Origin of the sequence: Pseudoflavonifractor phocaeensis (assembly GCF_016901955.1) — a bacterium.
Lineage (GTDB): Bacteria > Bacillota > Clostridia > Oscillospirales > Oscillospiraceae > Flavonifractor > Flavonifractor phocaeensis_A.
In genome coordinates, this window is the sequence record NZ_JACJLC010000015.1 from 1 (window position 1) to 54,717 (window position 54,717).

Below are 54,717 nucleotides of genomic sequence, written 5' to 3' on the forward strand. Positions count from 1 at the left end.
ACCTGCGCCAGCTCATCACTAAGCGCAGACATTGTCATCTGTTTATCCATGTTTTTATTATATCATGTCGGGCTGTATCACGCTTACTTTTCTGTGCGGTGTTGCCTTAAAAAAAAACAGAGAGAGTGGACAGCCATAATAAGGGCTGTCCACTCTCTCTGTTTTCTGTTTTCAGGAATGTGCGCCGCAGCGCCCACAGTATTTTCTGTTTACTTGGCGATCAGATTGACCAGCTTGTTGGGTACCAGAATGGTCTTGACCAGCTGCTTGCCCTCGGTGAACTTCTGCACCTTGGGGTCGGCCATGGCGGCGGCCACCACGGTGGCCTCGTCGCTGTCCATGGGCACAGTGACGGTGGCGCGCAGCTTGCCGCACACCTGGACGGCCATCTGCACCTGGGCGGCGATGGTCTTGCTCTCGTCGTAGGCGGGCCAGCTCTGCTGGCAGGCCATGCCCTCCCCGGCGAAGCCCAGAGCCTCCCACAGCTCCTCCACCATATGGGGGGCGAAGGGGGACAGCAGCAGCAGCAGGGTCTTGTACTCCCCCTTGGAGCAGCCGTTGGCGTAGAAGTCGTTGACCAGAGCCATGAGGGCGGCGATGGCGGTGTTGAACTTCATGGCCTCGATATCATCGGCCACCTTCTTGATGGCCTTGTGGATGGCGCTCTCGTTGGCGGCGGTGTAGTCCAGGTCCTCGGTCAGGTTCTCCGACAGGTTCCACACCCGGTCCAGGAATCGCTTGCAGCCCTTCACTGCGTTGTCACTCCAGGAGGCGGCCTTCTCAAAGTCACCGATGAACATGATATAGGTGCGCATGGTGTCGGCGCCGTACTGAGCCACCACGTCGTTGGGGTTGACCACGTTGCCCCGGCTCTTGGACATCTTCTCGCCGCCCTCACCCAGGATCATACCGTGGGAGGTGCGCTTCTGGTAGGGCTCCTTGGTGGGCACCACACCGATGTCATAGAGGAACTTGTGCCAGAACCGGCTGTACAGCAGGTGCAGGGTGGTGTGCTCCATACCGCCGTTGTACCAGTCCACAGGACTCCAGTAGTCCAGAGCCTCCTTGGAGGCCAGGGCCTTGTCGTTGTCCGGGTCCATATACCGCAGGAAGTACCAGGAGGAGCCGGCCCACTGGGGCATGGTGTCGGTCTCACGCTTGGCAGGGCCGCCGCAGTGAGGGCAGGTGGTGTTGACCCAGTCGGTCATCTTGGAGATGGGGGACTCGCCGTCGTCGGTAGGCTCGTAGGAATCCACGTCGGGCAGCAGCAGGGGCAGCTGATCCTCGCTGAGGGGCTGCCAGCCGCACTTCTCGCAGTACACCATGGGGATGGGCTCGCCCCAATACCGCTGACGGGAGAACACCCAGTCGCGGAGCTTGTAGTTGACCTTGGCCTCGCCGATGCCCTTCTCCTCCAGCCACTTGGTAATGACGGGGATGGCGTCCTTCACCGTCAGGCCGTTGAGGAAGTCGGAGTTGACCAGGATGCCGGTCTCGTCCTTGGCGGTGAAAGCGGCCTTCTGCACGTCCTCGCCGCCGGAGACCACCTCAATGATCTCGCAGCCGAACTTTTTGGCGAACTCCCAGTCCCGGTCGTCGTGGGCGGGCACGGCCATGATGGCGCCGGTGCCGTAGGTGGCCAGCACATAGTCGGAGATGAAGATGGGGATCTCCTTGCCGTTGACAGGGTTGACGCCCCGTACGCCGTCCAGGCACACGCCGGTCTTTTCCTTGTTGAGCTCGGTGCGCTCCAGGTCGGACTTGGAGGCGGCGGCTGCCTGATAGGCACGTACCTCATCAGCGTTGGCCAGCTTTCCGCTCTCCAGCCAGCCCTTCACCAGGGCGTGCTCGGGAGAGAGGACCATATAGGTGGCGCCGAAAAGGGTGTCCGGCCGGGTGGTGAACACCACGATATCCTCACCGGTGGTAGCCTTAAAGGTGACCTCGGCGCCGGTGGAGCGGCCAATCCAGTTCTTCTGCTGGGTTTTCACCCGCTCGATAAAGTCCAGGTCGTCCAGGTCGTCGATGAGCCGCTGGGCGTACTCGGTGATCTTCAGCATCCACTGGGATTTCTCCTTGCGGACCACGGGGGCGCCGCAGCGCTCGCAGACCCCTTCCACCACTTCCTCGTTCGCCAGCACGCACTTGCAGGAGGTGCACCAGTTCACGGGCATGGTGGTCTTGTAGGCCAGGCCCTTCTTCCACAGCTGGAGGAAGATCCACTGGGTCCACTTGTAGTAGGCAGGGTCGGTGGTGTTGATGACCCGGTCCCAGTCAAAGGAATAGCCCAGCATATGGAGCTGCCGGGTAAAGTTCTCGATGTTGTCGTGGGTCACCTTGGCGGGGTGGATGTGGTTTTTGATGGCGTAGTTCTCGGTGGGCAGGCCGAAGGCGTCGTAACCCATGGGGAACAGCACATTGTAGCCATCCATCCGGCGCTTGCGGGCCACCACGTCCATGGCGGTATAGGGCCGGGTGTGGCCCACGTGCAGGCCCTGACCGGAGGGGTAGGGGAACTCCACCAGGGCGTAGAACTTGGGCTTGTCGCTGTGGTTCTCGCAGCGGAAGGTCTTTTCCTCCGCCCATTTCTTCTGCCACTTGGGTTCAATGGCGGCAAAATCGTACTTCATTGACTGCACTTCCTTGTATCATATCCCGGCGGCGAGGCCGCCTCCATAATCCAAATTATTATACTAGAAACCCGGGCCCAATGCAAGAAAAACCATATTCCCCTCACTTCCTCGCCAGGTAATATTGATAAACAATAAAAATACATTGACAAACAATGTTGCCCGTAGTACAATGGTGCCAAAGGAGGGATCGCTATGGAGCGAACCGGCATTCAGAAGCTGGCCCACACGCTGAAAATACTGGTCACCATCACCTTTGTGTGCAATCTGCTGGTTCTGCCGCTGGTGCCCATTCTGTCCGCGGTATCCAGCAGTGGTTTTCCCTTAACGGCGCTGCTCCACGGTCCGGGGACCGCCGGCGCCTCCTCAGATCTGACATACGCCCCCGGCACCATACTCTATCTGATACTGGTATCCGGCTGGGGTGATCTTGCCCCGTACACCTTGGTGCTTACCCTCTTCCTGCTCTTCTGCGGCGTGTGCACAGCGGCCATCCTGTGGCAGGGCCGCCGGGTATTGGATACCATCCTCAACGGCACTCCCTTCTGCGCCGCAAACGCGGTCTGCCTTCAGCGGGCGACACTGTTCTGCTTCCTCATCTCCGGGGCTGCCCTGATACGGGTCATCTGGAGGATATGCTATGTCCAGTCCGCCGCTCCCCTGTTCAGCTATAATATGCTCTTTGTTCCGCTTTTCTTTCTGGCCGGGCTGCTCTGTCTGGTCATGTCCGCCCTCTTCCGCCAGGCGGCGGAGCTGAAGGCGGACAACGACCTGACCATCTGAGGAGGTGTTCCCGTGCCCATCGTTGTGAACCTGGACGTGATGATGGCCAGGCGGAAGATGAGCCTCAACGAGCTGTCCGCCAGGGTGGACATCACCCTGGCCAACCTGTCCATATTGAAAAACAACCACGCCCGGGCGGTGCGCTTCACCACCCTGGAGGCCATCTGCAAGGCCCTGGACTGCCAGCCCGGGGACATTCTGGAATACGTGCCGGAGGAGACGTGAGCTATGGCAATATTGGTGACTATGATCCTATTGGGCGCTCTGGGCCTGGGTCTGCTGGCCTGGGGGTTGGGACTGGCCGGGCTGGTCCGGCGGGATCTGCGGCTCAGCGTGTGCAGCCTGAGCTGCTGTACCCTGGCCGTGCTGCTGGCCTGCGCCTACTTTTATGGCGGTATCCAATGCCAGGATTGGAGCACCCTGATGGACACCGCCCGTGCCATGCTGCTGGCCGCCGGGGTGCTGACGGCGGTGAGCCTGCTTTTAAACGGCTGTACGTTGCTGCGGCAGCCCCATAACAGATAACAGGAAGGAGCTGCCAGGGATAGGCAGCTCCTTCCTGTTTTGCTCAATAGGTGTGGGTACAGACCTCCCGGATCTTGGCCTGGAGAGATTTCAGATCCACAAAGCTCTCCGGCCGCTTGGAGGGATCCCGCAGCAGGGCGGAGGGGTGGAACATGGCCATCATCCACACCCCCGCCTTCTGCATCCACACGCCGTGCTCCCGGGTGATCCTGAAGTCGCTCTTCATCAGGCGCATAGCGGCAATGCGGCCCAGACAGATGATGATCTTAGGCCGGATCAGGGCGGTTTGGTTGCGCAGATAGCCGATGCAGGCCTCCTGCTCAATATTCAGCGGGTCCCGGTTGCCTGGGGGGCGGCACTTCACCATGTTGGCAATATACACCTTGGTACGGTCCAGGTCGATCATGGTGAGCATATCGTCCAGCAGCTGCCCCGCCCGGCCCACAAAGGGCCGACCGGTGAGATCCTCCTGCTCCCCGGGGCCCTCCCCGATGAACATGACCTCCGCCTGCCGGTTGCCCTCCCCAAAGACCACATTATGCCGGGTATCCGCCAGGTCGCACCGCTGACACCCCATACAGGCTGTCTGCAAAGCGTCCCAGTTCAGCATTTCTCTCACCCCTCTTGCAGTATACCACAAATTCCGGTCTGACGCTATCTTTCCGCCTGCCAGGTAGCCCAGCTGCGATGAGACAGATACCACCGGACAGTCTCCTCCAGCCCCCGGTTGAAGTCCATAGCGGGGGCCCAGCCCAGCTCCTTCCCCATCTTACTCCAATCCAGCGCGTAGCGCAGGTCGTGGCCCGGCCGGTCGGCCACAAAGGTAATGAGGCTGTCCGCCTTGTTCAATGCCTTCAGGATGGCCCCTACCACCTCCAGATTGGTTTTTTCGCAGCTTGCCCCCACATTGTACACCTGACCGGACCGGCCCCGGCGGAGAATGGCGTCAATGGCGGCGCAGTGGTCCTCCACATACAGCCAGTCCCGCACGTTGATCCCCTGGCCATAGACCGGCAGGGGCCGGTCCTCCAGGGCCAGCAAAATCATCCGTGGAATGAGCTTCTCCGGGTGCTGCCAGGAACCGTAGGTGTTGGAGCCCCGGGAAATGGTCACCGGCTGACCGTAGGTCCGGCTGGCCGCCAGGACCAGCAGATCCCCCGCCGCCTTGGCGGCGGAGTATGGACTGGACGGCCGGATCGGATCTTCCTCGGCAAAGCGAAGGTCATACCTGTCCAAAGGAAGCTGACCGTAGACCTCGTCGGTGGATACCTGATGGAATCGCTCCACCCCCGCAGCCCGGCAACCGTCCAGCAACACCTGCACTCCTTCCACGTTGGTACGGACAAATACCCCGGGCTCCGCAATGGACCGGTCCACATGGCTCTCGGCGGCAAAGTTGACCACATATTGGGGGCGGAATTCCTCCAGCAGGCCCAGGACCAGCGTCCGGTCACAGATATCCCCCCGGACAAACGTCAGCCCCTTGGCTCTGGGCTCCTCCAGGGCCTCCAGGCTGCCGGCGTAAGTCAGCTTATCCAGGCAGAGCAGCTCGTCCTCCGGATGATTTTTCTGCTGCCAGCGGATGAAGTGGGAGCCAATAAACCCCGCTCCTCCGGTCACCAATAGTCGGGCCACAGACAGGCCTCCTCTCCGAACTAGAATACTAAAATAGGAAAAGGGCGTGCGCCGGCACGCCCTTTTGATTTATTTTTGCTTCTGCTCCAGCTTGACCAGCTTGACACATGCGGCGATCACGCCAAACAGGAACCAGTAGGTGAACATATTTCGAGGATAGTACCAAGTATATTCTGCCACGCTCACCACCATGATCCCGCAGAAGGCGCCGATGGATGCGGCCAGCATCCGCTTGACCCGGGGATCCATAGACCGGCGGAAGGCTTTGACCCCCTGCTTCAGTTGCCACAGCAGCAGGCCCAGGAAGGACAAGATACCCCAGATCCCGGTTTCCAGCCACATCTGCATATAGTTGTTGTGGCAATGGAGGGGATAGTTGCCGTCTGAAATGCTGGGATAGGCTCCAAGGGTAAAGGCCCGGTGGGTCACATCGCTGCCCAGACCCACACCCTTGATCCAGTTGTCCTTCAGCAGATTCCAGCTGGTGGAGTAGATCTCAAACCGGTACTGGACGGAGCTGTCCTTTGTGTTGGTAATGGTAAGGATCCGGTTGTAGATAGAGGTGGGCAGGAAGGGCAGGGCGGCGATCCCCGCCAGAATGAGCACCGGCACCCACCGCCAGTCCATCAGGGCCAGAAAAACCACCACCGCCAGCGCCGCGCCGATCCAGCAGGAACGGCCATAGGTCATGCCGAGCGCCGCCACCCCGAAGCACAGGGAGAGCAGAGAGAGGATTTTCCCCCGCCAATGCGCATTGAGGAAGAGGGCCAGGTCCAGGGGAAGCAGCATGGTCAGCAGCTCGGCAAAGTTGTTGGGATTATCGAAGAAAGAGTAGACCCGCCCGGGCATACCTTCGTTCACCGTCATGTCCTGAAGGGATGCAATGACCTCCACGCCCTTGTACCCCTGATAGCAGCCATAGACGGCGGCAATTGAAACGCCCAGTACCGCCAAGGCCACCGTTAGCTGAAGCTGCTCATAGCTGCGCACCCCGCTGACCACCACCAGCACCAACAGCAGGCTGGTGATGTGGAACAAAAGGAACCGCAGGGAAAGGCCGGTGGAAGCAGAACCCGCAGCGGCCAGGATGATCAGGCAACCATAGAAAAACATATAGGGCCCCAGGGCATCCACTTCCAGCCGGGACCGCTGACGGGAGGCGCTGCCCAGGATAAAGAGGGCGGTGAGCCCCACCGCTCCCAGCAGTCCGTAGAGGTTGTTCCACATCTCATGGGGGGCCGCCAGCATCACCAGCATAAATAGCCCAAGGAAGAAGAAGGTTCCACCCCCAAGAGTGGTCAACGCCCGGCAGACCAGACTGTCCTGCCAAACCGGTTCCCCGGCCTTCCAGATGGTCTTGACTATGGTGCAGGGGATATTGACCAAGCCGGTGACGCACCGACAGGCCAAGCTGTTTGGCCAGGCCATAGGCAGACGCCCTTCCCGCCACACAAACCGGCAGATCACACTGCCCGATGCCTGGCGATAGGCCCATCCGGACAGCGCGCCACACCACCGGCCGATCCCGCTTTCCGGGAAAGCCTGCTTGAGTCCCAGCCAGATAGTCAGAAAAAACCGGACAAACAGGCTGTTTTCCGCAATTGTCATATTAGCATTTACTCCTTGAGTCCAGGATGGAGCGCCTTCTGATAGACCGCATAGGTGGCGTCCACCATCTTGCCCATCTCAAAATAGGTGTGTACGGCCTGTTGGGCCCGGGCACCGCACTGCCGTCTCAGGTCCGGCTCCTCCATGAACCGCCGGATGGTCTCCGCCATGCCCTTGGTGTCCTCAAATTCCACCAGCTGGCCGCAGCCCGTCTTTTGGTTCACCAGGTCCGGCGTGCCTCCCACGTTGGTAGCCACCACAGGCAGCCCGGCGGCCATGGCCTCCAGGATCACGAAGGACAGAGCCTCCCACCGGGAGCAGCTTACATACAGGTCGCTGCCGTGGTACAGGTTTTTCACATCGGTGCGGTAGCCGGTAAAGTAAACCTGCCTCTCCAGACCCAGGGACTTGACCAAGGCCTCACAGTCGGCCTGTTTGGGGCCGTTGCCTGCCAGTACCAAGGCAAAGGGCAAGTTCGTGCTGTCCGCCAGCTCCTTCAGACTGCGGATCAGGAAATCCTGTCGCTTGTAGTCGTCGAACCGCCCCACACAGAGGAGCACAAACCGGTCCTCGGGAATGCCCAGCTCCCGCCGCAGGGTGGAGTCGGCCCGGCTGCCCTGCCAAAGCTGAGGATCCACTCCGTTGAAGATGACCTGGATCCGGTCACCTTTCCAGCCGTTTGCCTCCAGTTGAGCCTTACCCATGTTGCACACGGCGATCATCTGATCCTGCCATCTGTCCAGCAGCCGGTTGGTCAGCCTGGTCACCGGGTCGTTTTTCACAATGATGTGGTTGGTATACACCACCTTCATCTTCCGGTACCGCTTCTTGGCCAGCAGGGCGATGTAGTGTTCCCGCAGGTAGTGACAGTGGAGCAGGTCGATCCGCCATTCCCGGCACAGGTCCGCCAGGGCCCGGGCGGCCTTCCGGTCAAACCGGCCCTTCATCTCCAGCCGGCGGCAAGAGACTCCCATGGCCTCCAGCCGCTCCACCAGCAAACCACCCTGGTTGTAGACGAAATAGGGCTGGATCAGCCCCTTTTCCCTCATGTCACGGGCCAGGAGCTCCACATACCGCTCCGTTCCGCCCTCGCCGGCGTAATTGAGCAGATAGAGTACCCGGATCATGGTTCTCCCCCTTTACTTCTCTGCCCAGTTGCCGGTGGCCTCCGCCTTCAGATAGGCGTTGATAAAGCCGTCCAGGTCGCCGTCCATGACTCCGTTGACGTTGCTGGTCTCGTACCCCGTGCGATTGTCCTTCACCAGCTGATAGGGCATAAACACGTAGGAGCGGATCTGGCTGCCCCACTCAATTTTCAGCTGGACACCCTTGATGTCGGAGATCTTCTCGGCGTGCTGCTGCATCTTCAGCTCCACCAGCTTGGCTCGAAGCATCCGCAGGCAGGTGTCCTTGTTCTGGAACTGGCTGCGCTCGGTCTGGCAGGACACCACAATGCCGGTGGCGTGATGGATGAGGCGGACGGCGGAGGAGGTCTTGTTGATGTGCTGGCCGCCGGCGCCGGAGGACCGGAACACCTGCATCTCGTAGTCCTCGGGCCGGATCTCCACATCGGCGTCCTCGGGCAGGTCGGGCATGACCTCCAGAGCAGCAAAGGAGGTCTGCCGCCGGGCGTTGGCGTCAAAGGGGGACACCCGCACCAGCCGATGCACCCCGTGCTCGCTGCGCAGGTGACCGTAGGCGTTCTCCCCCTCGATGAGAATGGTGGCACTCTTGATGCCCGCTTCGTCTCCGTCCAGATAGTCCAGGGTCTTGCAGGTGAAGCCGTGGCGCTCCGCCCAGCGGGTGTACATGCGGAAGAGCATCTGGGCCCAGTCCTGGGCCTCGGTGCCGCCGGCACCGGCGTGGAAGGTAAGGATGGCGTTGGAATTATCATATTCCCCGGTAAAGAGGGTGGACAGCTTGGCCTCCTCCATGTCGGCCTCCAGCTTGGCAAACCCCTCCTCCAGCTCGGGCACCAGGCTTTCGTCCTCCATCTCGTTGCCCAGCTCGCACAGAGTCATCAGGTCCTCCCACTGACCCTTGCGCTTCTCCTGGCCCTCGATCTTGTCCCGCAGGTTCTTCAACCGCTGCTGCACCTTCTGGGCCTTCTCCAGGTTGTCCCAGAACCCGTCGGAGGCGGACTCAGACTCCAGCATCTCCACCTCCCGCCGGGCGGCGTCCAGCCCCAGAGCCTGGTCCAGATCGTCCAGCTCGGGCCGGATATTGTGGAGCTTTACCTTATATTCGTCGAACTGTAACATAACTCACACTCATTTCGTCAAACTCAATCCATAGCCCTACTATTATATCCAAACCTGCCATCAATGTAAAGAGAAGGGCACCAAAAAACCGCCCGAAGGCGGGCGGTTTTTAGCGGTCGCTGACGGTCCAGACCGGATCGGCGCAAAAGATCAGATCGTCAATATCGCCTCCGGAGCCGGTACGCCGGACGGTCTCATCATGGGGATGCTGCTCCATATGGCTCCCTCCTTCCCAGTGAACTACATATCAGTATATGCCGCAGGAGGTGAGAGATGTGTCCTATTTTCTGAGTGGGAAAAAAATCTGCCGTCCGGCGGACGGCAGATTTGATATCAATAAACAGCTCCTCAGGCGTAGAAGGTGTGGGCGCCGATGGTGGCAACATAGGTGCAGTTGCGGTTGAACCACCCGCTGGAGGAGATGGAGGGGTTGATGAAGTACAGGGCGTTGCCGGCGGTGTTGACCCCTTCCAGAGCCAGCTTGGCAGCCACTACGCTCTCAGCGTTGGGAGTGCGGTAGATCAGGCCGTTACCGGCGGGGCTGAACTGATTGCGCTGGAAAATGACGCCGTACACAGTGTTGGGGAACTGCTTGCTGGCCACCCGGTTGAGCACCACGTTGCCCACAGCGATCTTGCCGGCCAGAGACTGGTTGCCGCTCTCGGAATAGATGATGCGGGAGAGCCAGTACAGGTCTTCCTGATCATAATAGGTGTCGCCGGACTGGATGGGGCCAGAGCCGCTGGTGATGGCCACCAGGTTTTCACCGCCGACCCACTCGACGCTAGCGCCCAGGGCCTTACACAGCACCCGCACGGGCACCAGCAGCAGGCCGTTCTTGGTCTGGACTCCCTCAGGAATGTAGAGGTAGCGGCCGTTGCACACAATATACTTGGCGCCGGGGGCGATCTGCAGGTTCAGACCGGGGGCGGTCACCACCGCTTGGCCGTTGACCCACTCAGCCTTGGCAGTGGGATAGAGGGCCTGCACCACAGGCCAGTAGGAAACGTAAGTGGTCTCATTCTCAACCTTTTGAGTAATGTCCGATACCAAGGGCGTACCGTTAACCTCAAAATTAACGCCGCTCTCAGCCGCGTACACCGGGCCGGTCAGGGAAATGCAAAGCGCCAGACCGGCGAGCGCGCAAAGGGCTCGTTTTTTCATGGTTTAGAATCCTCCTATTGAAATGTTGTTCTATTCAGGTTGTGATTTCGGCTGTTACTTTTCAAATCCAGCTTGTAACTTTTGCGTCGCTGGATTGTAACCATATTGTAACCGCTTTGCATTCAAAAAGTCAATAGGAAATTTTCCACCTTTTTCTGAACCGCTTGTGTCCCAAGGCTTTCAGCGCAAAATATTTTTTTGCGATGTAACTTTTCCCCTTTTTTCGCTTGTGTAAATGACTACAAACGATAACAAAAAGAAACATTCTTTGGTGCCAAGTGCACACATTGCCCTCAGTGGTTTACAGATTATTTTCTTTGCCCAAATCCCCCGAAAAGCGGGCTATACGCCCAGTTTAGTATACAATATCGAAGATATTATGTTACCGTCTTCTTTCCACTTCTCTCCTGCTGATCTTTTTTGATTTTTTTCGTTTTCCCTCTTGACGGACGGAAAAAATCTGCTATAATATAGTCCGTTGCCTGTCCTATGCGGGCAACTGGTAGAGCACTCACCATGGAGAGATGGCTGAGTTGGTCGAAGGCGCACGATTGGAAATCGTGTAGGCGTTAATAGCGTCTCGAGGGTTCGAATCCCTCTCTCTCCGCCAAAAGGCACCTGCTTTTGCAGGTGCCTTTTTGATTTCTGTCATAACAATAGGGCTGCCGGAAATCCGGCAGCCCTATTGTTTATCCGTCGATCCAGCCCATAACCAGGGCAGTACGGGGCAGCCAGAACTGCACCACCGGCCCAATGAGCAGGGCAGCCACCACGGTGCCTACCCCTACAGTACCCCCCAGCAGGAAGCCCACCGCCAGAAAACACAGGTCGCAGGCCATCCGCACCCACCGAAACTGGAACCGGTGGAGCTTGTCGGACAGGATGATGGCCACCAGGTCGTTGGGACCGGTGCCCGCCCGGCTGTTGATGACCAGGGACATACCGGCCGCCAGGATGACGCAGCCCAGTACCATACTGACTCCACGCACCGCCAGGTGGGATTCCAGAGTGATCCACCGGCCCAGCAGCCAGGAGAACAGGTCGATGATGGGCCCGCCCAGCAGGGCGCACACCACAGTGCCCGGCTTCACATAGCCCTTGGTACCAAAGAACATGAGTACCATCAGCAGGCAGAGGGCGATGACATGGACGGTGCCGATGGACAGCCCCACCGTCCGTGCGATACCCTGGATCATAACGGTGAAGGGGTCGCTGCCCAGCTCGGACAGCAGGAAAAGGGTCACCCCCAGATGGGCCACCGTAAGGCCCAGCAGCAGGATAAACAGGGCCTTGGCCCACTGGGTCAGGGTGCGCCGGGAGGTATCGGCGGCAAAGCCCGCCTGTTTGGTCGGTTGTGCCATAGGATCGTTCCTCTCTCGCTTCCGGGCTCAGCCCTTTTTGATGTCCCGGGTGGCATAGGCGTTGAGATCCATGCCCCCCCGGGTACCCGCCAGGTATTCATAATAGCCCTGGCAACCGATCATAGCCCCATTGTCCCCACACAGGGATAGAGGGGGCAGATACAGCTTGTCCCCGGACGCCTTGCAGGCGGCCTCCAGATCGGCCCGAATCCGGGAATTGGCCGCCACACCCCCCGCCACGGCGATCTTACCGTAACCGCATGCCTTGGCCGCCTCCATAGTGCGGGGCACAAGCATCTCGCTCACCGCCCCGGCAAAGGAGGCCGCCAGGGAGGGCAAGTCCAGTTCCTCCCCCTTCTGCTGGGCGTTGTGGATCAGATTGATGGCGGCGGTCTTCAGACCGGAAAAGGACATGTCCATGGGCGCGTCGTGGACATGGACCGACGGGAAGGAGTATTTTTTATCGTTTCCCCCCTGAGCCAACCTGTCCATGGGGGCCCCGCCGGGATAGCCGATGCCCAGTACCCGGGCCACCTTGTCAAAGCACTCCCCCGCCGCGTCATCCCGGGTGGCCCCCAGGACCTCCATGTCGGTGTAATCCCGTACGTCCACGATCATGGTGTTGCCCCCGGAGACGCACAGGCAGACAAAGGGGGGCTCCAGGTCGGGGTGGGCGATGTAGTTGGCGGCGATGTGGCCCCGGACGTGGTGGACGGGCACGATGGGCACACCCAGGCCGTAGGCCGCCGCCTTGGCGAAGTTGACCCCTACCAGCAGGGCCCCGATGAGACCGGGGGCGTAGGTCACCGCCACGGCGTCGATATCGGCGCGGGTCACCCCCGCCTGCTCCAGGGCCTGGTCGGCCAGGCCGGAGATGGCCTCAATGTGCTTGCGGGAGGCGATCTCGGGCACCACACCGCCGTAGATGGCGTGCATATCCGCCTGGGAGGCGATGACGTCGGCCAGAACGGTGCGGCCGTCCTTCACCACCGCCGCCGCCGTCTCGTCGCAGGAGGACTCAATGGCTAAAATAATCATTCCGTTCCCTTCTCTTCCTGAGCAAATGTGATGGTCATGAGCAGGGCGTCCTCGTGCTCCTCCCGGTAGTAGTTCTTCCGGCGGCCCACCGTCTGAAAGCCCAGCTTCTCATACAATTTAATGGCGGGGGTGTTGCTCTCCCGCACCTCCAGGGTGAGGAAGGCCAAGTGAGCCTGTCCCAGCCGGAGGTAGGCCTTCAAGATCTCCTCCGCCACCCCCTGGCGACGGAAGGCGGGGGCCACGGCAATCTTCTCCAGGGTACCCTCGTCCAGCACAGCTCGTACCTCGCCGTAGCCCAGCACGGTTCCGTCCTCCCCCTCGGCCACCACCAGGGAGATCATATCATTATATAGCTCCTGCTCCAGCAGATCCATGGACCAGGGGTGGGAAAAGCAGGCCCGCTCGATCTCCCCCACCTGGGCCAGGTGGGACTTGTCCATGGGCACCAGTTGATAGTTCATCTTGTCATATCTCCTTTTGCATCCAAGCCGGCGGCCCGGGCGGGGTCTCCCCCGGCCCCAAAGGCACCTTCACATCGGTACGGGCAGGGCCGTAAATGGCCCTGTGGGCGGCCATCACCGGGGCCAGATCCTCAAGCAGATGGGGCAGGAAGGTGGTGAACCGCATGCCGCAGGTGGCCATATCGTAGGCGGGCACAAAGCCGCACCGCTCATAAAAGGCCAGCCGCCGCTGCCGGAGGGTGTTTTCCGCCGGGTCATCCCCCTCCACCGGTCGCTCCGCCTCGATGAGCAGCAGGGACTTGCCAGCCAGCCGCTCCGCCACCATGGCCACGATCTGCCGCCCGATGCCTCCGTTCCGCCGGGCGGCGGTGACCCCCAGGTAGTCCAGCAGGATGCATCGTTTGTCAGCAGGCTCCATCCACAGGGTGGCGTAGCCCAGCAGGGTCTCCCCCTCAAACAGGCCCCACACCTCATACCGGCCCTGGGCCATCAACTTCCGGATCTCAGGCAAGGGCTTGCGCTCGTTGGGGGGAAAGGCCTCAGTCACTTCATCCCGATACCAGGCCTCCAGTCCCGCCCCGGTGATTTGCCGCAGTTCCATTGCCCGCTCCGTCAGCCCTTGGCCTGGGCCCAGCTGTGGCCCACATGGGCGTCAGCGGTGAGGGGCAGCGACAGCTCCGCGGCGTGCTCCATCTCCCAGGCCAGCAGTTCCCGTACACGCTCCGCCTCTTCCTCCGGGCACTCCACGATGAGCTCGTCGTGGACCTGGAGGATCAGCCTGGCCTCCAGTCCCTCTGCCGCCAGCCTGTCCCGCACCCGCAGCATGGCTACCTTTATAATATCGGCGGCGGTGCCCTGGATGGGCATGTTCAGCGCCACCCGCTCCCCGAAGGAGCGCAGGTTGAAATTGGAGGATTTCAGCTCGGGCAGCCAACGCCGGCGGCCCATGAGGGTGGACACATAGCCGTCCGCCTTGGCCTGCTCCACCACCTTGGCCATATAGGCGTGGACTCCTGCATATTTCTCAAAATACTTATCCATATATTCCTTGGCCTCCCACCGGGCCACCCCGATGTCCTGGGCCAGGGAGAAGTCGGAGATACCGTAGACGATGCCGAAATTCACCGCCTTGGCCCGGCGGCGCATCTCGTGGGTGACCTGTTCCGGGGCCACTCCGAACACCTGGGAGGCAGTGACGGTGTGGATGTCCTCCCCGGAACGGAAGGCGGCGATCATGTGCTCGTCCCCGGCGATGTGGGCCAGCAGCCGCAATTCGATCTGAGAGTAGTCAGCATCCACCAGCACTTTTCCCGCCGGGGCTACGAACATCTTCCGCAGCTCCGCTCCCAGCTCGGTTCGAACAGGGATGTTTTGCAGGTTGGGCTCGGTGGAGGACAGCCGCCCGGTGGCGGTGACGGTGTTCTGGAAGGAGGTGTGGATACGCCCATCGGGGGCGATGACCTTGGTCAGACCGTCCACATAGGTGGATTTCAGCTTGGCCAGCTGCCGGTAGTCCAGCACCGCCTCCACAATGGGGTGCTTGTCCCGCAGCTTCTCCAGCACCTCGGCGTTGGTGGAGTAGCCCGTCTTGGTCTTCTTCACCGGGGGCAGCCCCAGCTTGTCAAAGAGGATATGCCCGAACTGCTGAGTGGAGTTGATGTTGAACTTCTCCCCTGCCAGGTCATAGATCAGGGCCTCGTCGGCCTTGATGCGCCCGTCTAGCATCTCTCCAAAGGTAGTGAGGGCACTCCGGTCCACCAGCACCCCGGCCTGCTCCATCTCGGCCAGCACAGTACACAGGGGGAGCTCCACCTCATAATAGAGCTTGCCCATCCCTAGCTCGCTCAAACGGGGGGCCATGGCCTCCTTCAGCGCCCCGATAAGGGCGCAGTGGGACAGGAAGGCCCCCAGCACCGCTCCCTGGTCGGCCAGCGGGGTAAAGGCATCCTTGGCCAGGTAGGTGTCCTTGGCCTTGTCATACTCGTGGTTAAACCACCGCATGCCCAGGGTCTCCAGCTCGTAGCTGCCGTCGGTGGGAGCCAGGAGGTAGGCCGCCAGAGCGGTGTCAAAAACGAAGCCGCCCCCCTGGATGCCCTCGGCCAACAGCCGGGACAGCAGGGTTTTCACGTCGTGGGTGTTCTTTTTGATGTCGGGGGCAAAGAGGGCCTTCAGCACCTCATTGTATCCCTCCAGCCGGTCGGAACGAAGGATGGCGGCGTGGCTGTCGGTCTCATTCTCCCAGTGCTCCACCACCACCACGTCCAGGGAGGGCAGGGCCAGCACATCCACGCTGTCACAGGTCCGCCAAAGGGCCAGCAGCTCCTCCGCCCGGGCCCGGTCGGTCACGTCCTCACTGGTGCAGGTACCGGTAAACTCCCCCTCCTGCTGCTGCACCTCACCCTGGGGCGCCTTCAAACCCATCTTGTCAATGAGCTTGTTGAACTCCAACTGCAAAAACAGCTGGTACAGAACTGGGCCATTGGGCTCCTGCCGGAGATTGGCCTCCGGGGTGAAGTCGATGGGGGCGTCGGTGTGGATGAGGGCCAGATCGTAGGACATTTGGGCCTGGGCGGCCCCCTCGGCCAGCTTTTTCAGCACGGCGGGCTTGGCCTCCACCCTGTCCAGGTTTTCATAGATGACCTTGACGCTGTGGTAGCGCTGGATCAGGTCCATGGCGGTCTTTTCCCCGATGCCCTTGACACCGGGGATGTTGTCGCTGGTGTCTCCCATGAGGGCCTTCAGGTCCACCATGTGGATGGGGTCGAAGCCGTAGGCCTCCCGGAAGGTCTCAGGGGTCATCTCCCTGGTGGTGGTCTGTCCCATGCGGGTGGACACCAGCTTCACCCGGGTGGTGTGGGTCACCAGCTGGAGAGAGTCCTTGTCCCCCGTGACGATGACGGTGTCCCATCCGGCGGCGGTGTCCTTCACCGAGATGGTACCGATGAGATCGTCGGCCTCCCAACCGTCCAGCTCGTACCGGGGGATGTTCATGGCCTCCAGCACCTCTTTCAGCACCGGCAGCTGGGCTGCCAGCTCCTCGGGCATCCCCTTCCGCTGGGCCTTGTAGCCCTCGTAGGCCAGGTGGCGGAAGGTGGGGGCCTTCCGGTCAAAGGTGACACACAGGGCCTCCGGCTGTTCCTCCTCCACCAGCTTGTTCAAAATGTTGAGAAAGCCATAGATGGCGTTGGTGGGCTGCCCGTCCTTAGTGGTTAGCAGCTTAATGCCGTAAAAGGCCCGGTTAATGATGGAATTGCCGTCGATGACCATGAGCTTCATGGGAGGACCTCCTGCCGTCCGGCCTGCCGGACATAAAATCACAGGGTACAGTATAGCAGTTTTCCCCGGTCCATACAAGGGGAAAACAGGGGGAGCCAGCCGCTGTGCGGCTGGCTCCCCTCAAACTTTATCCGGAGGACAGTTGAGGGCGCAGTGAAACCACGCCCGCCTCCAACTCCATGTCTTCTCCGCCGGATCCAGGGCCACCCACAGGCAGGCCCCCGGCGGAAAGGACAATTCCAGACAGCACATCATATGGCTTCCACGGCCCAGGGTCAGCCGGTATGACCCTGGCGGGAGATGGCCAAAAACGGCCATTCCGGCGGACGCCGGCCTGCACCAGCAGTCGCACCCCTTTACGGGCTCCAGGGTCAGCCAATCCCAAGCTATGGGGCAGGCTACCCTGACCCACAGAGCGCATAGGGAATACCCCGGATCCAGACAGAGGTTGACCCTCCGCTCCGCGGCCTCCTCCAGACAAAAGGGGGCGCTGGGGATTACTGCTCCAGCTTGGCTTTGACCAGGTACTGTCCGCCGATGACGCCGCCGAACAGGTATTGTCCCTCGGTATTGGTTTTGGTGGTGGCAACCAGAGTCTCCACCTGGGCAGTCCCCACGGTGGTAACCTGATACAAACCCACAAAAGCCCCCGCCACGGCGGTACCATTCTGGTCCCGGATGATGCCGCTGACCGTACCGTTATAAGTGCGGGAATCCACCGTCAGGGACATGGTCACATTGGCGATGGAGCCTCCCAGGATGGTCACCGCCATGGGCGCGGAGGTCAGATAGCCGTCGGCGGTGGCCACCAGGGAATATACGCCGTCGGCCAGATCATAGAACAAAAACTCGCCGTCGGCCACGGTATAGGTGGCGCCCACCACAGTACCCAGAGCGTCCCGCAGGGTGATCTTGGCCCCGGACAGCGGAACGATGTTCAGTCCGTCGGTGGTGGTGAGGATGCCGGCGATAGAGCCCAGGGCGAGGGTGGGGTCGGCGGTACAGGTCAGGTTCAGCTGGGTGGTGCCTCCGGCGGCCAAGGTAACCCCCAGGACGTCGCTGAGAGGATAGCCGTCGGCCACTGCCCCTACCGTATAGGTGCCCGCCGGCACATCGCTGAAGGAATACTGACCGGTGGCGTCGGTGATGGTGTGCTGGTAGGGGGTGCCGGTGCTGTCAAAGATCTTGACAGTGGCATCGGGAATAGGGGTGGTTCCGTCAGTGACGGTACCATACAGGGTGGCGGTACCGGTGGATACCGGGGGCAACTCCAGGTCGATGTTGGCCTCCTGGATGCCCTGAAGAGTAAAGCTGGAGCTGTACTCCAGGCCCAGCAGATCCTGTCTCATGTCTGCCATAGTGGTTCCTCCCAAAGTGTGATCTGTGAGCCCCGTCTGGGACAGGGCCTATCTCAGTATACACATCACCCGGCAGGAAGGTTCCCTGAACGATAAAACCGCCCCGGCAAACCAGGGCGGTTTCAAACGCAGTTACCAGATGGGCTGGGTGGGCTCGGGCCCGCCGGGCAGACTGCCGTACATCACCCAGTGGTAGAAGTTGGCATCGGCGGTGCCGGCGTAAGGGGCGAGCCACAGCAGCAGGATACCAAGGGTAAAAGGGGTCAGCAGCGCCCAGCCCAGAAAAGACAGATCCTGGACAAAGAGCTCCAGGGTGTGCCCATCCATGGCCTGCTTACTGTTGGTCAGGGCCTCCAGCGCCCCCATACCCGGATTGTCCAGCAGGAAATACACCGCCAGCCGGTAGCGATAGGAGATCCGGATGGTCCACACGAGCAGAAACACCCCGCCCAGCAGCATGGGGAGGGGAAACCCCATGATAACGGAAATCACGATGGTGGCCACATAGACCGCCACCCCTACCAGGCTCCACAGCAGGACGAAAAGGGCAGACAGCAGGTTCACCGACAGGGCCCGGCCGATCTCCCAGAATCCGTCCAGCAGGTTGCGGTAGCCCGGCCCCTCCCGGCGGGCCAGCCGCAGGCAGTAGGAGGAATAGCCATAGCCCATCACCCAATAGTACAGGGTGAGCAGCAATTCCATGGCCAGGACCACCATCACCCGCTGGGGGGTGAGAATGGCCCGCAAAATCTGCTCTACCGAGTAGTTGGTCTCCAGAAGATAGTAATAGACCGCCTCAAAGGGGTTAGACACAAAACTCATGATGATATTGCCCAGCACGGTGGTCAGGGCTATATACACCAGCGCCACCAGCATGGGGTGGGGGTAGGCTCCCCGCATGGCGCTCCTGGCCATCCACTTGGATTGGGGACGGTTGTATCCCATGGCAATCCCTCGCAATCTGACTGACATTGAGAAAATGATACCACATCACCTATCCGATTGCAAGCCGGGCAGCTCCACGGTAAAAGTGACCCCACCAGCCCGGTTGGCCGCCCGGCAGCTCCCCCCGTGGGCCTCCGCCGCCGCCCGCACCAGGGCCAGCCCCAAGCCGGCACCCCCCTGGGCCCGGCTGCGGCCTGGATCCCCCCGGTAGAAGGGCTCAAACAGGTGCCCCAGATGCTCCGGCGGGATGGGTTCGCCGTCGTTGTCCACCGTCAGCTTCACCTGCCGCCCCTTTTGCGTCAGGGTGAGGGTCACCACGCCGTCGGGAGGGCAGTGCTTCAGGCCGTTGTCCGCCAACTCGTCCACCATCTCCTCCAGCACCAGCCTCTCCCCCATCACCATGGCGGGTCCCAGCTCCGTGCGCAGCCGGACCTCCTTCTGTTCCGCCAGCAGATCCAGCCGCTGGACCCGCCCCGCCGTCAGGACCGCAAAGTCCAGGGGTTCCTTCTCCAGCCGCCGCCCCGACACCAGCCGGGACAGGTCCAGCAGACCGCCCACCAGGGCGGCCATCCGGTCGCTCTCAGCCACCACGGTGTCCAGGTACTGAGCCCGCTTGGCCGGGGCGATGTCCTCCCGCAGGGCTTCGGCGTGGGTACGCACCACCGCCAGAGGGGTTTTTAGCTCGTGGGCCGCCCCCCGGACAAAGGCCCGCTCCCGCCGGATGGCCCGGTACTCCAGCCAGGCTGTGAACAGGGCCAGGGCCGCCGCCGCTCCCAGGGTGAGCAGGAGCACCGGTTTCAGCCCGGTGAGGGCGTACAGCTCAGGCAGGTAATAGTTTGACGCGAGAGGTCTCACGGCGCCGACAGCCAGATAGGCGTTGGAATACTGGCCGCCGCCAAAGGCCAGCCCTCCCTGGGCAGTCTGGGGAACCCTCTCCTCCAGCTCGTCCACCTCTGCCGCCAGAGCCTGGTACCGCTCCAGCTGGGGCTCCGGGTCCCCCCGGCCCAGCAGGGGGGAATAGAACTCCACCCAGGTACCGGAATAAGACTCCGGCGCCTGGCCGGGGAACAGGTCGGCCCGCGTATCCGCCAGCACCACTTCCCCCGTTTCAAAGAGGAGGGTCAGCTTCTGCACATACAGCACCTCTCCCTCCTGCCAGCCCACCGCCCGGAGGCCGGTAAACTCCGACCCCAACCCGCTATCCCCCCGGTAAAATACCGGTTTCGAATAGCCGTCTAGGGTCTCCAGCGCCGCCAGCATCTGTTCATCGGTCATGGCAGGATCAAAGACCAGGTACAGGACCGACGCCTCTTCCGGGTCGGATTCCCCCACCATATCGGTATACCCCACCAGCATCTGCGTCTGACCCAGCCGGTCGCCGTCTTTCTCGTAGATCCGAAGAAAGAGCTGCCCCCCGTAGTCCCGGAGCAGCCACTCCCCCATCATGGTAAGCTGGGCGGAGCAATAACCGTCCTCCCAGGGAAGGATCCGAACGATGCCCAGGCCCTTCGGCTGGGCGGTAAAGGTGACCTCCCCGTTTCGGATGCGCATGGACAGATCGTTGCTCTGTACCGCCACATCCTCCCGGCACCACTGATAGTTGACCCAGATCAGCGCCGCCATGGCCGCCCCCCACAGCAGCAGGGAAATGCCCAGGCTCCTGGCAAAGCACTTAAAAAACAGCCGTTTATCCTTCATATCAGCCGCCCTCCAGTCGATACCCCGCTTTGAACACCGTCTTGATCTGTTTGCCGCCGCTGCCCAGGGCGGCCCGCAGGCGTTTGACGCGCACGTCCACTGCCCGCTGGCCTCCCTCAAAGTCGATGCCCCACACCTTGTCCAGCAGCTGATCCCGGCTGAGCACCTGGCCCCGGTGGCGCATGAGGCAGAGGAGCAGCTCGTACTCCCTGGGGGTGAGGGCCACCGGCCTCCCCTCCACCGTACAGGTGCGCCCCGCCAGGTCCAGGGTGATGGCCCCGCAGCTTAGGGTCTCGCCGCCCCCCTCTCCCCGGCTGCGGCGGATCACCGCCCGGGTCTTGGCCAACAGCACCGCCAGGGAAAAGGGCTTGGTCACATAGTCGTCCGCCCCCAGGGCATAGCCCCGGAGCACGTCGGGCTCGGTCCCCAGGGCGGTCAGGAAGAGGATTGGCACCCCGCTTTTTTCCCGCACTGCCCGGCACACCGAAAAGCCATCCAGGTTGGGCATGAGCACATCCAGCAGGATGGCGTCGTAGTCATGATCCCGCAGCAGGTCCAGGGCCTCCGCCCCGTCCCGGGCCAGATCGCATTCTATTTCGTGAGCTGCGAAATAGTCCCGAATGATATCCCGCATGGCCTTTTCATCCTCCGCCAGCAGTACCCGCTCCGCCATGTCCTTTCCTCCTTTCGTCTGTAGGATAGCACAAAGTTGTGTCCGTCTCATGTCAAAAGGGGCGCTGCCCCCGTGTGCAGCGCCCCTCAGCGTGTTCGGTTATCCCCGCAGCTCCAGCAGCTTCTGTTTCAGTTGGCCCTCGATGCGGCCCAATTCGGCTTCGGCCTCCCGGCGCTTCTGGGCCCCCTCCTGTTGGATGTGCATCACCTCGTCCAGAGTGGAGATGAGCTGCTCGTTGGTGTGCTGGAGGGTCTCAATGTCCACCACCGACCGCTCGGCCTCCCGGGCGGTATCCAGGGTACCCATCTTCAGCATGTCGGCGTTCTTTTTCAGCAGGTCGTTGGTCATGTTGGTCACCGCCGTCTGGGCAGCGGTGGCCTGGCGGGAGTGCTCCAGCCCCAGGGCCAGCACCATCTGGCTCTTCCACAGCGGAATGGTGTTCACCAGGGAGGACTGGATCTTCTCCAACATCAGGGTGTCGTTGTTCTGGATCAGCCGGGTCTGGGGCCCCATCTGGATGGAGATCATCCGGGTGAGCTCCAGGTCGTGGATCTTCTTCTCAAACCGGGAGCACATATTGGCCAGGTCGTTATAGGCCTGGGCGTCCTCCTGGGCGCCGGTCTGGGCGGCTTTCTGCTTCAGGGCTTCCAGGTCCTCTGAGCGCACCTGGGCCAGGCGCTTCTTGCCCGCCAGGATATACATGGTCAGTTCCTTATAATACTTGGTGTTGAGGTCGTACATCTGGTCCAGCATGGCGATGTCCTTCATCAGGGTGACCTGATGGCCCTCCAGCACCTCCACGATCTTGTCCACATTGGCCTCGGCCTTGGCGTAGGAGGCCTTCATGGCCTCCAGCTGGTTGCGCTTCTTCTTGAAAAAGCCGAAGAGGCCCTTCTCCTCCTCGTCGCCGTTGAAGCCCTTCAGTTCTCCCACCAGGGAGGACAGAGCCTCGCCCACCTCGCCCAGGTCCTTGGTACGCACCGAGTTGAGGGTACTCTCCGAAAAGCCGGCAATGTTCTTCTGCGCGGCCGCTCCGTACTGGAGCACCAGATTCACGTCCTTCAGGTCGATTTTCTGAGCAAAATCATCCACCATTTTCCGTTCGGCCTCAGACAGGCGGCTCTCCTCCTGCTGGATCTCCCCGGCAGGCTGGACCACGGCCAGATCGTCCTGAGGCTTAGGCTCCACCACCGTATCGCTGAGATCGGGGGTCAGGGTCAGTTCGGGGGTGAATTCCATGTTGTCAGCCATAATCAGCGTCCCTCCATCTTCCAGCCCGGCACGACCGGGGCTTTTCTCAAATCATTGTACCGTCCCCCCTCTCCGGTGTCAAGAACACGTTGACTTTCCCCCCAAAAGTCAGTATCATTAGCATGTATCCATACGCTAGAGAGAGGAAGTTTGCCCCCATGCTCACCCTGAAAGAATTTAAAGAGGCCCGCGGCGTGCTGTCCGGCGTGCTCCGCCCAACCAACCTGGTCTACAGCGCCGCCTTTTCCAAGGCCACCGGCAACCACGTGTATATCAAGCCGGAAAATATGCAGGTCACCGGCGCCTACAAGATCCGGGGCGCCTATTATAAGATCAGTACCCTCAGCGAGGAAGAGAAGTCCAGGGGACTGGTCACCGCCTCCGCCGGTAACCACGCCCAGGGGGTGGCCTACGCAGCCCAGCAGGCCGGGGTGGCCGCCACCATTGTCATGCCCACCACCACTCCCCTGGTAAAGGTGAACAACACCAAGGACTACGGCGCCAAGGTGGTTCTCCACGGGGAGACCTTTGACGACGCCGCTCAGCTGGCTGCCCAGCTGTCAGAAGAGCAGGGCTTTACCTATGTACACCCCTTCAACGATCCTGCCATCGCCACCGGACAGGGCACCATCTCCTACGAGATCTTCCAGGACCTTCCTGACGTGGACGTGATCCTGGTGCCCATCGGAGGCGGCGGGCTGGCCACCGGCGTGGCTACCCTGGCCAAGCTGCTCAACCCCAACGTTACTGTCATTGGGGTGGAGCCCACCGGGGCCGCCTCCATGAAGGCCAGCCTGGACGCCGGCCATGTGGTCACTCTGGACAGAGTGGAGACCATTGCCGACGGCGTGGCTGTAAAAACCCCCGGCGACCAGATCTTCCCCTATATCCAGCAGAACATCGACGATATTATCACCATCGACGACGGCGAATTGGTGGACGCCTTCCTGGATATGATGGAAAAGCACAAGATGATCGTGGAAAACGCCGGCCTGCTGCCCATTGCCGCCCTAAGCCATCTGAAGGGCGAGGGGAAGAACGTGGTGCCTGTCCTCTCTGGCGGCAACATGGACGTGATCACTGTGGCCAGCCTGGTGCAGCACGGTCTTATCAACCGGGGCCGGGTGTTCACCTTCTCAGTGCAGCTGCCCGACCGTCCCGGCGAGCTGCTGCGGGTGGCCCAGATCGTGGCCGAGGCCAACGGCAACATCATCAAGCTGGAGCACAACCAGTTCATCAACATCAACCGCCAGAGCGGCGTGGAGCTGCGGGTCACCCTGGAGGCCTTTGGTCACACCCACAAGCGGGCTATCCTGGACGCTATGTGCGCCGCAGGATACCAGGCCAGGGAGTGCCACACCAACGACTTCTACAACTGAGCGGCGGGATCAGCCTCCGCGATCCAGTTGTGTCCGGGGGAGCTACCGCTCCCCCGGACACTATATGATGCGGCGCGCGGTTCCGAGGCAAGGGCCGCCGGGCCGGCACTGGGTGGGACCTGGGGGAGCGGCGGGGCCCCGGGCGACATCCGCTTGCTGTATCTTATGTGCCAGCTCCCCCGATTGCCCCGGGAGGTCCACCGGACAAGCCTCCACCCCGCCTTGTCCGGCCCAACTTTTATTGGAAGAGGAGTGATTGCCATGCTAAAAATTGCCCCTTCGATCCTTTCCGCTGATTTTGCCAACCTGGAACGGGACATCCGGCGGGTATCCTCCGCCGACTGGCTCCACGTGGACGTGATGGACGGCTATTTCGTGCCCAACATCACCATCGGCGTGCCGGTGGTCAAGTCCATCCGCCAATGCACCGATATGTTCCTGGACGTCCACCTGATGGTCACCAAGCCCGCCCGGTTCATCGAAGACTTCGCCCAAGCGGGGGCGGACCTGCTCAACGTCCACCTGGAGGCCGACGATCCCCGTGGGATCTCCCAGGCCCTCAGGCTGATGGACCAGTGCAAGGTGAAAAAGGCAGTGGCTCTCCGGCCCATTACCTCCCCTAACGCCGTGCTGCCCTATCTGGAGCAGCTGGACATGGTGCTGGTTATGACCGTGGAGCCCGGCTTTGGGGGACAGGCCCTGATGGAACATCAGTTGGAGACCATCCGGCAAGTGCGGGCTCTCATTGAGCGGTATAACCCCGCCTGCCGCCTGGAGGTGGACGGGGGAGTCAACACCACCACCCTCCGCCGGGTGGTAGAGGCTGGGGCGGATACTCTGGTGGCAGGCAGCGCGGTGTACAAGGCCGCCGACCCTGCCGCTGCCATTGCCGCCCTGCGGGAGGTCTGACCCCATGCAGTACTTTCCCCCCGCCCTGGAGCAGCTGGTGGAACAGTTCGCCCGGCTGCCCGGTATTGGCCGCAAAAGCGCCCAGCGGCTGGCCTTTTATATCCTCTCCCTGCCGGAGGAGGACGCCGCCGCCTTCGCCCAGGCCATCACCCAGGCCAAGGCGGAGATCCACTGCTGCCCCGTATGTCAGAACTTCTCCCAGGGCGACGGCCTGTGCCCCATCTGTCAGGATCCCAAGCGGGACGCCGGGATGCTGTGCGTGGTGGCCGATCCCAAGGATGTGGCCGCTATGGAGCGTTCCCGCGAATACCCCGGGGTATATCATGTTCTCCATGGGGTGATCTCCCCCATGAACCACATCGGCCCCGATCAACTGCGGGTAAAGGAACTGGTAAGTCGGGTATCCTCCGGAGAGGTCCGGGAAATCATCATGGCCACCAATCCGGATACCGAGGGAGAGGCCACCGCCATGTACCTCTCCCGGCTGCTGAAGCCCTTCGGCGTGAAGGTCACCCGGCTGGCCTATGGCATCCCGGTGGGCAGCCACCTGGAATACGCCGATGACGCAACCCTCATGCGAGCTCTGGAGGGACGTCGGGAGATGTGACCCGCCCGTCCCCTGGGTCCGGATCAGACATTCCATTTCCCGAACAAATAGTCAGGCCGGTCCGCCCCAAGGGGCGGACCGGCCTGACTATTTTCATCATATTTCCGTTTCTTTGACCACGGGAGGATCAGCGATAACAGATCTCGTGACGTTTGGGGCCGGTGGAAACGATGGTGATGGGCACCTCGATCTCCTTTTCCAGGAAGGCCACATAGTCCTTGGCCGCCTGGGGCAGGGCGTCAAAATCGGTCACGCCCCGGATATCGCACTTCCATCCCGGCAGTGTCTCGTATACCGGCTTGGCCCGGTCCAGCAGAGCAGGCACCGGGAAGTCCCGGGTCACCTTGCCGTCGATCTCATAGCCGGTGCACACCTTGATCTCGTCCAGATAGCCCAGGCAGTCCACGGCGGTGAGTACCGCCTGGGTGGTTCCCTGGACCATGCAGCCGTAGCGGGTGGCCACCGCGTCAAACCAGCCCACCCGGCGGGGCCGTCCGGTGGTGGCACCGTACTCGCCGGCATCTCCGCCCCGGCGGCGAAGCTCCTCAGCCTCGTCCCCGAACAGCTCGCTGACAAAGGCCCCCGCCCCCACGGCGGAGGAGTAGGCCTTGGTGACGGTAAACACGTCCTCAATGGCGGTGGGCGGCACCCCGCCCCCCACGGTGCCGAAGCCGGCCAGGGTGTGGGAGGAGGTGGTCATGGGGTAGATGCCCAGGTTGGGGTCCTTCATGGAGCCCAGCTGGCCCTCCAGCAGCACCTGCTTGCCCTCCTTCAGGGCCTGGTGGACGAAGGTGACCCCGTCCCCCACGTAGGGCTCCAGGATGGTCCTGTAGCCCCTCAGCTCCTCCATCAGCTTCTCCGGCTCCAGAGGGGGCTGGTGGTACAGGTGCTCCAGCAGCACGTTTTTCAGCTCACAGATGTGCTCCACCTGGGCCCGCAGCCGGTCCTCATGCCACAGGTCGGCCACCTGGATGCCGATCTTGGCGTACTTGTCGGAATAGAAGGGGGCGATGCCGGACTTGGTGGAGCCGAAGGCCTTGCCCCCCAGCCGGGCCTCCTCGCAGGTGTCCAGCAGCACGTGATAGCTCATCAGCAGCTGGCAGCGCAGGTCCACGATGACCTTGGGGGCGGGCACGCCCCCCTCCTCCAGGTGCCTGAGCTCCTGGGCGAACTTGGCGGCGTCCAGGGCCACCCCGTTGCCGATGATGTTGGTCACATGGGAGTAGAACACGCCGGATGGGAGCTGGTGGAGGGCAAACTTGCCGTAATCACAGATGATGGTGTGTCCCGCGTTGGCGCCCCCCTGGAAGCGCACCACCACGTCGGACTTCTCCGCCAGCAGATCGGTGATCTTGCCCTTGCCCTCGTCGCCCCAGTTGGCGCCCACGATCGCTTTTACCATAGTAGTTCCTCCTGCCGCGGGGATTCGCACCCTTGGCCTTTTCCCGCCGGCAATGGCTGGGGATCCTTTTCCCCCAGCAGGTATTATAATACGCTTTTTTCTCCGATTCAAGGCGGAATTTTGTAAAAAAAGGGAGGATCCATTCCCTCATTCTTGGTCAAACGGGAATTCTGAAAAAAGTGGTTTACTTTTACACTTCACTTTGATAATATAGAGGTTGCGGGCGGTCTCCGTTTCCCCGCCAAGCCGCGAAACAGAGAATCTTCAGGAGGGCAAATACAGGATGACAAAGCGTGAAAAACGGGAGCACAGCGATCTGCTCTATGAGGCGATCCTCACCTTGAAGGACCTGGACGAATGCCGGAAGTTTTTCTCAGACCTGTGCACCGTGGCGGAGCTCCGGGCCATGGAGCAGCGGTTTGAGGTGGCCATGCTTCTCTCCAACGGGATGATCTACAACGATATTCTGGAGCGCACCGGCGCCTCCAGCGCCACCATCAGCCGGGTGAACCGCTCCCTCCAGTACGGGGCCGACGGCTATCAGGCGGTGCTGCCCCGGATCAAGGCCCAGCTGAACGACGATGGCGTATGAGTACCTGGCGGGGTGCTACGACCGCTTCACCGCCGATGTAAACTACCGACGGTGGGCGGATTATTTGGAAAAGCACTTCGCCCGCTCCCGTCTGCCCATCCATACGGTACTGGACCTGGCCTGTGGCACCGGTTCCCTTACTCTGGAGCTGGCCAATCGGGGCTATGAGATGATTGGCGTGGATCTCTCCGAGGAAATGCTGGCCCAGGCGGCGGAAAAGTGCCGGGAGGCCCAGGGCATTCCCCCGATTTTTCTCCACCAGGCTATGGAAGGACTGGACCTATACGGCACCATTGATGCCTGCGTCTGCTGCCTGGACAGTGTGAACTACGTCACTCGGCCCAGGGCGCTGGCCCGGGCCTTTCAGCGGGTTCACACCTTTCTCATGCCCGGCGGCCTCTTCCTCTTTGACATCAACACACCGGACAAGCTCCAGGGGCTGGACGGCCAGATCTTTCTGGACGAGGACGAGGAGGCCTATTGCGTCTGGCGGGCGGAATATTCTCCCCGCCGGCGGATCTGCACCTACGGCTTCGACCTGTTCTGCCTGGAAGAGGACGGACTGTGGCGCCGGGAGGAGGAGATCCACGAGGAGTATGCCTATCAGCCCCAGGAGTTGGAGGACATGCTCCGTCAGGCCGGTTTCCGGCACATCAGGCAATATGGCGAGCTGAAAATGCGCTCTCCCAAACCGGGGGAAGGGCGTATTTTCTTCGTCGCGCGAAAGGAATCGTAACACTATGTCAGATACCATCATCCGCGTCCTGGCCAAAAACGCTCCTGTAAAGGCTTCGGCCATCTCGGCCAAAGCCATGGTGGAGCGGGCCAGACAGATCCATCACACCCTGCCGGTGGCTACCGCCGCCCTGGGCCGCAGCCTCATGGCCGCCTCCATGATGGGCAATCAGCTCAAGGAGGATAACGGCTCGGTGACACTCCGTATCAAGGGGGACGGCCCCTTGGGGGGTATCACCGTGGTAGCCGACAGCGCCGGCAATGCCAGAGGCTATGTGGTCAACCCCCTGGTGGACCTGCCCCTGAAGGGGCCTGCCAAGTTGGACGTGGGGGCCGCCGTAGGCAAGAACGGCTCTCTCACCGTCATTAAGGACATGAACCTGAAGGAGCCCTACGTGGGCACCATCCCCCTGGTCTCCGGTGAGATCGCCGAGGACGTGACCTCCTACTTCGCCGAGAGTGAGCAGATCCCCTCCGCCTGCGCCCTGGGGGTACTGGTGGACGTGGACCAGAGCGTGCTGTGCGCCGGAGGCTACCTGATCCAGCTGCTGCCCGGCGCCGACGACAGCGTCATCTCCGCCATCGAGCAGGGCATCGCCCAGGTGGGCCCGGTCACCGAGGCCATGCGCAACGGTGAGACCGCCCGGAGCCTGGTGGAGCGGGTGCTCTCCGCCTTCGAGCTGGAGGTGCTGGCCGAAGAACCGGTGGAATACCGATGCTACTGCTCCCGGGACCGGGTCACCCGGGCCCTCATCAGCATGGGCCGGGAGGAGCTGGAGTCTCTCATTCAGGATCAGGGCAAGGCGGAGCTTACCTGCCAGTTTTGCGACAAGGTATACCACTATACAGGCGAAGAGCTACAGACCCTTCTGGCCTCGCTCTGATCTTTCTGAAAAAAATCGAAAAAAATGGTTGACAACCTGGGGGCGTTCTTGTATAATAACATCCGTCGCTTGGCTCCGACGCAAGCGCAACAAGGACGAGGGAGCATAGCTCAGCTGGGAGAGCGCATGCCTTACAAGCATGATGTCACAGGTTCGAGCCCTGTTGTTCCCACCACTCCCTTCTGGGAGCTCCCGTACCCCCTACCGTCTGGCGCGGTAGTTCAGTTGGTTAGAACGCCGGCCTGTCACGCCGGAGGTCGAGGGTTCAAGTCCCTTCCGCGTCGCCATTTTTTCTTAGTTTCGATGTGGGCATCCAAAGGATGTGGCAAAGGCCACTCCCACATCACCATTTGCCTCTGTAGCTCAGTTGGTAGAGCAGGGGACTGAAAATCCCCGTGTCGCTGGTTCGATTCCGGCCGGAGGCACCACCGTTCCCGGTGGATACCCCAAGGTATCCACCGGGGGCACCTTCTAAAAAGTAGCATTTCCCCTCCCCGTTCCGCATAGGATGGGATATGCAGGTGTAGCTCATCTGGTAGAGCGCCACCTTGCCAAGGTGGAGGTAGCGAGTTCGAGCCTCGTCACCTGCTCCAAAAATGATAGCAGGAAGGTTTCACCTTCCTGTTATCCATATGGCGACATAGCCAAGTGGTAAGGCAGAGCTCTGCAAAAGCTCCACCCCCAGTTCGAATCTGGGTGTCGCCTCCAAAAAAGAAGCACCTGCAAAGCAGGTGCTTCTTTTTTAGGTTCCGGTGGCCTGAAGCCGCCTCCCCCTTCGGAGATTTAACATGCTCGGGGCAAATGAATTTCCCCTGCGCCGAGGTTTTTCCTGCTGCAAAACGCTCGTACGGCGCAAACGCGCAGCCCCACCGTGCGGGACCCCGGCGGTTTCGCCATAATGACCACAAGGTCTTTTTCAACCGTCTGAAGCCCCCGACCGCCGTGAACACCACGGCGGTCGGGGGCTTCTATACTCCTCCCCAACCAAGGGCAGAGATCAATATTATTCGCCCCGCAGGCAGTTTCGGAGTGCCTTCCAGGGGCTTCCCTTCCAGTAGGTCCGCATCATGTCCACCGACATGGCCTTGCCCATCAGCTCATAGCCGCCCCGCTTCAGGTCCATACCCACCGTTCTGTTCTCCTTCATGAAACTCGCTCCTTTCTGTCTCCGGCGCTTGCCTTTCTTCTGATTACAGTATACAATAGGATTATCCATGATGCAAACGAATATTTTTCATATATAACATGATAGAATGGAATGATATCTGTGAGCCTGACCAAATATCAGATCCTGCTGAAAACGGTGGAGCTGGGGGGCATTACCCGGGCGGCGGAGGCCATGGGCTACACCCAATCGGCGGCCAGCCGGATGATCGCGGCCCTGGAACAGGAGTGGGACATAGAGCTGCTGATCCGCAGCCGGGGGGGCGTCCACCTCAGCGCCGCCGGCGAGGCTCTGCTGCCCTCCCTCCGGGCGGTGTGCAACGCCCAAAAGGAGCTGGAGGAACAGGTAGCCCATCTCCACGGACTCACCCAGGGCACCTTGCGGGTGGGCTCCTTCGCCAGTGTTTCCATCCACTGGTTGCCCCCCATCATGAAGGACTTTTTGGCCCAATATCCCGGCATCCGCTTCGAGCTGCTAAGCAAATGGGAGTTCGCGGAAGTGGAGGATCTGCTGCGCAAGGGTCAGGCGGACTGCGGCTTTCTGGGATTGCCCGCCGGGGAAGGGCTGGACGTCTACCCTCTGTGCCGGGACCAGTTTATGGCCGTGCTCCCTCCTGACCACCCTCTGGCTCACGCCCCCTGCTATCCCATGGCCAGGTTGGCTGAGGACCCCTTTATCTGGATCCCCGAGGAGCGGGATGTGGAAATTGGTCAGATTTTTCAGGAAGAAGGCGTTCATCCCAATCTGCGCTACACCGTCAACGACGACTTTGCCATTCTGGCCATGGTAGAGCAGGGCCTTGGCATCAGCATCCGGCCTGAGCTTGTGCTGGAGGGCTCCGGCCATACCTTTGCCGCCATCCCCCTGGAGCGGCCCCGGTTCCGGGACATCGCCCTGGCGGTGCGCAGCGGGAAGGCCCTCTCCCCTCTCACCGCCCGCTTCCTGGAGGACGTACGCCGCTGGTGCGCATCCCAGGGGCTCAAACCGGCCTAAAAAATATTTTACATACCCGCAAAATTATAGTATAATGTGTCTGCTGCAATGGAGCAGCGAATTGAAATATCTAGGAGTGTTGTTCTATGAGCCGGATGGTCGGCACCGTATCGATGGGGATCCGCGCCCCTATTATCCGCAGCGGAGATGACCTGGCGGAGATCGTCACCGGGTCCGTGCTGGAGGCCGTCAAGGAGGGCGCTTTCTCTGTCCGTGACCGGGATGTGGTGGCCATGACCGAGGCTATTGTGGCCCGTGCCCAGGGGAACTACGCCTCGGTGGAGGACATTGCCGCCGACGTGAAGGCCAAGCTGGGCGGCGAGACCATCGGCGTCATCTTTCCCATCCTCAGCCGCAACCGCTTTGCCATCTGTCTGCGGGGCATTGCCAAGGGTGCCAAGAAGATCGTCCTCATGCTGTCCTATCCCTCCGACGAGGTGGGCAACCACCTGATCGACGAGGATCTGATGGACGAGAAGGGCGTGGACCCCTACAAGGATGTGCTGAGCCTGGAGCGTTATCGGGAGCTCTTCGGTTGCTCCCTCCACCCCTTTACCGGCGTGGACTATGTGGATTACTATTCCAACCTGATCCGGGAGTGCGGCGCCGAGGTTGAGGTCATCTTCGCCAATGACGCCCGGGCCATCCTGCCCTACACCAAGAATGTGCTGGCCTGCGACATCCACACCCGTGCCCGCACCAAGCGCCGCCTGTTGGCCGCTGGGGCGGAAAAGGTGTTCTGCCTGGACGAGATCATGACCGCTCCTGTCAACGGCAGCGGGTGCAATGAGAAATACGGCCTGCTGGGCTCCAACAAGTCTACCGAGGACAAGGTAAAGCTCTTCCCCCGACCCTGCCAGGACCTGGTGGAGGACATTCAGGCCCGGCTCCTGGCCGCCACCGGCAAGCACGTGGAGGTCATGGTATACGGTGACGGCGCCTTTAAGGATCCTGTAGGCAAGATCTGGGAGCTGGCCGACCCGGTGGTCTCCCCCGCCTACACCGCCGGCCTGGAGGGCACTCCCAACGAGCTGAAGCTGAAGTATCTGGCCGACAACAACTTCGCCGACCTGTCCGGCGAAGCCCTGCGGGATGCCATCAAGGGTGAGATCAAGAAGAAGGATGGCTCCCTGGTGGGCAACATGGCCGCCCAGGGCACCACTCCCCGCCGGCTCACCGACCTGATCGGCTCTCTGTGCGATCTGACCTCCGGCTCCGGCGACAAGGGCACTCCCATTGTTTACATCCAGGGCTATTTTGACAATTACACCACGGAATAATTCATTTTTCGCAAAAGGATGGCCTGTCGCAGCCGCGACAGGCCATCCTTTTGTTTATTTTCGCATTATATCTGCCAGCCCCGCCAGATAGCCAGCCGCTTCCAGAGCAGCCAGGCCATCCAGCCGCACAGCAGGCCCACCGCTGCGCCGGCCAACACATCGGTAGGAAAATGGACCCCCACATACAGCCGGGAGAAGCCCATCACCGCCGCCATGGCCACGGCGGTGATCTTCATCCACCGCCAGGGCAGGGTACGCCACCATGCGGACGCAGCGGCAAAGGCGGCACAGGTATGGCCCGAGGGAAAGGAGTTGGGGTCGGGCTCGGCCACCAGATGCACCAGCCCCTCCACCGTCAGCCAGGGCCGGGTACGGCCCACCAGATGCTTCAGCACTACATTGGTGCACAGCAGTCCCAGCAGCATGGCCAGCAGGCTGACAAAGCCTGCCTTCCGGGTCTTGGGAAAGCAGAGCAGAATCAGGGACAGGGCGATCCACAACAGGCCCGCGTTTCCCAGCTGCGTGTAAACAGTGAGCACCGGGGTGAGCAGAGCGCACCGCAACGCCTCCTGGATCCACAGCAGGATCTCCCCGTCAACGTTGAACAGCCATTCCGGCATGGTCATTCCTCCTACGGAAAAGGGGCGGCAGGTTGCCCGCCGCCCCTAAGATGATACGTTTATTCCGCCTCATTCCCCGAAGCGGCGGTATTCGCCCCCCACTCACAGGTCAGAATGGTTCCTACCATCTCAAACTTATCGGTCTTGACGATGTGGGTCTTGCCCACCCGCACTTCCTGAGCGCCGATGAGAGTGGTAATGGGGTTTGCCACGTTGCATTGGATGGTAAAGGTTAAATCCAGGCGACCCTGATCCACCTCGATGAGCTCTGCGCCGTCGTCGGTCTCCACCAGGAAATCGTTATAATGGGTGGCGGCGTCCACATCCACGATCTGGCCGTCCAACAGCTCGCCGGAGGCCATCATGGTCCCGGGGATATACTTCTGCACACTCTCGTATACTTCAGGAAGGACATTCTCCACCAACACAGTATAGGTTACCGGCACCAGTCCGTCCTCGGTCTCCAGCTCACCACCTGTGACATTGGGCTTCAGGAATTTCAACCCCAGCACCACGGCGGCAATCAACACCACCAGGATCACCAGCAGATCCACAATGTTGATTTTGCCAAACAGCCTTCCTTTTTCATCTATCATCTTTTGCAGCCTCCAAGGTTGTAAATTCATGTCGCGCTTGGTACAATGGTACCGAGATATTGTATCATATTTACCTATCCCGAGACAAGTACTTTCTTTGGAGGTTTTATTCCATGAAGGTCATGCACCTCATTTCCGGCGGAGACAGCGGCGGCGCCAAGACCCATGTCCACTCCCTGCTGCAAAATCTGACCCGCACCCCCGGCGTGGATGTGACCATGGTATGCTTTATGGAGGGTCAGTTTTCTCAGGAGGCCAGGGAGTTAGGCATCCCCACCGTGGTGCTCGCCGGTAAAAACCTGTTCAAAACCAGGAATGTTCTGAAAAAAATGGTATTGGAGGGAGGCTACCAGATCCTTCACTGCCATGGCGCCCGGGGCAACATGATGGGCGCCATGCTACGGAAGGCCACCGGCCTGCCGGTGGTCACCACCGTCCACTCGGACTACCGGCTGGACTATCTGGGCCGCCCTATTTCCCGACTCACCTACGGTACCATCAATACCATCGCCCTACGAAAGCTGGACTATCGCATTGGCGTATCCGACGCCATGACCGACCTGCTCATCTCCCGGAACTTCGACCCGGACAAGCTGTTTACCATCTACAACGGTATCGACTTCACTCCCCGCATCCCGACCCTGAGCCGGCCTGAATACCTGAAGAGCGTGGGGCTGGAGGCCGACGATAGCTCGGTGGTGGTGGGTATTGCCGCCCGGCTCAATCCGGTAAAGGATATCGCCACTCTGGTGCGAGGCTTTGCTCTGGCTCATCAGGTCTGCCCCCAGCTGCGGCTGCTCATCGCCGGCGATGGGGAGCAAATGGACATGCTCAAAAGTCTGGCCGGTGAGCTTGGGGTATCCCGGCAGGTGTGCTTTGCCGGCTGGATCTCTGACACCGACAGCTTTTATAATGCCCTGGATGTGAATACTCTCACCTCCCTGTCAGAAACCTTCCCCTATTCCCTCACCGAAGGGGCCCGGGCAGGTCTGCCCACCGTGGCCAGCCGGGTGGGCGGCGTGCCCTATCTCATCGAACACGGGGTCCACGGGCTGCTTTTTGAGGCCGGGGACGCCGAAGCTCTCTCCCGCCACCTCATCACCCTGGCCCAGGACCCAGAGCTCCGCCGCAATATGGGTCAGCGTCTTTATCAGCGGGCCAAGGCGGACTACTCACTGGAGAGCACTCTTCAGCGGCAACTCACTATTTATGAGACCATTCTCCGCCGTCAGGCCCGAACATGCGGCCGTCGGGACGGGGCTCTGGTGTGCGGAGCGTATGGCCGGGGCAACGCCGGAGACGACGCCATCCTGGAGGCCATCGTGGCTGAGTTACGGCAGATCGACCCCGATCTGCCCGTATGGGTGCTCTCCCGCAGTCCGGCGGAGACCCGGCAGACCTACCGGGTCAACTCCATTTATACCTTCGCCCCCCATAAATTCCTCCGGCGGATGGCAAAGACCCGGCTGTATATCAATGGCGGGGGATCCCTGATGCAGGATGTGACCAGCCACCGTTCCCTGTGGTTCTACCTGTTCACTATCTCATGGGCTAAACGGCTGGGCAATCAAGTGATGATGTATGGCTGCGGCATCGGCCCCATCCATTCCCAGGCCAACCGCCGCCGGGCCGCCAGGGTGCTTCAGAAATATGTGGATGCCATCACCCTCCGGGACACCCACTCCAAGGATGAATTGGACGACATGGGCGTCACCACCCCCCATATTCTCCTCTCCGCTGATCCCACCGTCACCCTGCCTCCTGCCCCTGACACGGTGATCGACGGAGTGCTGGAGAGTCAGGGTATCGACCCCAAGGGCAGATATATTGGCTTTGCTCTGCGGCCATGGCCCGGTTACGAGGAAAAGGCCCCCGCGTTTGCCGCTGCCGCCGACTATGCCTACGAAAAGTACGGCCTTATTCCTGTTTTTCTGCCCATTGAGCCCCGGCTTGATGTGGAGGCCGCTCGGCTCACCGCCCGACACATGAAGGCGCCCTATCACATCCTGCCTACCACTGGCAGCTCCGACCACACCATTGGCCTATTTGCCCGAATGCAGGCGGTGGTGTCCATGCGCCTCCACGCACTTGTGTTTGCCGCCGGGCAAGGGGTGCCTCTGGTGGGGGTGGTATACGACCAGAAGATCAGCTCCTTCCTGTCCTATATCGGGCAGGATCTGTTTCTGGATCTGGACAAAGTGACGGTGCAATCCCTCTGTTCCTATATTGACGCCGTCTACGCCCGTATCGGAGACAAGGAATTCCTAGCCGGCGGCGTAGACCGCTTGCGGCAGGTGGAGGAAAAGAATCGTCTCACCGCCCGCTCCCTTTTGGAGGCGACCACCCGTTGAAACAGATACTCTGTCTGGCTCCCGAGCCCTGGAGCCATGTCCCCACCCGCACCCAGCAGCTGATGACCCGGCTAAAGGATGCCAAGATCCTTTTTCTGGAGCCTCCCAGCCGGGACTGGCGAAAGCCTGGCCGGAAGGTGCGGCCCGGGCTGACGGTCTACGCCCTGCCCCCGGTACCTGAGGCAGAGGAGGATCACCGGTTTCGCCGGATGTACCGGGCCCGAAAGCTGGGCCACTATATCCTCAAGCTGATGGATCGCCACCGGTTTCGGGAGCCTTTGCTGTGGTGTACCTCTCCCGACCAGGTGGATCTGCTCTCCGCCATTCCTCACCAGGGTCTGGTATACGACTGCCACCAGGACTGGCTGGACTTCCCCCTGGAGTGGGAGAGCGACCTGGTACTGGAGGCCGACGTGGTCTTTGCTGCCTCAGACGGACTGGTGGATCATTTATCCCCGTGCAGCGACAACATTGCCCTTATCCCCAACGGGGTGAGCTTTCCCATGTTTACCCGGCCTGACGCAGAATGCCCCCCCTCCCTGCGGCGGATCTCCGGGCCGGTGCTGGGCTTTACCGGCACTTTGTGGCACGACCTGGACCTGTCTCCGGTGATCCAGGCGGCCCGGGCCATGCCCAGGTATACCTTTGTCTTTGTGGGCAGGCAGGAGTATAACCCTATGCTGCCCGCTCTGGAGCGGCTGCCCAACGTGATCATCGAGGGACCCCAGCTCCAGGTGGATATCCCCGATTACCTGGCCCGGTTCGATGTCTGCCTCCATCTGCTTCGCAAGACGGAGTTTCGGGGGGATATCGTACCCAACCGGATCTATGAGTACCTGGCCTCGGGCAAGCCTATTGTGGCTATGGTCTACCCCGATCAGATCGAGCACTTCCCCGACGTGATCTACGCCGCCCGCTCCCCAGGAGAATTTGTCCGCCTGTGCATGCGGGCTCTGGAGGAGCCTGAGGGTTGGCTGGCCCAGCGTCGGCAGGATCACGCCGCAGCAGCGGCATGGTCCTGCCGGGCCGATGACGTGATCCAGATCCTTTCCGCCAACGGACTTTACTGACCTGTCTCAGGGGCGGCCTGACGGCCGCCCCTGAGCTACCTTGTTCGCTGTTCATTCCGCCATTTTATTGCTACTGGAGGTTTCCTATGCTTCCCTATTCCACCGTAATCTTCGATTTGGACGGTACCCTGCTGGACACACTTCAGGATCTGGCCGACAGTGTCAACCACGTTCTTTCCCTACATCAGATGCCTCTGCGCTCCCTGGATGAGATCCGCCAGTTCGTGGGCAACGGAGTAGGGCTGCTCATCTGCCGGGCGGTACCGGCTGGTACCGCTCCCGATCTGGAGGCTCAATGCCTGTCTGAGTTCCGGGCCTACTATGCCGCCCATATGTCCGACCACACCGCTCCCTATTCCGGGGTGCCCGAGCTGTTGGAGTCCCTGGCCCGGGCGGGCATTCGGGTAGCGGTGGTGTCCAACAAGTTTGACGGTGCGGTAAAAGGCCTGTGCCGGAGTTACTTTGGCAGCCTGGTGCCAGTGGCCATCGGGGAATCCCAGGGAGTGGCGCGGAAGCCCGCCCCCGATACGGTGTTCCGGGCCCTGGCCGAGCTGGGGGCCGAAGCCGGCGGGGCGGTCTATGTAGGGGACTCGGAGGTGGATATCCAGACCGCCCGCAACGCCGGCCTCCCCTGCCTGTCGGTAAGCTGGGGGTTCCGGGACAGTGCCTTGCTGACCGAACAGGGGGCTAAACGGATCTTCTCCTCCCCCGGAGCTCTCCAGGCCTTCCTCCTGGGTGGTCAAACTGACGAAATTCGCCCCGGATCACAGAAGCTTTTGTGAGCAGAAGAGAAAATTTGCGCAAAAAGAAGGGTTTTGCTTAGGGGATGGCGTATACATAGAGGGTAAAGGCTGAATTTGCTGAGAGGCTGGTGAACGCCCATGCTGCTGCGGGAACAGACCGAAGCCGCCGAAGAAGCGCTCCTTTCTCCCTACGCCTGTCTGTCTATCCGGTCCAAAGGACGGCAGATTCCGCTGGAACCATGTCCCACCCGGACCTGCTTCCAGCGGGACATTGACCGCATCGTCCACTCCAAGGCCTTCCGCCGGCTCAAGCACAAGACCCAGGTGTTTCTGGAGCCGGAGGGGGACCACTACCGCACCCGCATGACCCATACCATCGAAGTCAGCCGCATCGCCCGCACCATCGCCCGGGGTCTTCATCTGAACGAAGATCTGGCGGAAGCGGCGGCCTACGGCCATGATCTGGGCCACACCCCCTTTGGCCACGCCGGAGAACGCGTACTGAATGAGATCATGCCCGGAGGCTTTGCCCACAATCAGCAGTCCCTTCGCGTGGTGGACCGGCTGGAGAAGGAGGGCGAGGGTCTCAACCTGACCTACGAGGTGCGCCGGGGCATCCTGTGTCACACCGGCCCCGATCAGGCCGAGACTCTGGAGGGCCGCCTCCTCCGTTTGGCTGACAAGATCGCCTACATCAACCACGATATCGACGACGCCATGCGGGGCAAGATCATCTTACCCATGGATATTCCCCTGTCCATCTCCCAGGTGCTGGGCTTTACTCATTCCGAACGTATCAACACCCTGACGGTGGATATCATCACCCAGTCCGCCGGCAAAAACGACATCCTCCAATCCCCAGCCTGCAAAGAGGCCATGCACCAGCTGCGGGAGTTCATGTTTGAGTACGTCTACCGAAACCCGGTGGCCAAAGGCGAGGAGGGCAAGGCCCAGGACTTGATTCGCCGTCTGTTTGAGCATTATTGCAAAAACCCGGACAAGCTGCCCCCGGAGTACCAGGACATCCGGCTGAGCGAGGGAGTGGAGCGGGCCGTCTGCGATTATATCTCCGGCATGACCGACAAATACGCGGTGGAGCAGTTCTGTGACGCGTTCATCCCAAAGTCCTGGAGCGTAAAGTGACCAACCTTTACTGAACCGGGTATGAACCTGGCATACATTGGAAAAGATAGTCGGAAGGAGGGCCGCCTTGGCTATTCCTGAGCAATTTATTGACGAGCTGGTGGCCCGCACCGATATCGCCGACGTGGTGGGAAGCTACGTGCATCTCACCCCCAAGGGGGGGAGCCTGTGGGGCTGCTGTCCCTTCCACAACGAAAAGACCCCCTCCTTTCACGTGGTACCAGACCGGCAGATTTACAAGTGCTTTGGCTGCGGCAAGGGCGGCGGGGTGATCTCCTTTATTATGGAGATGGAGAACCTGCCCTTTGTGGACGTGGTACGCCTGCTGGCAAAGCGGGCGGGGATGGAGGTCCCGGAGGCTGGAGAAAACGAGGCCTTCCGCCAAAAACGGGCCCGGCTGTTGGCCCTGTGCAAGGATGCCGCCCGATTTTACCACAGCTGTCTGAAAGAGCCCTGGGGGGCCCAGGTCCGAGACTATATCGCCCAGCGGCGTATCTCACCTCGGTTTGCCACCCGCTTCGGCCTGGGAGCCGCTCCCGACCAGTGGGACCCTCTGATAAAGACCATGACCGCCAAGGGCTACACCAAAATGGAGCTTATCGATGCCGGCCTGGCAGTGGGCGGTAAAAACGGCGGTATCTACGACAAGTTTCGGGGCAGGCTTATGCTCCCCGTCATTGATGTGCGGGGAGACGTGGTGGGGTTTACCAGCCGTATCCTGCCTGGCCTGGAGGGGGCCAAGTACCTGAACAGTCCGGAGACCCTGCTGTTCAAAAAGAGCCGGCTGATCTACGCCCTCAACTATGCCAAAAACACCAAACGCCCCAACCTGATCCTGGTGGAGGGCAACATCGATGTGATCACCCTGCACCAGGCGGGCTTTGACAACGTGGTGGCTACCATGGGCACAGCTCTCACCGAGGAGCACGCCCGGATCCTGGCCCGATACACCAAGGAGCTGGTACTTTGCTATGACAATGATGCCGCCGGGAAGCAATCCACCGACCGGGTGCTCAATATCCTGAAAAATGCCGATCTCTCCGTGCGGGTACTCCAGCTGCCCAACGCCTTTGACGATCAGGGCAAACCCATCAAGCAGGACCCGGATGATTTCATCAAAAAATTCGGCGCCGCCGCCTTTGAGAAGTGCCTCAGCGGCAGCGCCGAACAAAACGATTACCGGCTGGACAGCCTGCGTACCCGTCACGACCTGTCCACTGAGGAGGGCAGGCTGGCCTACCTGAAGGACGCCGTGGCCGCCGTGGCCGCCCTTCAGAGCCCCATTGAGCGGGAGCTCTACGGCAACAAGGCTGCCTCCGCCGCCGGTATTTCCGGTCAGGCCATGGCCCAGGAAGTAGCCCGCTACCGGAAGGACAAAACCTTGCGGGCCAAAAAGGCTCAGGAGCGGAAAAATCTTACCCCCGCCGCCCAGCTCCAGCCCAAGGCCAGAGAGCTGCGGTATGAGAATATCCGTTCCGCCCGAGCGGAGGAGGGGATCATTCGACTGGCACTGCTGGAGCCTCCACTGCTGGATCAGCTGGTGGATCTGGGACCGGAGAGCTTCTCCTCTCCCCTGCTGGCCAAGCTGTTCGTGCTGCTGCGACAGCGCCACAGCCAAGGGCTCAGTCTTCAGCCCGGAGCACTGTCGGCAGCTCTCTCCCCAGAAGAGATGAGCCATTTGGCCGGGATCCTGGAGGAACCACAGTCCATGGCCAACAGTGGTCAGGCCCTGCGCGACTACTTAACCATTATCAGAACAGAGGCCGCCAAGCGGGGCGGCACCGGACAGGACCCCCTTCTGGCGGTCCGTGACAAACTCAGAGAGAAAAAATCGTATGGAGGACAACCACATGAGTGAGAAGAAAACCACCGGAAAAAAGGAGCTTACTCTGACCCTGGAGGATCAGGCCAAGCTGGCCCGGGACAACGCCAAGAAAATGGAGCAGGGCAAGATTGAGGTCATGAAGGTGGTCGAGGGCGTCCAGGGCGCCGAAAAGCTGGCCGAGCTCATTGAGCGGGGCAAGAAAAACGGCAAGCTGTCCTCCAGCGAGCTGATGGACGTGCTGGAGAACATGGACCTGGGCAGCGAGCAGATGGACAAGATCTATGATACCCTGGAGAATCTGGGCATCGACACCGTGGGAGATGATTATCTGCCCGAGCTGGCCGACGACGTGATGCCCCCTCTGGAGGAGCTCAATGAAATCGAGGAGCTGCCCGAGGAGGAAATCGTAGACCCCAATACCCTGGTGGACTCCTTCGGTATCGACGATCCGGTCCGGATGTACCTGAAGGAGATCGGCAAGGTCAACCTGCTCACCCCCGATGAGGAGGTCCAGCTGGCCCAGGATATGGGGGCCGGAGATGCTGCCAAGGAGCAGCTGGCCGAGCTGGAGCAGGATGGCAGCATCACCCTGTCCGATGAGGAGCTGAGGGAGCTGCGCCGGCTGGTGAAGCGGGGCGAGGCCGCCAAGCAGCGGCTGGCCGAGGCCAACCTCCGGCTGGTGGTGTCCATCGCCAAGCGGTATGTGGGCCGGGGCATGCTCTTCCTGGATCTGATCCAGGAGGGCAACCTGGGCCTCATTAAAGCGGTAGAAAAGTTTGACTACACCAAGGGCTACAAGTTCTCCACCTACGCCACCTGGTGGATCCGTCAGGCCATCACCCGGGCTATCGCCGATCAGGCCCGTACCATCCGTATCCCTGTCCATATGGTGGAAACCATCAACAAGGTCATCCGGGTAAGCCGTCAGCTTCTCCAGGAGCTGGGCCACGATCCCTCCCCCGAGGAGATCTCCGAGGAGATGGGCATGCCGGTGGACAAGGTGCGGGAGATCCTGAAGATCGCCCAGGAGCCAGTCTCCCTGGAGACCCCCATCGGCGAGGAGGAGGACTCTCATCTGGGAGACTTTATCCCCGACGAGGACGCCTCCGAACCCTCCGAGGCCGCTTCCTTTACCCTGCTGAAGGAGCAGCTGGTGTCCGTGTTGGGCACCCTCACCGAGCGGGAGGAAAAGGTGCTGAAGCTCCGCTTCGGCATCGAGGACGGCCGTACCCGCACGCTGGAAGAGGTGGGCAAGGAGTTCAACGTCACCCGGGAGCGCATCCGCCAGATCGAAGCCAAGGCACTGCGGAAGCTGCGTCATCCTTCCCGTTCCAAGAAGCTGAAGGACTTTTTGAACTGAATGTCGGCGGCCCCCGGCGGAAGTTACCGCCGGGGGCCGTTTTGCCAGGCCGTGGCGTACCGGACCGTCATCCCCCGTGTGAATCCTACCGATGAGTCAGGCCCTCCCACACGCCTCCACAGTCTGCCCGACCCCATTCCGTTGGAGCGGAAAAGTGGAAATCCATCCCGCATTGTGGTATATTGATATATTATGGATCCTTGGGGGACCATTCCGGTCCACCAAGCATAACCGGATGGGTGGGAACGCGGCATGAGCGGCGAGATATTGATTGTGGATGATGAGGCTGCCATCGGCAACCTGGTGGAGATCTATTTGAATAACGAGGGCTACACCGTGCATAAATGTACGGACGCCGCCGGGGCCCTGGCTTGCGTGGAGCGGAAACCGCTGGACCTGGCCATTCTGGATGTGATGCTGCCCGACATGGACGGCTTTGCTCTCTGTCAGAGAATCCGAGAGCGGTATCTGTTCCCCATCATCATGCTCACAGCCAAGGTAGAGGATATGGATAAGATCACCGGCCTTACCCTGGGCGCCGATGATTATATTACAAAGCCCTTCAACCCCCTGGAGCTGGTGGCCAGGGTCAAGACCCAGCTGCGCCGCTATACCCGCTACAATCCGGGCAGTGGCATGGAAACTCCTCGGGAGTATGACATTCGGGGATTGCAGATCTCCAGCACCAACCACAAATGCACCCTTTTCGGGGAAGAACTTACCCTGACCCCCCTGGAATTTTCCATCCTGTGGTACCTGTGCAGCCGCCAGGGACATGTGGTGTCCAGCGAGGAGCTCTTCGAAGCGGTGTGGGGAGAGAAATTTATGGACAGCAACAACACCGTCATGAGCCACATTGCCCGCCTGCGGGAAAAAATGCATGAAAACAGCCGCAAGCCCAAGTTCGTCAAAACGGTCTGGGGGGTGGGTTATACCATTGAATAACGCGGAACTGCGGGAACAGCGGGCCAGGCGTGCGGGCCGGCGGGCCTGGGGCCGGTATCTGCTGGCTCTGTTGGCCTGGGTAGCGGCGGTGATCGCTATGGTTTTTATGGGCGTTCTGGTCTGCTCCAGCGTCACCTGGTATGCGGGGAGCCCCCTTTACCAGCTCCTCACCTGGGTACGGGATTATATTGTGTTCGTGTGCGCGCTGACGGTGCTGGCGGGCTGGGTGGTCATCAGCTATGTGTTCATCGGTCGCTCCGCCCGGGACATGGAGTGGCTGCTGGCCGGGGCGGAGGAGCTGGCCCACCCCACAGCCTCCCCCATCCGTCTGCCCCAAACCCTGCAATCGGCGGAGGATCAGCTCAATCTGGTACGGGAGCAGGCCCTGCTGGGCGCCCGTACCGCCAAAGAGGCTGAGCAGCGGAAAAATGATCTGGTGGTCTACCTGGCCCATGACCTGAAAACCCCCTTGACCAGCGTGATTGGCTATCTCACCCTGCTGCGGGACGAGCCACAGCTCTCCCCTGAGATGCAGGCCCGGTACACCGGCGTGGCCCTGGAAAAGGCCGAGCGGCTGGAGGATCTTATCAACGAATTCTTTGATATCACCCGGTTCAGCCTCTCCCACCTGGAGCTGGAAAAACGGGACGTGGATCTGAAGCGGCTCCTGGAGCAGATGTGCAGCGAATTCGGACCGGTCCTGGCCCGGCGGCAGATGACCTGCGCTCTGGATCTGCCCGGTGAGCTGCGGCTGATCTGTGACCCGGATAAAATGGCCCGAGTCTTTGACAACCTGCTCAACAACGCCTGTCACTATGCCTATCCCGGTTCTACTCTGTATGTGAAGGCCTGGGAGGCAGACGCTCAGGTGACCATCACCTTTCAGAACGCCGGGGCCACCATTCCGCCGGAAAAGCTCTCCAGGATGTTTGAGCAGTTCTTCCGCCTGGATCCCTCCCGGGGGAGCCACACCGGCAACGCCGGGCTGGGCCTGGCCATTGCCAAGGAGATCGTGGAGGCCCACGGCGGCGCTATCACCGCCCAGAGCGCCCAGGAACAGGTGGTTTTTACCGTCACTCTGCCCCTGTAAGAAAATCACAAGATTTTTCACAGAATATCACAGGAACTTCACAAGGGAAAAGAAACACAGACAACGCCTTGTTTTGGTACGATTTCAGTGCCAAAGCAAGGCGTTGTTTTTTGGGAGGTTTTTTGTATGAAACAGATTTTGGTTTTTTTCGGGGGCTGTTCTACCGAATACGGTGTGTCCCTTCAGTCTGCCCACGCGGTGTTGACCCACCTGGACCGCTCCCGCTATCTTCCCATCCCGGTGGGCATCACCCGGAATGGACAGTGGCGGTACTACGCCGGGCCGCTGGACGCCATCCCGGAGGACCGCTGGCAGGAGGAACCCTGGATCCCCTGCGCCCTCTGCCCTGACCGGGGCAGTGGGAAACTGCTGCTGCTGGACGGCAGCGGGAGTTCTCTCTCCTTCGACGCCGCCTTCCCGGTACTCCACGGAAAAAACGGTGAGGACGGCACGCTCCAGGGCCTGCTGGAGCTGGCGGGTATCCCCGTCATCGGCTGCGGTACTCTGTCCTCCGCCCTGTGCATGGACAAGGACCGGGCCCATAAGCTGGTGGCTCTGGCCGGGATAAAAGTCCCCCGGAGCCAGCTGTTCCACCAGGGTGTCCCGCTCGATGAGCTGGAGCAGGCGGCAGCCGCGCTGGGCTTTCCGCTCTTTGTAAAGCCTGTCCGGGCTGGCTCCTCCTTTGGCGTCACCCGGGTCACCGGTCCTGCTGGCTTGGCGGACGCGGCAGCCACCGCTTTTGCCAATGACCGGGAGCTGCTGCTGGAAGAAGCCATCCCCGGCTTTGAGGTGGGGTGCGCCGTACTGGGCACAGAAGATCTGACCGTGGGAGCGGTGGATGAGATCGAGCTATCCCATGGCTTCTTTGATTTTGAGGAAAAATATACCCTGAAAACCTCCTCCATTCACTGTCCCGCCCGCATTCCGCCGGAAAAAGCAGCGGAGATCCAGGCGGCGGCCAAGGTCATCTACCGGGCCCTGGACTGCAAAGGCTTCGCCCGGGTGGACTCGTTCCTCACCCCGGCAGGAGAGGTCATCTTCAACGAGGTGAACACCATCCCCGGCTTTACCGCCCACAGCCGCTATCCCAACATGATGAAAGCGATCGGCCTGGACTTTTCCCAGTTGATCACCCGCATCATGGAGACGGAGGTGGGAGCATGAGGGCGCAGATCCAAACCGCCGATCCTCTGCTCCTGGTAAATGCCGCCCATTCCATCCCAGACGCCTCCTGCCCGGAGCTGATCGCCGTGGATCCCCGCTGGCCGGAGGTCCTGTTGGCGCAGCGGGCGGCAGCCCTGCTCAACGCCTGCATCCGATCGGTAGGAGGCGAGGAGCACATCGTCCCTGTATCCGGCTGGCGGAGCCGGAAGGAACAACAGGCCATCTGGGATCAAACCCTGGCCCGGGAGGGGGCAGTCTTTACCCGGCAGTACGTGGCCTGCCCTGGGCACAGTGAGCACGAGACGGGCCTGGCCATCGATCTGGGGCTGGCAGCCCCGGAGATCGACTTTATCCGCCCCCTTTTCCCCTACGACGGCGTGTGCGGCGCCTTCCGCCGGCGAGCGGCGGATTTCGGCTTCATTCTCCGTTATCCCGCCGGAAAGGAGGAAATTACCGGCATCGCCCATGAGCCCTGGCATTTTCGTTACGTTGGCGTGCCTCATGCCCAGCTCATGGTCCGCCTGGGCCTTACCCTGGAGGAATACCTGCTCCTGCTGCGCCGGGACCATACCCGACGCCCCTTGACCACCCAGGCGGGCGCCCGGATCTTTCAGATCCAATACTGCCGGGGTACGGACCGTCCCAACGGGGAGGATACCCAGGCCCTCCCCTGCCAAATATCGGCGGACAACTGCGGCGGCTTCGTGGTCACCACCTGGAGGTGACCGCCATGTCCATACGAGGATTCTTCACCTATTGGTCCAGAGGGGATCGGATGGGCGGCCTTTGGCGGTTGTATGGCCTGCGCGGCCGGGCCAGGCACAGGCTGACCCGGGATCTCTGGACCCTCCTGCTCAACCGCTCCGCCCGGCGGCACGGAGGCTACCTGGGTCCCGAGGCTGTGATTCAGGGACGGCCAGTCCTTCCCCACGGGCTGCACGGCGTTTACATCTCCCGCTATGCCACCATTGGGCCGGGCTGCCGGATCTATCAAAACGTGACCATCGGAGAAGTAGGTGGAAAGGCCCCCTTCATCGGTCCTAACTGCCTGATCGGCGCCGGCGCAGTGATAGTGGGGGACATAAAGGTGGGGGCAGGCGCAAAGATCGGAGCGGGGGCGGTGGTGTGCCAAGACATTCCGGAAGGGTGCACTGTGGTAGCCGGGCCGCCCCGGATCCTAAAGCGGGGGGATGGCCATGTCTGATTCCAAAAACCGAGCTTGGCGGGAGGTGGATCTCAGCGCCCTGGCTCACAACGCACACATCCTCCAGACAGCCCTGGCTCCCGGCTGCCGCCTAATGGCAGTGGTCAAAGCCGACGCTTACGGTCACGGGGCCATCCCCACTGCCCGCCGGCTGGAACGGGAAGGGATCCGAGCCTTCGCGGTGGCCTGCCTGGACGAGGGGATCGCCCTCCGCCAGGCAGGGATCCGTGGCGAGATCCTGATCCTGGGCTACACCTCTCCCTGGGAGGCGGAGGAACTGATTCGGTGGAAACTGGTCCAAACCGTGGCCGACGAGCTTCATGGACAGGCACTGGCCGCCCGGGGCCTGCCCGTTCCGGTCCATCTGGCACTGGACACCGGGATGCACCGCCTGGGCATCCCAGCAGAAGACCGGGCGGCTCTGGTTCGCCTGTATGGACTGGCTGGGCTAAATATCCGGGGGGTATTCTCCCATCTGTGCGTTTCAGACAGTCTTCAGACTCAGGATCTGTCCTTTACCCAGGAGCAGCTGAAGCGGTTCTACGGAGCGCTCCAATGGCTGCGAGCACAGGGATATGCCCCCGGAGAGACTCATATTCAAGCCAGCTACGGCATCTGGAACCTGCCGCCCCAACCCTGCACCTGGGCCCGGGCTGGCATCGCTCTCTACGGAGTCACCAGCGACGGCAGGCCCACAAGGCAAGCGCTGGATCTTATACCAGTGCTATCTTTGCGGGCACGAGTGGCCTCCGTGCGTACCCTGGCTCCCGGAGAGGGCGCGGGATACGGTCTGGCCTTTCGGGCCAAGGATGCCCGGCGGCTGGCTACGGTCACGATCGGCTATGCCGACGGCCTGCCCAGAGATCTGCCACATCGGGGCGGCGCCGTCCTTCTGGCCGGGCAACGCTGCCCCATGGTGGGCAGAATGTGCATGGACCAGCTGCTGGTGGATGTGACCCATGCCCCTCACGCCGCCCCCGGCGACGTGGTCACCCTCATGGGCAGGGACGGAGGGCAAGTCATCTCCGCCGAGAATCTGGCCCGTCAGTGTGGCACCATTACCAACGAGCTGCTCTCCCGCCTGTCCCACCGCCTGCCGGTGGTAACGGCTGCCTTTGCGGCAAAACCGAAGAAAGAGAACCTTTTCTGACTTTAAAATAACAAACGGAGGGCCTGTCGCGGGATATCGCGACAGGCCCTCCGGCCGTTGCTATCCTATGTCACTGGTCCAGCAGGTCCACATAGAGCTGACCCAGAGCGGGGGCCTCCTGGATCAGCCCCTCGCTGAGCAGCCAGTCCACGTTCTCCTGCCAGCACTCCGCCGTCTGGGACAGGAAGGGTGCCTCAGCAGTCTCCATCATGGGCAGGAGGGTGGCCATGCTCTGTTGCTCCACCGTCTGGGACAGGGGGAAGTTCTCCTCGTTCTGATTGTTCAGCAGGATTTGGAGCACCCCGTCCGGGTCGGCCTGCATGTCGTCAAAGCCCTTGGCGCAGGCCCGCAGGAAGCCCTTCAGTACCTCCGGCTCGTTCTCGATCATCTCGTCGCTGGCCAGGAACACCCCCTCATAGTAGGTGGGCACACCGTAGTCGTCCAGGTCGAACCAGTTGACCTCGAACCCCTCCTCCTCCATCTGGGGCACCTCGTGGTTCACCAGGCAGCCGATGGTGGCGTCCACATTGCCGGTGGTCATGGAGCTCATCAGGTCAAAGCCCACGTCAATGAGGGTCACGTCGCTGGAGTCCGCCCCCACATAGGCCATGATGGAGTGGATCAGGGCCTCGGACAGCTCGGTGCCGGCGTAGCCGATGGTCTTGCCCACCAGGTCCTCCGGAGAGGTGATGTCCTTCTCCTTCAGGGAGAGAATGATGTTCAGGGGCCCCTGGACCACCGCGCCGATGGACTTGATGGGCACATCCTGATTGGCCCGGGCAATGATGACATCCTGCTGGTAGTACAGGCCGATCTCCGCCTGTCCGGCGGCTACCAGGGACATGGCGTCGTTGGCGTTGGAGGGGAACTGGATGGTCACGTCCAGGCCCTCCTCGGCAAAATAGCCCTTCTCAATGGCGTCGTACAGGAAGGCGTGGAGAGCATTGGGGTACCAGTCCAGCACCACGCTGATCTCCCGCAGCTCCTGACCGCCGGAAGGGGTGTCCCCGCCGGTCTCAGTCCCGAGCTGGGCGGCGGGGGCAGAGCATCCTCCCAGCAGGAGGGCCCCCGCCAGGGCAAAGGTACAGATCCGTTTCATATCCATCTTTCCTTTCCTTTTTATATGCTTCTTATGAGGATTCGCCTCTCCAGCGGACAAATTTCCGCTCCAGCAGAGCCACGATACCCACGGCCGCCATGGCTACCGCCGACAGCAGCACGATGGGGGCAAATACCCCCGCCCCGTCCAGCTGACTCATCATCCGGCGGGAGAAGTAGCCCAGGCCGCTCTGGGCTCCAAGCCACTCCCCGATGGCCGCCCCGATGATGCTCATGGGCACCGCCATTTTGATGGCGGAGAAAAAGTAGGGCAGAGCGCAGGGGGCCTTGATCTTCCAAAAAATCTCCCGGCGGGTGGCGCCGTAGGTCTGAAGGAGCTCAGCCATCTCGGTCTTGGCTGAGCGCAGGCCGTCGTACACCGTGATGGTGATGGGAAAAAAGGTAATGAGCACCGTCACCACCACTTTGCTCCAGATGCCGTAGCCAAACCACAGCACGAACAGCGGCGCGATGGCGATGGTGGGGATGGTCTGGGAGACCACCACCACCGGGTAGAGCATCCGCCGCACCACGTCGCTGGCGTCCATGGCCACTGCCAGGGCCAGGCCCAGCACCAGGGAGATGGCCAGGCCGATGGTAGTCACCGTCATGGTGGCGGGCAGATGGGCGGTGAACAAGGGCTCTCGCAGCTCCCACAGCCGCTGGAGCACCTGCACCGGCGTGGGCAGGATGTAGGCCGCGTTCATCCCCATGGCTCCTCCCTGCCATACCATCAGCAGGGCAAGCAGGAAAATGAGGGCAGGCAGGTTGCCCTTGCAGGCTTTTTTCATGCCGTCACCTGCTTTCTCAGCAGCGTAATGAGCCGCTCCTTCAGTTCCACCATACTGGGCTCCGCCAGACAGGCCCGGTCCCGGGGGAACCCGGCGGGCACCTGAATCTCGGTAAGGGCATGGATGGGGGTGGCCTCCACCACCAGCACGCTGGAGGACAGGAACACCGCCTCCTCCACGTCGTGGGTGATGAACAAAATAGTCTTCTTATGCCGCTGCCACTGGTCCAGCAACCACTCCTGCATGGAGATGCGGGTAAGAAAATCCAGAGCGGAGAAGGGCTCGTCCAGCAGCAGCAGGTCGCTGCCCGTCAACATGGTGCGGGCAAAGGCGGCCCGCTGCCGCATCCCGCCAGACAGCTCGTGGGGCATCTTGTCAAAGCAGCCCTCCAGCCCCACGTCGGCCAGGGCCGCCTCCACCTTCTTTCGCCGCTCTCCTTTGGACAGGCCTCCGGCCACCTCCAGAGGCAGGGCCACGTTCTCCCCCACGGTGCGCCATGGAAAGAGCAGGTCCTTTTGGGGCATATAACCGCAGTACCGCTTCCGCCCGCCGATAGGCTGGCCGTCCACCAGGATCTCGCCCCCCTTGGGGGCAAGCAGGCCGTTGGTCATGCGGAAGATGGTGCTCTTGCCGCAGCCGCTCACTCCAACGATGCAGTGAAAGGAGCCGGGCTCCACCTGGAAGGAGAGCCGGTCGATGATGTCAAAGTCCTCCGATGGGTACTGATAGGACACTGATTGAAATTCCAGGGCACTCACCGCTCCAACCTCCAGGCCATGTCCCAGAACCCCAGCTCATACCGGCTGCAATTCACAAAGATATCCTCCAGCCGCCGGTACTGTTCCTGGGTGCAGCCCTCCGCCAGGGCGTCCATCCGGGCCACCAGGGCATCGTTGGTCCGCTGGTACTCTTCCCCGGCGTAGCCCCGCACCCACTCTCCGTAGAAGGGATGGTCCACCGCCCCGGGGATCCGGGCCAGCCGGGCACCGATCTCGGCGTAGCTCCAAGAGCAGGCCAGGATGGAGGCCACGATCTCCGCCGGTCCGCCGGAGGCCGCCGCCGAGAGCATGTAGCTGGTGTAGGACAGGTTGGCCAGGGCGGGCTTCACCCGGAACACCTGCTCCTCGGTGATGCCCAGCCGGGCCATATAGGCCCGGTGGGTCTTCATCTCGCCCCCCAAAATGGCGTCTACATTGGCGGAGAAGAACCGCATCAGCTCCGGCTGGTCAGCCTTCACCACCCCCCAGGCGAATACCTTGGCGTAGTCAAACAGATACAGATAGTCCTGGAGCAGAAAATACTGAAACTTCTCCCGGTCCAGGGTGCCGTCTCCAATGCCCCGCACAAAGGGGTGGTCATGACAGGCCTGCCAGATGGGCTTTGCCGCCTTATACAGCCGCTGGGTCACGGTCACAGGGCATTCCTCCAATCCAAAATGGTCTCGTCCGCCAGGGCGGACAGCTGGGGCCAGTGTGCGTCATAGGTAGCCTCCGGGATCCCCACCACATAAAAGCCCGCCTTCTTGGCCGTCCGGGCGGCATAAAAGGCATCCTCGAACACGGCGGTGTTCGCCGGAGCGGCCCCCAGACGACGGGCGGCTTCCAGATACACCCGGGGAGCGGTTTTACCCACACCCACCGTCTCGCAGCTGAGGATAAACTCCAGATACCGGGCAATCCCCAGCCGCTCCAGGCAGATCCTGGCCAGGGGCTCCGCCGTGGCGGTGGCCACACACATCCGCACTCCTTTGGCCTCCAGGGCGGCCAGATAGTCCGCCGCCCCCGGTTTTAAAGGGATATCGGTACGATAGCGCCGTTCCATGATCTCCTCCATGTCCCGGACAATACGCTCGGGCGGACCTTTTATGCCAAAGGTATCCATGAGATAGGCCGTCCCCTCCTCCATGGTCATGGGGGTCATGATGGCCAACTGCTCCTGGGTAGGGTGAAACCCTCGTTCCTCCAGATAGTTCCGCCCCAGGGCCTTCCAGGCGGGCATGGAGTCCACCAGTGTTCCATCCATATCGAAAATGCAGAATTTCTTATCCATAAGCGGCCACCATTTCTTCCGCCAAGACTCGCAGGGACCGGGCGGACTGTTCCGGTTGGGCCTGGGCAAAGAGAGCGGACACCACGGCGGCTCCTGCCGCCCCGGTGCCGGCCAGACGGAGCAGATTACCGGCGTTGATCCCGCCGATGGCCACTACCGGGATGGTCACCGCCCGGCAGATATCCCGCAACGTGTCCAGGCTCAGGTTCTTGGCGTCCCCCTTGGTGGTGGTACCGAACACCGCCCCGGCGCCAACGTAATCGGCCCCGGCCTGCTGTGCCGCCATCGCCAGCTCCACCGTGTTGGCGGTGATGCCCAAAATCTTGTCCGGCCCGATGATGGCCCGGATGTCCCGGCCCATCAGGTCTCTTTGGCCCACGTGGACCCCATCGGCGTCGCAGGCCAGGGCCAGCTCCACACTGTCGTTGACCACGAAGGGCACCCGGTAACGGGCGGCGACCTCCTTCACCCGGCGGGCCAGGCTCAGCAACGCCTCTCCTGTCAGTTCCTTTTCCCGCAGCTGGAGAAAGGTGGCTCCGCCCCGCAGCACCTCCTCCACCACCTGCTCCAGGGTACGGTCCCCCAGCCAGGTCCGGTCGGTGACAGCATAGAGGGTCATCCCCCGCCGGATCTCATCCTTGGTAAATTTCATAGCGCACTCCTTGTGTGATCTGCTCCTCAGTTAGGTTGAACAGACTGTCGATGAGGTCGATGCGGAAGGTGGCGTTACCCGTCCCCTTCCGTAGCCGCAGCCGCTCCGCTTCCTCTCCAGCAATGGCCATGGCTGCCGCAGCCGCCGCCGCAGCTTCAAAGGGCTTGTCCGGACAAGCCCCACAGAATGCCCCTGTGAGGGCGGACAGCATACAGCCGCTGCCGGTGATCCGTGCCATGGTGGGGCTGCCGTTGCGGAGGAAAAGCACCCGCTCCCCCTGGGCTACCACGTCCACCGCCCCCGAGAGCACCACCGCTGCCCCTGTCCGCCGGGACAGGGCAAGAGCCAGCTCCGCCGCCCCAGGCAGGCCGGACTCGGTGACCGCGTCGGCGGCGGACACGTCTACCCCGCTGCCGCCGCCCTTATCCTGGGCCAGGGCCCGGATCTCCGAGGCGTTGCCTCGGATCACGGCAAACTGTACTTCTTCCAAGAGTCTGCGGGCGGTCTCCCGCCGCAGGCTGGTGAACCCGGCGGCCACCGGGTCGAAAACTACCGGCACCCTCAACCGGTTGGCCTCTTTTCCCGCGATAAACATGGCCTCCTGATAGTCAATGCCCCCCAGGTTGAGCACCAGGGCCTGGACTCCCGCCACCGCGTCAGCCACCTCCAGGGGATGGTGGGCCATGGTGGCGGAGGCCCCCGCCGCCAGCAGGATGTTGGCGCAGTCGTTGACGGTAACCATGTTGGTGATACACTGAACCAGAGGCCCCCGCTCCCGCACCGCCCTGAGCCGGGCGGCAAATTCCATCCGTTCCATGGCGCTCACCGCGCCACCAGGGCCTGCATGGTATCCAGGCCGCCGGACCGCTTCAGGGCAAAGAGCACCGCTCCGGCGATGACCGAGCCACCTACAGTGGACACCAGGAAGGGCACCATGTAGGCGAAGGCCGCCACCTTCTGCCCCAGGATCAGCGTGGCGATGGGCCAGGCGGCCAGCGCGCCCAGCACCCCGGTACCTACCACCTCTCCCACACAGGTGGCGGCCAGATTGCGGGTACCGGCGTAGGTAAGGCCGCACACCAGGGCCCCTACCATGCTGCCGGGGAAGGCCAGCGGAGAGCCCAGGGCCAGCAGGTTGCGCAGCAGGCTGGCGGCGAAGGCGGAAGCCAAACCGTAGCCCGGTCCCAGGAATACGGCGCACAGGATGTTCACCATGTGCTGCACCGGAGAGCACCGGGAGCTGAGCACCGGGAAGGAAAACAGACTGCCCGCCACCGCCAGGGCGGTGAGCAGTCCGGCAATGGCCAGCTTTTTTGCCGGGTTGCTCTGTCTCACGTCCGATCCCCCTTACCGCCTACCTGTCCCCCCTCTGGGATGGCGTAGTTGTGCCACAAGGGGCCACTGCCCCGGCCCAGATCCAGCCTGGCCTCCATGGCGGCGGTGATGTAGGCCTTGGCTTTCTCCACCGCCCCGGGCAAGTCCTCCCCCAGGGCCAGGAAGGAAGCAATGGCGGAGGACAAGGTGCAGCCCGAGCCGTGGTTATTGGGGTTGTCCACCCGGGGAGCCCGGAACCAGCTGGCCTGTCCTTTCTGCCACAGCAGGTCGTCGGCACAATCGGTCCGGTGGCCCCCCTTCACCAGCACCGCCCCGGGCAGGGTCTTGCCGATGGTCTCCGCCGCCCGCAGCATATCCTCCCCGGTCTCGATGGCAAAGCCGCACAGCCGCTCCGCCTCCGGGATGTTGGGGGTGATAACCGCCGCCAGGGGGAAAAGCTCCTCCATCAGGGCGGTGAGGGCGCTGCCCTGCATAAGGGCGGAGCCGCTGGTGGCCACCATCACCGGGTCCACCACAATGTTCTCCGCCTCATACTGCCGCAGCTTAGCCCCGATGGCCCGGATGATGGGGGCAGAGGACACCATGCCGATCTTCACGGCCTGGGGGCGGATATCCTCAAAAACGCAGTCCAGCTGTTCCCCCACGAACTCCGGGGTGGCCTCCAGCACGTCCCGGACGCCGGTGGTGTTCTGGGCGGTGAGAGCAGTGACCGCGCTCATGCCGAACACCCCCAGACAGGTCATGGTTTTCAGGTCGGCCTGGATGCCGGCGCCCCCGCTGGAGTCGCTGCCGGCAATGGTAAGCACACATTTCATAGTTATGACCATTCCTTTCCGCTGCGCTTCAAGGCACCAAAGGAAAATGAAACACAGGTGTCTCTAACGCAGCAAGTCGTAATTTGTTAGAATAGGCTTGAGG

At 61.5% G+C, this 54,717-nt stretch carries 53 protein-coding genes and 6 tRNA genes; 29 read left to right on the forward strand and 30 right to left on the reverse strand.

Annotated features, from left to right (window positions below; translation table 11 throughout):
* Window positions 1-209 precede the first annotated feature (209 nt).
* On the reverse strand, window positions 210-2,630 hold the full coding sequence (gene leuS / locus H6B51_RS05215) for a leucine--tRNA ligase (protein WP_204882676.1): 2,421 nt from the start codon (window positions 2,628-2,630) through the stop codon (window positions 210-212).
* Between the two features lie 195 nt (window positions 2,631-2,825).
* Between leuS and H6B51_RS05220 the strand changes: the two genes are divergently transcribed.
* Genes H6B51_RS05220 through H6B51_RS05230 form a run of 3 tightly spaced genes read left to right on the forward strand, consistent with a single transcriptional unit; the run spans window position 2,826 to window position 3,938 of the window.
* The gene (locus H6B51_RS05220) at window positions 2,826-3,413 is read left to right on the forward strand and encodes a DUF2975 domain-containing protein (RefSeq protein ID WP_204882677.1); all 588 of its coding nucleotides are present in this window, start codon (window positions 2,826-2,828) and stop codon (window positions 3,411-3,413) included.
* 12 nt (window positions 3,414-3,425) lie between these two features.
* Window positions 3,426-3,638, forward strand: a complete 213-nt coding sequence (locus tag H6B51_RS05225; RefSeq protein WP_204882678.1) for a helix-turn-helix domain-containing protein — start codon at window positions 3,426-3,428, stop codon at window positions 3,636-3,638.
* 3 nt (window positions 3,639-3,641) lie between these two features.
* Complete coding sequence (locus H6B51_RS05230) at window positions 3,642-3,938, forward strand: hypothetical protein (RefSeq protein ID WP_204882679.1); 297 nt, start codon at window positions 3,642-3,644, stop codon at window positions 3,936-3,938.
* A gap of 43 nt (window positions 3,939-3,981) precedes the next feature.
* On the opposite strand, the gene H6B51_RS05235 is transcribed toward H6B51_RS05230, so the two are convergent.
* The 6 genes from H6B51_RS05235 to H6B51_RS05260 all read right to left on the reverse strand — a co-directional run bounded on the left by H6B51_RS05235 (window position 3,982) and on the right by H6B51_RS05260 (window position 10,606).
* Window positions 3,982-4,548, reverse strand: coding sequence for a uracil-DNA glycosylase (locus H6B51_RS05235; protein ID WP_204882680.1), 567 nt, complete (start codon window positions 4,546-4,548; stop codon window positions 3,982-3,984).
* A 44-nt stretch (window positions 4,549-4,592) separates the two neighbouring features.
* Window positions 4,593-5,573: a dTDP-glucose 4,6-dehydratase gene (rfbB, locus tag H6B51_RS05240; protein WP_204882681.1), complete on the reverse strand. Its 981-nt coding sequence runs from the start codon at window positions 5,571-5,573 to the stop codon at window positions 4,593-4,595.
* A 69-nt stretch (window positions 5,574-5,642) separates the two neighbouring features.
* A complete protein-coding gene (locus tag H6B51_RS05245; protein WP_204882682.1) occupies window positions 5,643-7,181 on the reverse strand; it encodes an O-antigen ligase family protein in 1,539 nt (512 codons plus the stop codon).
* A gap of 8 nt (window positions 7,182-7,189) precedes the next feature.
* Window positions 7,190-8,308, reverse strand: a complete 1,119-nt coding sequence (locus tag H6B51_RS05250; protein ID WP_204882683.1) for a glycosyltransferase — start codon at window positions 8,306-8,308, stop codon at window positions 7,190-7,192.
* A gap of 12 nt (window positions 8,309-8,320) precedes the next feature.
* Window positions 8,321-9,442: a peptide chain release factor 2 gene (prfB, locus tag H6B51_RS05255; protein ID WP_204882684.1), complete on the reverse strand. Its 1,122-nt coding sequence runs from the start codon at window positions 9,440-9,442 to the stop codon at window positions 8,321-8,323.
* Between the two features lie 348 nt (window positions 9,443-9,790).
* Complete coding sequence (locus H6B51_RS05260; protein ID WP_204882685.1) at window positions 9,791-10,606, reverse strand: cell wall hydrolase; 816 nt, start codon at window positions 10,604-10,606, stop codon at window positions 9,791-9,793.
* A 518-nt stretch (window positions 10,607-11,124) separates the two neighbouring features.
* Here H6B51_RS05260 and H6B51_RS05265 point away from each other — a divergent pair.
* Window positions 11,125-11,216 (forward strand) — tRNA-Ser (locus H6B51_RS05265).
* A 79-nt stretch (window positions 11,217-11,295) separates the two neighbouring features.
* Here the strand turns inward: H6B51_RS05265 and H6B51_RS05270 are convergent.
* The 10 genes from H6B51_RS05270 to H6B51_RS05315 all read right to left on the reverse strand — a co-directional run bounded on the left by H6B51_RS05270 (window position 11,296) and on the right by H6B51_RS05315 (window position 22,667).
* Complete coding sequence (locus tag H6B51_RS05270; RefSeq protein WP_204882686.1) at window positions 11,296-11,967, reverse strand: YczE/YyaS/YitT family protein; 672 nt, start codon at window positions 11,965-11,967, stop codon at window positions 11,296-11,298.
* Between the two features lie 27 nt (window positions 11,968-11,994).
* Window positions 11,995-13,005, reverse strand: coding sequence for a tRNA (adenosine(37)-N6)-threonylcarbamoyltransferase complex transferase subunit TsaD (gene tsaD, locus H6B51_RS05275; protein WP_204882687.1), 1,011 nt, complete (start codon window positions 13,003-13,005; stop codon window positions 11,995-11,997).
* Window positions 13,002-13,466, reverse strand: a complete 465-nt coding sequence (gene rimI, locus H6B51_RS05280) for a ribosomal protein S18-alanine N-acetyltransferase (RefSeq protein WP_204882688.1) — start codon at window positions 13,464-13,466, stop codon at window positions 13,002-13,004. The genes tsaD and rimI overlap by 4 nt, the downstream gene beginning before the upstream one ends.
* 4 nt (window positions 13,467-13,470) lie before the next feature.
* Entirely contained in the window at window positions 13,471-14,067 is a 597-nt protein-coding gene (locus H6B51_RS05285) for a GNAT family N-acetyltransferase (protein ID WP_204882689.1), read from the reverse strand.
* A gap of 11 nt (window positions 14,068-14,078) precedes the next feature.
* The gene (polA, locus tag H6B51_RS05290) at window positions 14,079-16,742 is read right to left on the reverse strand and encodes a DNA polymerase I (RefSeq protein WP_204882690.1); all 2,664 of its coding nucleotides are present in this window, start codon (window positions 16,740-16,742) and stop codon (window positions 14,079-14,081) included.
* 497 nt (window positions 16,743-17,239) lie between these two features.
* Window positions 17,240-18,100: a carboxypeptidase-like regulatory domain-containing protein gene (locus tag H6B51_RS05295; protein ID WP_204882691.1), complete on the reverse strand. Its 861-nt coding sequence runs from the start codon at window positions 18,098-18,100 to the stop codon at window positions 17,240-17,242.
* A gap of 132 nt (window positions 18,101-18,232) precedes the next feature.
* A complete protein-coding gene (locus H6B51_RS05300) occupies window positions 18,233-19,045 on the reverse strand; it encodes a DUF975 family protein (RefSeq protein ID WP_204882692.1) in 813 nt (270 codons plus the stop codon).
* Window positions 19,046-19,090: 45 nt separating this feature from the next.
* Window positions 19,091-20,743, reverse strand: a complete 1,653-nt coding sequence (locus H6B51_RS17635; RefSeq protein ID WP_243421148.1) for a sensor histidine kinase — start codon at window positions 20,741-20,743, stop codon at window positions 19,091-19,093.
* 1 nt (window position 20,744) lies between these two features.
* On the reverse strand, window positions 20,745-21,416 hold the full coding sequence (locus H6B51_RS05310) for a response regulator transcription factor (RefSeq protein ID WP_204882693.1): 672 nt from the start codon (window positions 21,414-21,416) through the stop codon (window positions 20,745-20,747).
* Window positions 21,417-21,515: 99 nt separating this feature from the next.
* Window positions 21,516-22,667: a toxic anion resistance protein gene (locus H6B51_RS05315; protein WP_204882694.1), complete on the reverse strand. Its 1,152-nt coding sequence runs from the start codon at window positions 22,665-22,667 to the stop codon at window positions 21,516-21,518.
* A gap of 158 nt (window positions 22,668-22,825) precedes the next feature.
* On the opposite strand from H6B51_RS05315, the gene ilvA reads away from it, so the two are divergent.
* The 3 genes from ilvA to recR all read left to right on the forward strand — a co-directional run bounded on the left by ilvA (window position 22,826) and on the right by recR (window position 25,562).
* A complete protein-coding gene (ilvA, locus tag H6B51_RS05320) occupies window positions 22,826-24,046 on the forward strand; it encodes a threonine ammonia-lyase (RefSeq protein WP_204882695.1) in 1,221 nt (406 codons plus the stop codon).
* A 261-nt stretch (window positions 24,047-24,307) separates the two neighbouring features.
* A complete protein-coding gene (gene rpe, locus H6B51_RS05325) occupies window positions 24,308-24,955 on the forward strand; it encodes a ribulose-phosphate 3-epimerase (protein WP_204882696.1) in 648 nt (215 codons plus the stop codon).
* Between the two features lie 4 nt (window positions 24,956-24,959).
* Window positions 24,960-25,562, forward strand: coding sequence for a recombination mediator RecR (gene recR / locus H6B51_RS05330; RefSeq protein ID WP_204882697.1), 603 nt, complete (start codon window positions 24,960-24,962; stop codon window positions 25,560-25,562).
* Window positions 25,563-25,689: 127 nt separating this feature from the next.
* On the opposite strand, the gene H6B51_RS05335 is transcribed toward recR, so the two are convergent.
* A complete protein-coding gene (locus tag H6B51_RS05335; protein WP_204882698.1) occupies window positions 25,690-26,964 on the reverse strand; it encodes an adenylosuccinate synthase in 1,275 nt (424 codons plus the stop codon).
* A gap of 283 nt (window positions 26,965-27,247) precedes the next feature.
* Here H6B51_RS05335 and H6B51_RS05340 point away from each other — a divergent pair, with 283 nt between their 5' ends.
* From H6B51_RS05340 to H6B51_RS05375, 8 genes are all read left to right on the forward strand, one after another.
* Window positions 27,248-27,556 carry a YerC/YecD family TrpR-related protein gene (locus tag H6B51_RS05340; RefSeq protein WP_204882699.1) on the forward strand — a complete coding sequence of 103 codons (309 nt, stop codon included), beginning with the start codon at window positions 27,248-27,250 and terminating at the stop codon, window positions 27,554-27,556.
* Window positions 27,546-28,292: a class I SAM-dependent DNA methyltransferase gene (locus tag H6B51_RS05345; RefSeq protein WP_204882700.1), complete on the forward strand. Its 747-nt coding sequence runs from the start codon at window positions 27,546-27,548 to the stop codon at window positions 28,290-28,292. The genes H6B51_RS05340 and H6B51_RS05345 overlap by 11 nt, the downstream gene beginning before the upstream one ends.
* Window positions 28,293-28,296: 4 nt before the next feature.
* Window positions 28,297-29,175, forward strand: coding sequence for an Hsp33 family molecular chaperone HslO (gene hslO / locus H6B51_RS05350; protein WP_204882701.1), 879 nt, complete (start codon window positions 28,297-28,299; stop codon window positions 29,173-29,175).
* A gap of 99 nt (window positions 29,176-29,274) precedes the next feature.
* A tRNA-Val gene (locus H6B51_RS05355) sits at window positions 29,275-29,350 on the forward strand.
* 35 nt (window positions 29,351-29,385) lie between these two features.
* A tRNA-Asp gene (locus H6B51_RS05360) sits at window positions 29,386-29,462 on the forward strand.
* Window positions 29,463-29,527: 65 nt separating this feature from the next.
* Window positions 29,528-29,603: transfer RNA gene (locus tag H6B51_RS05365), tRNA-Phe, on the forward strand.
* A gap of 89 nt (window positions 29,604-29,692) precedes the next feature.
* Window positions 29,693-29,768, forward strand: a tRNA-Gly gene (locus H6B51_RS05370).
* Window positions 29,769-29,809: 41 nt separating this feature from the next.
* Window positions 29,810-29,883 (forward strand) — tRNA-Cys (locus H6B51_RS05375).
* 295 nt (window positions 29,884-30,178) lie between these two features.
* Here the strand turns inward: H6B51_RS05375 and H6B51_RS05380 are convergent.
* Entirely contained in the window at window positions 30,179-30,322 is a 144-nt protein-coding gene (locus tag H6B51_RS05380) for a hypothetical protein (protein WP_204882702.1), read from the reverse strand.
* A gap of 111 nt (window positions 30,323-30,433) precedes the next feature.
* On the opposite strand from H6B51_RS05380, the gene H6B51_RS05385 reads away from it, so the two are divergent.
* Window positions 30,434-31,333, forward strand: a complete 900-nt coding sequence (locus H6B51_RS05385) for a LysR family transcriptional regulator (protein WP_204882703.1) — start codon at window positions 30,434-30,436, stop codon at window positions 31,331-31,333.
* Between the two features lie 86 nt (window positions 31,334-31,419).
* Window positions 31,420-32,613, forward strand: a complete 1,194-nt coding sequence (locus H6B51_RS05390; RefSeq protein ID WP_204882704.1) for a coenzyme F420-0:L-glutamate ligase — start codon at window positions 31,420-31,422, stop codon at window positions 32,611-32,613.
* A gap of 65 nt (window positions 32,614-32,678) precedes the next feature.
* Here the strand turns inward: H6B51_RS05390 and H6B51_RS05395 are convergent, their stop codons facing one another.
* Together H6B51_RS05395 and H6B51_RS05400 are read right to left on the reverse strand one after the other, a co-directional pair.
* On the reverse strand, window positions 32,679-33,233 hold the full coding sequence (locus tag H6B51_RS05395) for a phosphatase PAP2 family protein (RefSeq protein WP_204882705.1): 555 nt from the start codon (window positions 33,231-33,233) through the stop codon (window positions 32,679-32,681).
* A gap of 59 nt (window positions 33,234-33,292) precedes the next feature.
* The gene (locus H6B51_RS05400) at window positions 33,293-33,829 is read right to left on the reverse strand and encodes a DUF4330 domain-containing protein (RefSeq protein ID WP_204882706.1); all 537 of its coding nucleotides are present in this window, start codon (window positions 33,827-33,829) and stop codon (window positions 33,293-33,295) included.
* 113 nt (window positions 33,830-33,942) lie between these two features.
* Here H6B51_RS05400 and csaB point away from each other — a divergent pair, with 113 nt between their 5' ends.
* From csaB to vanT, 12 genes are all read left to right on the forward strand, one after another.
* Window positions 33,943-36,180 carry a polysaccharide pyruvyl transferase CsaB gene (gene csaB / locus H6B51_RS05405; protein WP_204882707.1) on the forward strand — a complete coding sequence of 746 codons (2,238 nt, stop codon included), beginning with the start codon at window positions 33,943-33,945 and terminating at the stop codon, window positions 36,178-36,180.
* The gene (locus H6B51_RS05410) at window positions 36,177-37,250 is read left to right on the forward strand and encodes a glycosyltransferase (RefSeq protein ID WP_243421149.1); all 1,074 of its coding nucleotides are present in this window, start codon (window positions 36,177-36,179) and stop codon (window positions 37,248-37,250) included. Before csaB ends, H6B51_RS05410 begins: the two co-directional genes overlap by 4 nt.
* Window positions 37,251-37,336: 86 nt before the next feature.
* On the forward strand, window positions 37,337-38,032 hold the full coding sequence (locus H6B51_RS05415; RefSeq protein WP_204882708.1) for an HAD family hydrolase: 696 nt from the start codon (window positions 37,337-37,339) through the stop codon (window positions 38,030-38,032).
* A gap of 99 nt (window positions 38,033-38,131) precedes the next feature.
* Window positions 38,132-39,136 carry a deoxyguanosinetriphosphate triphosphohydrolase gene (locus H6B51_RS05420; RefSeq protein WP_204882709.1) on the forward strand — a complete coding sequence of 335 codons (1,005 nt, stop codon included), beginning with the start codon at window positions 38,132-38,134 and terminating at the stop codon, window positions 39,134-39,136.
* Between the two features lie 67 nt (window positions 39,137-39,203).
* Window positions 39,204-40,994, forward strand: coding sequence for a DNA primase (gene dnaG / locus H6B51_RS05425; RefSeq protein WP_204882710.1), 1,791 nt, complete (start codon window positions 39,204-39,206; stop codon window positions 40,992-40,994).
* Window positions 40,995-41,097: 103 nt separating this feature from the next.
* Window positions 41,098-42,321 (forward strand): RNA polymerase sigma factor RpoD, encoded by a 1,224-nt coding sequence (gene rpoD / locus H6B51_RS05430; RefSeq protein WP_204882728.1) that lies wholly within the window; start codon window positions 41,098-41,100, stop codon window positions 42,319-42,321.
* Window positions 42,322-42,573: 252 nt separating this feature from the next.
* Entirely contained in the window at window positions 42,574-43,266 is a 693-nt protein-coding gene (vanR, locus tag H6B51_RS05435; protein WP_204882711.1) for a VanR-ABDEGLN family response regulator transcription factor, read from the forward strand.
* Complete coding sequence (locus tag H6B51_RS05440; protein WP_243421151.1) at window positions 43,259-44,356, forward strand: sensor histidine kinase; 1,098 nt, start codon at window positions 43,259-43,261, stop codon at window positions 44,354-44,356. Before vanR ends, H6B51_RS05440 begins: the two co-directional genes overlap by 8 nt.
* 126 nt (window positions 44,357-44,482) lie before the next feature.
* Window positions 44,483-45,520 carry a D-alanine--D-serine ligase VanG gene (gene vanG, locus H6B51_RS05445; RefSeq protein WP_204882713.1) on the forward strand — a complete coding sequence of 346 codons (1,038 nt, stop codon included), beginning with the start codon at window positions 44,483-44,485 and terminating at the stop codon, window positions 45,518-45,520.
* Window positions 45,517-46,245 carry a D-alanyl-D-alanine carboxypeptidase family protein gene (locus tag H6B51_RS05450; RefSeq protein ID WP_204882714.1) on the forward strand — a complete coding sequence of 243 codons (729 nt, stop codon included), beginning with the start codon at window positions 45,517-45,519 and terminating at the stop codon, window positions 46,243-46,245. Before vanG ends, H6B51_RS05450 begins: the two co-directional genes overlap by 4 nt.
* 5 nt (window positions 46,246-46,250) lie before the next feature.
* Window positions 46,251-46,724, forward strand: a complete 474-nt coding sequence (locus tag H6B51_RS05455; protein WP_204882715.1) for an LbetaH domain-containing protein — start codon at window positions 46,251-46,253, stop codon at window positions 46,722-46,724.
* The gene (gene vanT, locus H6B51_RS05460) at window positions 46,717-47,874 is read left to right on the forward strand and encodes a serine racemase VanT catalytic subunit (protein ID WP_204882716.1); all 1,158 of its coding nucleotides are present in this window, start codon (window positions 46,717-46,719) and stop codon (window positions 47,872-47,874) included. Before H6B51_RS05455 ends, vanT begins: the two co-directional genes overlap by 8 nt.
* Before the next feature lie 70 nt (window positions 47,875-47,944).
* On the opposite strand, the gene H6B51_RS05465 is transcribed toward vanT, so the two are convergent.
* The 9 genes from H6B51_RS05465 to thiD are packed head-to-tail and all read right to left on the reverse strand — an operon-like array spanning window position 47,945 to window position 54,614.
* On the reverse strand, window positions 47,945-48,973 hold the full coding sequence (locus tag H6B51_RS05465; protein ID WP_335342110.1) for an ABC transporter substrate-binding protein: 1,029 nt from the start codon (window positions 48,971-48,973) through the stop codon (window positions 47,945-47,947).
* A gap of 31 nt (window positions 48,974-49,004) precedes the next feature.
* Window positions 49,005-49,763, reverse strand: a complete 759-nt coding sequence (locus tag H6B51_RS05470; RefSeq protein WP_204882718.1) for an ABC transporter permease — start codon at window positions 49,761-49,763, stop codon at window positions 49,005-49,007.
* Window positions 49,760-50,521 carry an ABC transporter ATP-binding protein gene (locus H6B51_RS05475; RefSeq protein ID WP_204882719.1) on the reverse strand — a complete coding sequence of 254 codons (762 nt, stop codon included), beginning with the start codon at window positions 50,519-50,521 and terminating at the stop codon, window positions 49,760-49,762. The genes H6B51_RS05470 and H6B51_RS05475 overlap by 4 nt, the downstream gene beginning before the upstream one ends.
* Entirely contained in the window at window positions 50,518-51,177 is a 660-nt protein-coding gene (gene tenA, locus H6B51_RS05480) for a thiaminase II (protein WP_204882720.1), read from the reverse strand. Before tenA ends, H6B51_RS05475 begins: the two co-directional genes overlap by 4 nt.
* Window positions 51,174-51,812 (reverse strand): HAD family hydrolase, encoded by a 639-nt coding sequence (locus H6B51_RS05485; protein ID WP_204882721.1) that lies wholly within the window; start codon window positions 51,810-51,812, stop codon window positions 51,174-51,176. The genes tenA and H6B51_RS05485 overlap by 4 nt, the downstream gene beginning before the upstream one ends.
* Window positions 51,805-52,464 carry a thiamine phosphate synthase gene (gene thiE / locus H6B51_RS05490; RefSeq protein ID WP_204882722.1) on the reverse strand — a complete coding sequence of 220 codons (660 nt, stop codon included), beginning with the start codon at window positions 52,462-52,464 and terminating at the stop codon, window positions 51,805-51,807. The genes H6B51_RS05485 and thiE overlap by 8 nt, the downstream gene beginning before the upstream one ends.
* A complete protein-coding gene (gene thiM, locus H6B51_RS05495) occupies window positions 52,445-53,281 on the reverse strand; it encodes a hydroxyethylthiazole kinase (protein ID WP_204882723.1) in 837 nt (278 codons plus the stop codon). The genes thiE and thiM overlap by 20 nt, the downstream gene beginning before the upstream one ends.
* A gap of 5 nt (window positions 53,282-53,286) precedes the next feature.
* Entirely contained in the window at window positions 53,287-53,799 is a 513-nt protein-coding gene (gene thiW / locus H6B51_RS05500) for an energy coupling factor transporter S component ThiW (RefSeq protein ID WP_204882724.1), read from the reverse strand.
* The gene (gene thiD / locus H6B51_RS05505) at window positions 53,796-54,614 is read right to left on the reverse strand and encodes a bifunctional hydroxymethylpyrimidine kinase/phosphomethylpyrimidine kinase (protein ID WP_204882725.1); all 819 of its coding nucleotides are present in this window, start codon (window positions 54,612-54,614) and stop codon (window positions 53,796-53,798) included. Before thiD ends, thiW begins: the two co-directional genes overlap by 4 nt.
* Window positions 54,615-54,717: the final 103 nt, after the last annotated feature.

Coding starts and splice junctions, on each gene's coding strand:
- leuS (WP_204882676.1), bottom strand. CDS start 2,630: ATGAAGTACGATTTTGCCGCCATTGAACCCAAGTGGCAGAAGAAATGG.
- H6B51_RS05220 (WP_204882677.1), top strand. CDS start 2,826: ATGGAGCGAACCGGCATTCAGAAGCTGGCCCACACGCTGAAAATACTG.
- H6B51_RS05230 (WP_204882679.1), top strand. CDS start 3,642: ATGGCAATATTGGTGACTATGATCCTATTGGGCGCTCTGGGCCTGGGT.
- H6B51_RS05235 (WP_204882680.1), bottom strand. CDS start 4,548: ATGCTGAACTGGGACGCTTTGCAGACAGCCTGTATGGGGTGTCAGCGG.
- H6B51_RS05245 (WP_204882682.1), bottom strand. CDS start 7,181: ATGACAATTGCGGAAAACAGCCTGTTTGTCCGGTTTTTTCTGACTATC.
- H6B51_RS05250 (WP_204882683.1), bottom strand. CDS start 8,308: ATGATCCGGGTACTCTATCTGCTCAATTACGCCGGCGAGGGCGGAACG.
- prfB (WP_204882684.1), bottom strand. CDS start 9,442: ATGTTACAGTTCGACGAATATAAGGTAAAGCTCCACAATATCCGGCCC.
- H6B51_RS05260 (WP_204882685.1), bottom strand. CDS start 10,606: ATGAAAAAACGAGCCCTTTGCGCGCTCGCCGGTCTGGCGCTTTGCATT.
- H6B51_RS05270 (WP_204882686.1), bottom strand. CDS start 11,967: ATGGCACAACCGACCAAACAGGCGGGCTTTGCCGCCGATACCTCCCGG.
- tsaD (WP_204882687.1), bottom strand. CDS start 13,005: ATGATTATTTTAGCCATTGAGTCCTCCTGCGACGAGACGGCGGCGGCG.
- rimI (WP_204882688.1), bottom strand. CDS start 13,466: ATGAACTATCAACTGGTGCCCATGGACAAGTCCCACCTGGCCCAGGTG.
- H6B51_RS05285 (WP_204882689.1), bottom strand. CDS start 14,067: ATGGAACTGCGGCAAATCACCGGGGCGGGACTGGAGGCCTGGTATCGG.
- polA (WP_204882690.1), bottom strand. CDS start 16,742: ATGAAGCTCATGGTCATCGACGGCAATTCCATCATTAACCGGGCCTTT.
- H6B51_RS05295 (WP_204882691.1), bottom strand. CDS start 18,100: ATGGCAGACATGAGACAGGATCTGCTGGGCCTGGAGTACAGCTCCAGC.
- H6B51_RS05300 (WP_204882692.1), bottom strand. CDS start 19,045: ATGGGATACAACCGTCCCCAATCCAAGTGGATGGCCAGGAGCGCCATG.
- H6B51_RS17635 (WP_243421148.1), bottom strand. CDS start 20,743: ATGAAGGATAAACGGCTGTTTTTTAAGTGCTTTGCCAGGAGCCTGGGC.
- H6B51_RS05310 (WP_204882693.1), bottom strand. CDS start 21,416: ATGGCGGAGCGGGTACTGCTGGCGGAGGATGAAAAGGCCATGCGGGAT.
- H6B51_RS05315 (WP_204882694.1), bottom strand. CDS start 22,667: ATGGCTGACAACATGGAATTCACCCCCGAACTGACCCTGACCCCCGAT.
- ilvA (WP_204882695.1), top strand. CDS start 22,826: ATGCTCACCCTGAAAGAATTTAAAGAGGCCCGCGGCGTGCTGTCCGGC.
- rpe (WP_204882696.1), top strand. CDS start 24,308: ATGCTAAAAATTGCCCCTTCGATCCTTTCCGCTGATTTTGCCAACCTG.
- recR (WP_204882697.1), top strand. CDS start 24,960: ATGCAGTACTTTCCCCCCGCCCTGGAGCAGCTGGTGGAACAGTTCGCC.
- H6B51_RS05335 (WP_204882698.1), bottom strand. CDS start 26,964: ATGGTAAAAGCGATCGTGGGCGCCAACTGGGGCGACGAGGGCAAGGGC.
- H6B51_RS05340 (WP_204882699.1), top strand. CDS start 27,248: ATGACAAAGCGTGAAAAACGGGAGCACAGCGATCTGCTCTATGAGGCG.
- H6B51_RS05345 (WP_204882700.1), top strand. CDS start 27,546: ATGGCGTATGAGTACCTGGCGGGGTGCTACGACCGCTTCACCGCCGAT.
- hslO (WP_204882701.1), top strand. CDS start 28,297: ATGTCAGATACCATCATCCGCGTCCTGGCCAAAAACGCTCCTGTAAAG.
- H6B51_RS05380 (WP_204882702.1), bottom strand. CDS start 30,322: ATGAAGGAGAACAGAACGGTGGGTATGGACCTGAAGCGGGGCGGCTAT.
- H6B51_RS05385 (WP_204882703.1), top strand. CDS start 30,434: ATGATATCTGTGAGCCTGACCAAATATCAGATCCTGCTGAAAACGGTG.
- H6B51_RS05390 (WP_204882704.1), top strand. CDS start 31,420: ATGAGCCGGATGGTCGGCACCGTATCGATGGGGATCCGCGCCCCTATT.
- H6B51_RS05395 (WP_204882705.1), bottom strand. CDS start 33,233: ATGCCGGAATGGCTGTTCAACGTTGACGGGGAGATCCTGCTGTGGATC.
- H6B51_RS05400 (WP_204882706.1), bottom strand. CDS start 33,829: ATGATAGATGAAAAAGGAAGGCTGTTTGGCAAAATCAACATTGTGGAT.
- csaB (WP_204882707.1), top strand. CDS start 33,943: ATGAAGGTCATGCACCTCATTTCCGGCGGAGACAGCGGCGGCGCCAAG.
- H6B51_RS05415 (WP_204882708.1), top strand. CDS start 37,337: ATGCTTCCCTATTCCACCGTAATCTTCGATTTGGACGGTACCCTGCTG.
- H6B51_RS05420 (WP_204882709.1), top strand. CDS start 38,132: ATGCTGCTGCGGGAACAGACCGAAGCCGCCGAAGAAGCGCTCCTTTCT.
- rpoD (WP_204882728.1), top strand. CDS start 41,098: ATGAAGGTGGTCGAGGGCGTCCAGGGCGCCGAAAAGCTGGCCGAGCTC.
- vanR (WP_204882711.1), top strand. CDS start 42,574: ATGAGCGGCGAGATATTGATTGTGGATGATGAGGCTGCCATCGGCAAC.
- vanG (WP_204882713.1), top strand. CDS start 44,483: ATGAAACAGATTTTGGTTTTTTTCGGGGGCTGTTCTACCGAATACGGT.
- H6B51_RS05450 (WP_204882714.1), top strand. CDS start 45,517: ATGAGGGCGCAGATCCAAACCGCCGATCCTCTGCTCCTGGTAAATGCC.
- H6B51_RS05455 (WP_204882715.1), top strand. CDS start 46,251: ATGTCCATACGAGGATTCTTCACCTATTGGTCCAGAGGGGATCGGATG.
- vanT (WP_204882716.1), top strand. CDS start 46,717: ATGTCTGATTCCAAAAACCGAGCTTGGCGGGAGGTGGATCTCAGCGCC.
- H6B51_RS05465 (WP_335342110.1), bottom strand. CDS start 48,973: ATGAAACGGATCTGTACCTTTGCCCTGGCGGGGGCCCTCCTGCTGGGA.
- H6B51_RS05470 (WP_204882718.1), bottom strand. CDS start 49,763: ATGAAAAAAGCCTGCAAGGGCAACCTGCCTGCCCTCATTTTCCTGCTT.
- H6B51_RS05485 (WP_204882721.1), bottom strand. CDS start 51,812: ATGGATAAGAAATTCTGCATTTTCGATATGGATGGAACACTGGTGGAC.
- thiE (WP_204882722.1), bottom strand. CDS start 52,464: ATGAAATTTACCAAGGATGAGATCCGGCGGGGGATGACCCTCTATGCT.
- thiM (WP_204882723.1), bottom strand. CDS start 53,281: ATGGAACGGATGGAATTTGCCGCCCGGCTCAGGGCGGTGCGGGAGCGG.
- thiD (WP_204882725.1), bottom strand. CDS start 54,614: ATGAAATGTGTGCTTACCATTGCCGGCAGCGACTCCAGCGGGGGCGCC.